We start from the raw sequence: 56100 nt of genomic DNA, 5'->3' as shown, positions 1-56100 counted from the left end.
CGATGATGGTGGCGGGGTCGAGCCAGGGGATGAGAGCGGCGTGATGCATGGATTTCCCGTCGTAGTGAGCTGTGCGGCGGTCAAGTCGTCGGCCGCACGGCATGCGACTGATCGGTGCGGAAGGTGGGACTTGAACCCACACGCCCTAGGGCACAGGAACCTAAATCCTGCGTGTCTGCCAATTTCACCACTCCCGCGCGGTGAAATCAGTCTACTGATCGGGGGATCGTGCGTTCCTGGGGATCCGCCCGCAGGCTCCGTCCGGCACTGTGGATAACTCCGGCGGCATATGCACGATCCTTGCGAGGATGCTCGGGTGATCCACCCCTCCGTCCTCGTCGTCGAGCGTGTCCGCCAGAGACTCCGCGCCGAGGCGACGGATCCGTCGCTCGATCCGGCGGTGGCCCGCTCCGTCGCGCTCGCCGAGGTCCGTCGCTTCAATGACCTCGCCCTCTCGCGTGGCGAGATCATGATCGACGACGAGGCCGCTTTCGTGCGAGACGTGCTCGCGTCGGTGACCGGCTTCGGAGCGCTGCAGCCACTGCTCGACGACCCCGAGATCGAGGAGATCTGGCTCAACGGTCCCGAGAGCATCCATGTCGCGCGCGGAGGAGTGTCGGAGCGCCTCGCCCTGCGGTTGAGTGACTCGCAGCTGCGCGACGTCGTCGAGAGGATGCTGCAGTCGACAGGGCGCAGGGTCGACATCAGCCAACCGTTCGTCGACGCATCGCTGCCGGACGGGTCACGACTGCACGTCGCCATCGCGGACGTGGTCCGAGGCGGGTGGTCGGTGAACATCCGCAAGTTCCTGCCACGGTACCGATCGCTCGACGCGCTGGTCGCACACGGTGCCCTCCCCGCCGAGCTGGCCACGATCCTGCACCAAGCGATGCTCGACGGGCAGAGCATCATCGTCTCGGGTGCGACCCACGCCGGAAAGACCACGTTCCTCGGTGCGCTCCTCGCCTCGTGCGTCGACCGGCAGCGCATCGTCACGGTCGAGGAGACGTTCGAGCTCGCCGTCGACGGCCCGGACATCGTGTCCTTGCAGGGGCGTCAGGCGAGCCTCGAGGGGACGGGAGAGATCACGCTTCGTCGTCTCGTGAAGGAGGCGCTCAGGATGCGTCCGGACCGCCTCGTCGTCGGTGAGGTCAGGGATGCGGAGGCGCTCGATCTCGTCCTCGCACTCAACACCGGAGTTCCCGGTGCCGCGACGGTGCATGCCAGCTCGGCCGAGGAGGCCCTCGACAAGCTGACCCTCCTCCCGCTGTTGGCAGGACGGAACATCGACCGGGCCTTCGTCGCCCCGGCTCTCGCGAGGGCGGTCGACCTCGTGGTGCACTGCGTGCGCGATGACGACGGGACGCGGCGCGTGCACGAGGTCATCGCACCCAACGGGGAGGTCGCCGACGGGCGGATCGTCTGCCGAACGCTGTATGCGTATGGCGGCGACGTGAAGGTGTCTCGACGCGGAGACCTCAGGCGGATCGGCGACGCGCGGTGACGGTGCTGTTGGGAGCCGCACTCGCCGCAGGGCTGCTGCTGTGCGCGTCTCCATGGCTGTGGCCGCCTCGCACGGAGGCGCAGCCTGCGACGCGACGAGGCCGCCTCGTCCGCGTGCTTGAAGAGGCAGGGTTCGGCGCGGTCCGTCCGCGGGTACTCACGGTCGTCATGGGGATGCTCGCGCTCGCCGCGGCATCCGTCGTCTGGCTCGTCACAGCGATCCCTGCCCTCTCCGTTCTCGCCGGCGCGACCGCCGCCGTCTCGCCTGTCGTATTCCTGCGGTCGAGGCGCCAGCGACTTCGCAAGCGCCGTCGACAGCTCTGGCCCGACGTCTGCGACCTCCTGATCGCGTCCATCCGCGTGGGCCTGTCATTGCCGGACGCCGTTGCGAGTCTTGCCGAGTCGTCGCCCGCGATGATGCGACCGGCATTCGTGGTGTTCGCCCGCGACCTGCGTGCGACGGGCCGATTCGAGACGAGCCTCGATCGGCTGAAGCTCGCACTCGCCGACCCGATCGCCGATCGGATCATCGAGACCCTGCGAATGGCGAGACAGGTCGGCGGCACCGAGCTCGGTGGCGTCCTGCGTGCGTTGTCCTCGTCCGTCAGACAGGATGCCGCGCTGAGAGGCGAGGTGGAGGCTCGCCAGTCGTGGATCCGGGGTGCGGCGGTTCTCGGCTCTGTGGCGCCATGGGTGATCCTCGGTCTGCTCGTGCTGCGGCCCGAAGGGGCTGCCGCGTACGGGACGGCCGAGGGCATGATCGTCATCTGCCTCGGTGCGGCGGTCTCGGTGATCGCGTACCGCGTCATGATCCGCATCGGACGACTTCCGGAGCCCGGGCGGTGGTTCGGGTGAACCCGTTCACGACCATGGCGATCGCCGTGCTCTGGGGTGGGGTGCTCTCGTCGGGGGTACTGTGCCTGCTCACGGCGATCCCTCGGTGGTCGGCGACACCGCTCATGCTCAGGATCGCCCCGTACGTGCGTGACGTCGTCGCAGACGCGGATCTGCCGCACGTCGCGCTCCCCCGGGCCGGGGTGCTCCCGGTCGGAGAGCGCACGCTCTGGCGCCGGTTGCTGGCGATGTTCGAGCGGCTTCTCGGTGCTGACGATGTGCTGCGCCGAAGACTCAGCCAGGCCGGACTCGGCCTGGACACCACGACGTTCCGAGCCCGTCAGCTCGGCTGGGTGATCGTCGGCGTCATGACCGGTGCGCTCACCGTCATCGTGCTCGCCGTCGCGGGCCGCATGAGCCCGCCGCTCGCACTGCTCCCGACGCTCGCCGGTGCGGCCGCGGGAGTCGGCTACGAGGCTCGACTGGCCATGCGTGTGGCGACGCGTCGCGGGCGGCTCACCGATGAGCTGCCCACGACACTCGAGTTCCTCGCGCTCTGCCTGTCGGCCGGAGAAGGATTCCTCGATTCGGTCCGTCGTGTCGCGGCGGTCGGATCCGGCGAGCTCACCGTCGAGTTCCGACTCGTCGTCCTCGCTGTGGGAACAGGCGAACCCCTCGCCGATGCGCTCGGGGAGATGACTCGGCGCCTGCAACTTCCCGGGTTGACCCGTGCTGTCGACCAGGTGGTCGCCGCCCTCGAGCACGGCGCTCCGCTGTCGGCGGTGCTGCACGCGCAGGCGGGGGATGCCCGGGAAGACGCCAAGCGCGTCCTGATCGAACAGGCGGGCCGCAAGGAGATCCTGATGCTCCTGCCGCTCGTGTTCCTGATCCTTCCCCTGTCTGTTCTCTTCGCCATCTATCCCGGCCTCTTCATCCTGCGACTCGGCATCGGCTGAGCGCCCCACGAAAGGACGACATGAACACTCTTCGACAGCGACAGGCGCGTGAGATGCGCTCGGTGACCAAAATCCTCGACGGGGAACGCGGCGACGTACCCGGCTGGGTGCTCGTCACGTTGATGACGGCGGGTCTCGTCGTGCTGATCTGGGCTGTGGCGGGTCCGGCGCTGAGCACCCTGTTCGAGCAGGCCCTCCAGCGCGTGTCGGGCATCTGATGGAGCTCGCCTCGTGCGCGACATGACGACGCCTCGCACGCCCTTCGACGAGCGAGGGTCGAGCCCGGTCGAGTTCGTGCTCGTCGGAACGCTGCTCACACTGATGACGCTCGCTGTGCTGCAACTCGCCCTCGCGGTGTACGTCCGCAACGTGGTGCATGATGCGGCCGTCGACGGTGCGTACTACGCGGCTCTCGCGGACACGACCGTCGAACAGGGCGCCGCGCGTGCGAGAGAGAGCATCACTCGTGCCGTGGGGGAGGAATACGCAGAGGATGTGTCGGTCGGGCACTCGACCTCGCTCGGGCAGCCGACCATCGACGTGCGCATCCGCACCACGCTGCCGGTGATCGGGCTTCTCGGCGTCCCGTTCGGGTTGGAGGTCGAGGCGCATGCTCCGGAGGAGTCGTTCGACGATGGATGACGAAGGGTCGGCGGCGCTCGAGTTCATCACCGTCGGGGTGGTGCTGCTCGTGCCGCTCGTGTACCTGATCATCGCGCTCGGAGCCATCCAGGAGCAGACGCTCGGCGCAGAGGCGGCAGCCCGTCAGACAGCCAGGGTGATCGCCCTCGCACCCGACGCGGACACCGCCGAACTGCGCGGCGAGCGCGTGCTCGCCGACGTCTCCGAGCAGTACGGCCTCGCCCCCGATGCAATCGAGGTGTCGGTGACGTGTCTGCCCGCGACCGCGGCATGCCCCGCGGCCGGGGCGACGATCACGGTCACCGTCGCGGCGAGGGTCGCGCTGCCGTTGATCCCGGCGATCTTCGGGGCGGACGACGCCGCATCCATCCCGGTTGAAGGGACAGCCGTGCAGAAGGTCTCGCGGCTGTGGGGCTCGGGATGAGAGAGGCGGATGAGGGGAGCGTCCTGCTCCTCACGCTGGGGTACGCGCTCCTCGCTGTCGCGCTCATCCTCGTGAGCGTGTGCGCCACCGACATGTACATCTCGCAGAATCGCCTCGATGCGCTCGCCGACGCTGCAGCGCTCGCCGGAGCAGACGGCTTCACACTGGTGGTCGAGGGCGGGACGGCGCATGCTGATCTCACCGACGAGGGTGTCAGAGATCAGGCGCTCGCGCTGGTCGCCGATCTGCCGGGGGAGGCGAGCCTGGTGTCGGCCACGGCTCCGGACGGCCTCTCGGCCCGGGTGACGGTCTCCGCAGACTGGCATCCGCCGCTGTTGTCGATCTTCGTCCCCGACGGTGTGCGGCTCGAGGCGACCGGCACCAGCCGCACGGCGCTTCGTTGAGTGATCGGCCCGTCAGTCGCTTCGCCGAGGTCGCGTGATCGTCAGACCCTCAGTCGATCCCGCAGCCGTCGCACGCGACCGTCGAACCCCACGGGAACCTGATCGGGGAGCGCATCGATCGGCCACCAGCGCACGTCCTCCGACTCGTCGCTCACGATCAGGGCCGTGTCGTCCGTGACGACGATCGCGACGCCGATGTCGAGGTGCGAGGCGCAGCGGCCGAAGGCCGACGACAGCGCGTGATGGTCGAGGTCGTACACGAGAGGTTCAGGAACGTCCGTCACGACGACCCCGGTCTCCTCCCGAAGCTCGCGCAGCGCGGCATCCGCGATCGATTCGTCACCGGATTCGAGGTGACCGCCGGGCTGCACCCAGAACTGCCCCTTGGTATGGAACACGAGCAGCGTGCGTGTGAGCGTCGGATCGAACACGAGAGCGGACGCCGTGGCGTGGGCGGGTCCGTCCTCGCGCGAGACCGGTCCGTCGTCATCGGGGAAGAAGCGTGCGAAGTCCACCTGGCCGGCTCGCTCGCGCTCGGAGGACACCGCGGCGGCCAGAACCAGGCGGCGCACGTCAGCGCCCAGCGTGCTCATGACGGCTCCCCCTTCGTGCGGGGAACGAATCGCGGGATCCAGCGGATGAACCCGCAGGCGCCGACGAGTCCGATCACGCCCATGGCAGCCGCGGCGATCGGCAGTGAAGCGATGGCGACGATCCCCGAGACCAGCAGGGGAGCGATGGCTCCTCCGGCATCCGTCAGGGTCCGCCATGAGCCGAGGAACGCGGCCGGCTCGGTCTTCGGCGCGACATCGGCTCCCAGCGTCAGCAGGATGCCGCTCGACAGGCCGTTGCCGACTCCGAGTACCGCGGCGAACATGCCGAACCACAGCACGGCGGCATCGAGGTCATGGGTCAAGGACATCGCGAGGAACGCCGCGCCCATCAGGACCATGGCCGGCATCGCCGCCCAGAGGCGACCGAAGCGGTCCATCACCTGCCCGCTCGCGTAGAAGAGCGCGAAGTCGATCGCGCCCGAGATTCCGACGACGAGGGCGATCGTCGATGCATCGAGACCGAGCGAGAGGCCCCACAGCGGCAGCACGACCTGTCGGGCCGAACGCACTGCCGAGAGCGACGCGGCCGCGAGACCGAGGCGACCGAGCACGGTGCGCTGCTGCCACATCGTTCGGAAGATGCCCGTGCGGCCGGCAGTCGGGATCGAGCCGGTGACCGGCTCGCCGGAGTCCTCCGTGAGGGGAGCGGTGCGCAGCGGCGTGGTCGGCGGGATCGTCTTCTCGGGATCAGGGCCGAAGAGCACGAGCAGCACCATGACGACCAGGCAGCCGAGGAAGAACCAGATGGCCGCCGTCTCCGAACCGAAGAGCTGGAGGAGCCCCGCGGCGACGAACGGGCCGATGAAGATCCCGAGGCGGAAGCTGCCGCCCAGCAGCGAGAGCGCTCTGGCGCGGAACGCGATCGGCACCCTCGTCGTCATGAAGGCGTGGCGCGCGAGGCCGAACGCGGCGGCGCAGAAGCCGAGGAGGAAGACGGATGCCGCGAGCACGCCGAGCGACGGAGCGAAGACCATGCCGATACCCGCGCCGATCGCGATCGCTCCGGCGATGACCATGGTGAACCGCTCGCCGATGCGCGACACGGCCCAGCCGGCCGGCAGATTGCCGCAGAGCTGACCGACCACCAGCGCGGAGGCGACCAGTGCGGCGAACGCCACATCGGCCCCCATGCGCGTGGCGATCACCGGGATCAAGGGGATGACCGCGCCCTCGCCGAGCGCGAAGAGCACGGTGGGGAGGTACACCATCGGCCCGAATCGTCTCAGGACCGTGGATGCGCTGCTCACTCGTTTCACGCTACTCCCGTTCGAACGCCGTACCCGCCCGCACAGGCAGCACGTTAGGCTGGACGCGACATGCTCGAACTCGATCTCTCCGCCGACATCCAGGCCCTGCGACTCACCTACGGTGACATTCGCGAGGTCATCGACGTCGATACGCTCCGTTCCGACATCGCACGCCTCAGCGAGGAAGCCGGCGCGCCGGACCTCTGGGACGACACCGAACGCGCCCAGAAGGTGACCAGCGCGCTGAGCCACCGGCAGTCGGCGCTCGCGAGGGTCGAGGGCATCGGCTCGCGACTCGACGACCTCGAGGTGCTCGTCGGGCTCGCGAATGAGATGGGCGATGAGGAATCGGCCGTCGAGGCTCGCGTCGAGCTCAACGCGCTGACCGAGATCATCAACCAGCTCGAGGTCCAGACACTGATGGACGGCGAGTACGACGAGCGCTCGGCCATCATCACGATCCGCTCGGGTGCCGGTGGCGACGACGCCACCGACTTCGCCGAGATGCTCATGCGCATGTACCTGCGCTGGGCCGAGCGTCACAAGTACCCGGTCAAGGTTCTCGACACCTCGTACGCCGAGGGTGCCGGCATCAAGTCGGCGACGTTCGAGATCGATGCGCCTTACGCATTCGGCACCGTGTCGGTCGAGGCCGGCACGCACCGCCTCGCGCGCATCAGCCCGTTCGGCTCTGCCGACAAGCGTCAGACCTCGTTCGCCGCGGTCGAGGTCATCCCGCTCATGGAGGAGGCGACCGAGGTCGACATCCCCGAGAGCGACATCCGCGTCGACGTGTTCCGTTCGTCCGGCCCCGGCGGCCAGTCGGTCAACACCACCGACTCCGCTGTGCGCCTCACGCACCTTCCGACCGGCATCGTCGTCTCGATGCAGAACGAGAAGTCGCAGATCCAGAACCGCGCCGCGGCCATGCGCGTGCTGCAGACCCGCCTCCTGCTTCTCCAGAAGGAGGAAGAGGCGGCGAAGAAGAAGGAACTCGCCGGCAACATCACGGCGAGCTGGGGCGACCAGATGCGCTCGTACTTCCTCTACGGACAGCAGCTCGTGAAGGACCTTCGCACGGGACACGAGTCGGGCAACCCGGCTGCCGTGTTCGACGGCGACCTCGACGGGTTCATCTCGGCGGGCATCCGCTGGCGCAAGCGCAAAGACGAGGACTGAGCGCGTCTCAGCGGCCGGCTCCTTCGAGCGCGCGCGTGACCTCTGCGCAGCTGTACGCGATGCACTGGATCGCGCGGTCGTTCGCGCGCTTCCCTGACGTCTCGGTGGGCACGAACCAATAATCATCGAGCTCTGATTCGACGCCGGTGATCGCGATGGACTCGCCCCGGGCCTGCTCGGGCATCCCGTTCCCCGCCTCCATGAATCGGAGTCGCGACGGCCGTCACCGGTATGGAGATGCGGCTGCGGATGCCGGGGCATCCGCAGCCGCATCCTCTGCTGACACCGGACGTTCTGGGGGCCGTCGCAGCAGAGCGACGGATTCCCGTCCGACGTCGAGGCTCAGCCGGCGGTGGGCGTGACCGAGATCCGTGCGATGTCGCGCCCGGCCTCGTCTGTGACGACGAACACGTACGACTCGCTCTTGGCGATGTCGAAGGTGATGGGTCCGCTGACGGTCTGTCCGGGCTCGAGCAGCTCGTTCGGTGCGCCCGTGACGTAGAAGTCGATCTGTCCCTCGGTGCCGTCTGCCGTCTCGAGCGAGGTGAAGAGCGGGTTCGCGGCGGTCGTGCCCTCGATGCCCGTCCACGTCGTCTCGAGCGTCACGTATCCGCCGTTGGTCGAGGGGATGCTCGAGCCGTCGCTGGTCGCCCAGCTCGCCTCGGTGACGGTGACCTCGCCGCTGCCGCCCAGCAGCGTCAGCGTGACCGTGTCGCCGATCGTGCCCTCTTCGACCTGCACGGAGCCGGTGCCGTCGTCGGTCGTTCCATCATCGGTGCCGCTGTCGGAGTCGCTCGACGGCGGGGCGGTCGGAAGATCGCGCACGACCTGCGCGACCGTGGATGTCACAAACGCGATCGCCACCACGACGGCGAGGATGGTTCCGACGACCGACAGGATGAGGCCGGTGATGCCCGGCCACTTCTTGCCCTTGAGGAAGATCGAGATCAGCGAGACGATGAATCCGGCCGCGAGCAGGAACCAGCCGAAGCCGAACGTCAGCGGGATGCACGACAGGATCGTTCCCAGTGCGGCGAGACCGAGTCCGACGAGGCCGGCGATCGACAGCTTCGCGGGTGCGGTGGGACCGGCCGTCGCGTATGCCGGCGGGTACCCGGGCCCGGCTCCGTATGCCTGGCCGGCGGGAGCGTAGGCGCCGCCCGCATAGGCGGGAGCAGCGCCGGGATAGCCGGGCGTCGCGGGGTACCCCTGCTGGGGCGCCTGGGCACCGGGGTAGGTCGGCGCCGAACCGGGGTAGGCCGGCGGTGCACTGTCATATCCGGGCGCTGCGTTCGCGTACGGCGGCACGTCGCCACCCAGCGGAGCCGCCGCCGGGGCGGTGGCACCCGGTGCGGTGGACTCGGGGGCGGAGAACTCCGGTGCGGTGTGCTCGGCAGCGGTGGCCTCCGCCGCCGGCTGCTCAGCGCCCGGGGTCGGGGAGTGCGTGTCGGACGCGGTCCATCCGCCAGGGGTCTCGGGGGTCGTGACGTCGTCAGCGGGCGTCGACGGAGTGCCGGTCGCCGGCTCGCTCCACGAGGTCTCGACCGCGGCGACCGAGCCGAGCGAGTCCGCGGTGGCGGCGGCTGCGGCATCGGACGCGTCGCCGGTGACGGGAGCATCGGCGCTGGATTCCGTGGGCGCCTCGCGTGCGGCATCCGCTGATTCGCTGCCGTACGCCTCAACGGTCGCTGCAGGTGCCTCGACATCGAGGGGCGTCTCAGGTGCTGCGGGCTCGGCGATCGGAGCGAAGTGCTCCGTCCACTGCGTACCGTCCCACCAGCGCTGGCGCCCGGATCCGTCGTCGTACCAGCCTGCAGGCGTCGTCATGATTCCCCCTCGGAGTCGTCGTCCACGCGGATGACATGGATCGGCACCTCCATGTATAGCAGTGCGATATGACACGCAGGGGGCGAGCGGGGTGTCGCTCGCGGGCAGGAGGGAGCGCGCGCTTAGGCTCTAACAGCCATGATTCGCTTCGAGAACGTCACGAAACGCTATCGCGGGACCTCACGCCCCGCTCTGTCCGGGGTCGACTTCGAAGTCCAACGCGGGGAGTTCGTCTTCCTCGTCGGCGCCTCGGGGTCGGGCAAGTCGTCGTGTCTGAGGCTCATCCTGCGCGAGGACGTACCGACGACGGGTCGGGTCGCGGTGCTCGGCCGCGACCTGCGGTCCCTCGCGAACCGCAAGGTCCCCTACTTCCGGCGCCACATCGGATCCGTGTTCCAGGACTTCCGTCTGCTGCCGTCGAAGACCGTCTACCAGAACGTCGCGTTCACCCTGCAGGTGACGGGGTCGTCACGCGGGTTCATCCAGCAGGCCGTGCCTGAGGCGCTGGCGCTGGTCGGCCTCGACGGCAAGCAGAAGCGGATGCCGCATGAGCTCTCCGGCGGCGAGCAGCAGCGTGTCGCGATCGCACGAGCGCTGGTCAACCGCCCCCAGGTGCTGCTCGCCGACGAGCCCACCGGAAACCTCGACCCGGCGACGTCCGTCGACATCATGCAGCTCCTCGCGCGGATCAACGCCGGCGGAACGACCGTGCTCATGGCCACGCACGAGGCGGCATTCGTCGACCAGATGCAGCGCCGCGTGATCGAGCTCCGTGACGGCGAGATGGTCCGAGACGAGGTGCACGGCGGCTATGGCGACACCTCGAACATCCCGCGCCTCGTTCCCGAGGAGATCCGCGGAGCAGCAGCAGCCGCCGCGCTGACAGCGGTGCAGGAGGTGCAGCGCCAGACCGCCGACCTCTCGGTCGTCCGTGCCGCTCTCGCCGAGGAGCTCAGCGCGCAGCGCAAGGCCGCTGCGGCGTCGGCCGACGCGGTGCCGACCGCATCCGAGACGCCCGAGGCGCAGGCTGCGCCGGTCGAACCGCCCGCAGTCGACGAGAAGCCCGCAGAGGTGCCGGCGGCTGTCGTGCCTCGCACGCATCCGATCGTGCTCCCCACCGTCGACGTCGCCGAACTCGGGGTGGCCGATCGTCTCGGCCTCTCGGATGACGGCGCAGAGGAAGTGGGGCCGACCTCATGAGAATCGGACTCATCATCACTGAGGCCCTCGGTGGCCTGCGACGGAACATCTCGATGGTCATCTCCGTCGTGCTCGTCACCTTCGTCTCGCTGACGTTCGTCGGCGCGGCGATCCTCATGCAGGCCCAGATCGGCACGATGCGCGGCTACTGGACCGAGCGGGCACAGGTCGCCGTGTACATGTGCTCCGACATCTCGGAGAAGGACACCTGCGTCGACGGCGGCGCCACGGAAGATCAGGTGAATGCCGTCCGCGCGCAGCTCGACGGTGACGCGCTCGCCCCGCTCATCAGCGAGGTGAGCTTCGACTCCAAGGAAGACACCTACGCCAAGCTGGTCGAACAGCTCGGCGAGGACCAGGCGAGCGTCATCACCGCAGACCAGGCGTTCGAGGTGTTCTTCGTGACGATGAAGGACCCGGGTCAGTCCCAGGTGATCGCGGAGGCCTTCACCGGCGTCGCCGGCGTCGAGCAGGTCACGGACCAGCTGCAATACCTCGAGCCGTTGTTCTCCGCCCTGACGGTGGCGACGTACATCGCCGTCGGCATCGCCGTGCTGATGCTGATCGCCGCCATCCTGCTGATCGGCACGACCATCAGGCTGTCGGCATACGCGCGGCGCAAGGAGATCGGGATCATGCGCCTCGTCGGTGCCTCGAACCGCTTCATCCAGACCCCGTTCGTGCTCGAGGGCGTCTTCGCCGCGTTCCTCGGATCGGTGCTGGCCAGCGCGGCTGTCGTCGCCGGGGTGCACTTCGGCGTCGACGGATACCTCCGGGGACGCGTCCCGTTCATCACGACGTGGGTGTCGATGCAGGATGCCGCCATCGTCGTACCGGTGCTCATCGGCATCGGCGTCGTCCTGGCGGCCCTGTCCGCCGGATTCGCGATCCGTCGCTGGCTGCGGACCTGACCGCGTTGCCGGAGGCGGGCGCCGCCGGTATAGACTGACAGGCTGTCGTGCGCCCGCCACCGGGCTCTGGAATCACTGCACGACGCGGATCAGGAGAGAATCATGCCCAGGGAACGCGGGGAGAAGGTCATCGCGACCAATCGTCGCGCACGTCACGACTACAACATCGAGAAGTCGTACGAGGCGGGGATGGTGCTCACCGGCACCGAAGTGAAGTCGCTGCGTCAGGGGCGTGCGAATCTCAGCGACGGATACGCGTTCGTCAAGGGGAACGAGGTCTTCCTCGACTCCGTGCACATCCCCGAGTACTCGCAGGGGCACTGGACCAACCACTCGGCGAAGCGCATCCGCAAGCTGCTGCTCCACCGCGAGGAGATCGCGAAGCTGCAGCACGCGGTGTCGGCGGGCGGTTACACGCTGATCCCACTCAAGCTCTACTTCTCCGACGGCCGTGCCAAGGTCGAGATCGCCCTCGCGAAGGGCAAGCGCGAGTTCGACAAGCGTCAGACGCTACGCGAGCGTCAGGACACTCGCGAGGCCGAGCGCGCGATGCGCCTGCGCAACCGCACCGGAGACTGATCAGAACGACGGGGTGAAGCCGAACACGCGTCCGAGGAACGAGAGCTCGCGCTCCAGGGCATCGACGATCGTCTCGGCCGAGCGGAACCCGTGTCCCTCGCCCTGGTAGAGCACGTACTCGTGATCGACTCCATTGGCCGCCAGTGCATCCCGGATGGCCTCCGATTGAGACGGCGGCACGACCCGGTCATCCGACCCCTGCATCAGCAGCACGGGCACCGCGATCCGGGCGGCGTGGGTCAGAGGCGAGCGGTCGACGTACAGCGCCTCGGCTGCGGGCAGGGGCCCGACGAGTCCTTCGACGTAGTGCGCCTCGAAGTCGTGGGAGTGCTCGGCGAGCATCCGCAGATCCGCGACGGCGTAGCGACTGATGCCGGCGGCGAACACTCCTCCGCGCACCAGAGCGGACAGCACGGTCCATCCGCCGGCCGACCCACCGCGGATGGCGATCCGTGCGGGATCCGCCAGGCCCGCGTCGGCGAGCTCCCGGGCCGCGGCGATCACATCGTCGACGTCGACCACTCCCCATCGTCCGTCGAGACGCTCTCGGTAGGCGCGCCCGTATCCTGTCGAACCGCCGTAGTTCACGTCGAGCACGCCGATGCCGCGGCTCGTGTAGAACGCGATCGCCGCAGAGGAAGCCCCGGTCACGTGAGCGGTCGGCCCGCCGTGCACGAGCACGATGTAGGGCGGGAGCTCGTCGCCGGATGCCGAGGCCTGGGGGTTGCTCGGAGGGTAGACGAACGCGTGCACGTTCCCGTGGGCACCGTCGATCAGCAGCTCGGACGCGCGCGGCATCCATTCGGGGTGGACGGGCGAGGCTCCTGCGACCACCTGCGCCGAACCGGACTCGACGTCGACGCACCAGGCTCCCTGTGACGTGGTCGAGCTGTTGCCCGTGAGCAGCACACGCGACCCCGATACGGCGTCGACGCTCACGTGCCCGTCCGCGGGAATGTCGAGTCGGCGCGCCCCGCCGTCGCGATCGATCACGACGACCTCGTCGCGACCGTTCGTGCGGACAGTGACGATGCGCCCGTCGGCGAGTGGGCGGTACCAGCGGTTGCCCAGCACCCACAGCCCGTAGCCGGTGTCCGCATCGACGTCGACATCGTCGACCGGCGCCGCTGCGCCGTCGAGGCGGAGGTGATCGAGTCGCTGGCGGTGCAGCGCCCATCGTCCCCGAGGGTCGTCGGAGAACAGCAGCTCCTGGTCGTCGATCCACTCGGGCTGCAGAGCGGCCTGCGTCGGCACCTCGGTGCGGGCGGAGCCGTCGGAGATCACGAGGGTCGCATGCTGCCACGGCATCCGATCGCCCGTCCACTCGACCCAGGCCACGCGCGACCCGTCGGGTGAGAGCGACGGATGCGCGACGAACGCCGTGCCCTCGGCGACGACCCGCACGCGGTCGGGGTCATCGGCGGCAGAACCGTCCACAGGGATCTCGATGATGCCACGACGGTGGGGAGTCGATGTGAGGTCCTCGCGAACGGCGAACAGCCGCCCCTGCTGCAGCCGCAGACCTCCGTGGGCAGGGCCGGTCGGAGTGAGCGGCACCGGTGAAGCGCCGGAGGTCAGTCGGTGCACACGCTGGTCCTGTGCGTCGACGAAGAACAGGGTGCCGTCGGCATCCGCCGTCCAGGCCCCGCCGCCGTACTCATGGACGCGCGATCGCGCACTCCACGGCGCCGGGAGGATCTCGTCACCGCTCGAGCTGCGCACCGTGAATCGCCCGCGCTCGGCCGGCACCGACTCGCCCCACCAGATGTCGTCACCGACGAACGCCGCACCGTCTATGCGGGGTGAGGCCGCCGCGATGCGTGCGGGTGAGAACGGGGAGGGCCAGGAACCGAACGGCGAGGACATGCTTCGAGCCTATGGGCGAGGCCGTCGTCGCGGGTTCGACGGGATCAGACCGCTCGCAGCACCGCGACGATCTTGCCGAGGATCACGGCTTCGTCGCCGAGGATGGGCTCGAACGCCGAGTTGCGCGGCAGCAGCCACGTGTGGCCGTCGCGACGGCGGAGCACCTTGACCGTGGCCTCGCCGTCGAGCATCGCCGCGACGATCTCGCCGTTCTCTGCACTGTTCTGCGAGCGCACCACGACCCAGTCGCCGTCGCAGATGGCCGCGTCGATCATCGACTCGCCCGAGACGTTGAGCATGAAGAGGTCGCCCTTGCCCACGAGCTGACGGGGGAGGGGGAAGATCTCCTCGACCTGCTGGTCGGCGGTGATCGGCACGCCGGCGGCGATGCGGCCGACGAGCGGCACGAGTGCCGCGTCGCCCACGGGGGTCGCGACGTCAGCCGGATTCTCACCGCTCGAACCCGGGAGGTCGATCAGCACCTCCATGGCGCGCGTCTTGCCCGGATCGCGACGCAGGTAGCCGCTGAGCTCGAGCTGTCCGAGCTGGTGGGTGACGCTCGACAGCGACTTGAGCCCGACGGCATCGCCGATCTCGCGCATGCTCGGCGGGTAGCCGTACCGGCTGATCGATGTCTGGATGACCTCGAGGATCGCCATCTGCTTGGGGCTCAGGCTCTTCCGGCGACGAGTGCGCGGGACGTCTGCCTCGGGGGCGGAGTTGTCGCTCATGGTGCTCCTCAGGTGTGCGATCCGGCGTCTCAGTTCGAATGTCGGAGGCCCGTGGTGGGGTGTTCGTATCGAAACCGTATCCGAGAAACGGCCAGATGTGGAAGATCTGTTCGAGCGTGTCGACCGATTCTCGGGTCATTGTTTCGAAAAAGGCTTGACAGATATTCGAATTCGAAGATAACTTCGGAACGTAGCTTCGTATCCACGGCTCCCGGCCGAGGCGCGGATGCGAACGCTACGCCAACTTCACCGCTCACGCGGTAGATGCAGAGGAGCACGACATGAGCACCATCACCTTCAGCAGCGCAGCAGTCCTCCCGGCTCGTCCGGCGACGAAGCTCCGGCTGACGGCGCGTGGTCGTCGGGTCGTGCTCGCGGCGGCAGCCGTTCCGCTCGCTGTAGGCATCGCGTTCGCCGCGCTCAGTGGCGGCAGCGCGATGGCTTCCGGCGAGCAGAGCTCGACCACCACGTTCGCGACCGTCACCGTGATGCCGGGCGACACCCTGTGGTCGATCGCCGAGGAGATCGCACCGGGCGCGGATCCCCGCGAGGTCATCGGTGACATCACACGGCTCAACCTGCTCCGCGGCGGAAGCCTGCAGATCGGCCAGGAGCTCGCGATTCCCACGCAGTACTCCGAGTGAGCGGGCATCGGCGCCCGGAGTGACCGGGGTGCAGCGCAGGGTCGGCTTCATTCTCCGTCACCACGCGCGTCGGTGAGCCGCACGCGGCCTACCATGGGAAGGGTGACTTCATCACTCTCCGATCTCCCGCTCCGCGACGACCTTCGAGGGCTGACGCCGTACGGCGCTCCGCAGGCGCCACTGCCGATCGCTCTCAACGTGAACGAGAACACGCATCCCGTTCCGGATGCCGTCGCCAGCGACATCCTCGATGACATCGCCGTGGCGCTTCGCGACGTCAACCGCTACCCCGACCGCGAGTTCACGACCCTGCGTGAGGGCTTCGCCGAGTACCTGGGCCACGGTCTCGAGGCGGACCAGATCTGGGCGGGGAACGGATCGAACGAGGTCCTCCAGCACATTCTCCAGGCGTTCGGTGGACCGGGACGCACGGCATTCAGCTTCGCCCCGACCTATTCGATGTATCCCCTCATCTCGCAGGGGACCGGTGCCCGGTGGATCGCAGGCACCCGGCAGCCGGACTACACGATCACGCCCGATGAGGCCGTGGCGCAGGTCAAAGAGCACGATCCCGACGTCATCCTGCTGTGCTCCCCGAACAATCCGACCGGCACGCCGCTCGGGCTCGACATCGTCGAGGCGGTCTACGAGGCGTCGCGGGGCGTCGTCGTCGTGGACGAGGCATATCAGGAATTCGCGCCGCGCGATGCGGCATCCGCGCTCACGCTCCTCGAGGGGCGTCCTCGTCTCGCGGTGTCTCGCACCATGAGCAAGGCCTTCGCCTTCGCGGGTGCGCGCGTCGGATATCTCGCGGCCGACCCCGCCTTCATCGATGCTCTCCGGCTCGTGCGCCTGCCGTATCACCTGAGCGCGCTCACGCAGGCCGCGGCCGTCGCGGCACTGCGCAACTCCGACGTGATGCTGGGGATGGTCGACGAGATCGTCGAGCAGCGCGATCGCATCTCGGCGACCCTCGAGGCTCTCGGATACACCCCGCACGAGTCCTGGTCGAACTTCGTGCTGTTCGGTGGGGTCGCAGACCCCAAGAAGGTGTGGCAGCAGCTGTACGACCGGGGAGTGCTCGTCCGCGACGTCGGGATCCCGGGTCACCTCCGCGTCACAGCGGGCACCGAGGCGGAGACCACGGCGTTCCTCGACGCCCTCGCGTCGATAGGATCGGCTTCATGAGCACCACCGCCCAGACCCCGCGCACCGCCACCCGTGTGCGCAGCACGTCGGAGTCCACCGTCGAGCTCGAACTGAACCTCGACGGAACCGGCGCGAGCCGCATCGACACGTCGGTGCCGTTCTTCGATCACATGCTGACGGCGTTCGCGAAGCACTCGCTGACCGACCTCACGGTTCGCGCCTCCGGTGACACGCAGATCGACGCCCACCACACGGTCGAGGACATCTCGATCGTGCTCGGGCAGGCCATCCGCGAAGCCCTCGGCGACAAGTCCGGCATCTCGCGTTACGGCGACGCGCTCGTGCCGCTCGACGAGGCGCTCGCTCAGGCCGTCGTCGACATCTCTGGTCGTCCGTACCTCGTCCACACGGGGGAGCCGGCCGGCTTCGAGCACCACCTGATCGGCGGACACTTCACCGGCTCGCTGGTGCGTCACTCGTTCGAGGCCATCACTTTCAACGCGGGGCTCACCATGCACGTCCGCGTGCTCGGCGGCCGTGATCCGCACCACATCGCCGAGGCGGAGTACAAGGCGTTCGCCCGCGCATTCCGCCAGGCCAAGGCGCTCGATCCGCTGGTCGACGGCATCCCGTCGACCAAGGGTGCGCTGTGAGCGCAGCTCCTCGGGTCGCTGTCTTCGACTACGAATCCGGCAACGTGCACTCCGCTGTGAAGGCTCTCGTGGCGGCGGGAGCCGATGCGGTGCTCACGCGGGACCGCAAGGAGGCGCTCGAGGCCGACGGTCTCGTCGTGCCCGGCGTGGGAGCCTTCCAGGCCGTGCGCGACGCCTTGAAAGCCCACGGAGGCGATGAGATCATCGACCGTCGCCTGGCCGGTGGGCGACCCGTGCTCGGCATCTGCGTCGGCATGCAGGTGCTCTTCGCCCACGGCGTCGAGCGCGGGCACGACACCGAGGGCCTCGGTGAGTGGCCGGGTGCCGTCACCGAGCTCAATGCGCCCGTGCTGCCGCACATGGGCTGGAACACGGTCGAACCCGGCGCCGATTCGGTGCTCTTCCAGGGGATCGAGAACGAGCGCTTCTATTTCGTGCACTCGTATGCTGCGCAGTCGTGGGAGCTCGACGTCATCCCGCCGTTCCCGCAGCCGGTGCTGACCTGGACGACGTACGGCGATCCGTTCCTCGCCGCGGTCGAGAACGGCCCGCTCTCAGCGACTCAGTTCCACCCCGAGAAGTCGGGCGAGGCCGGCATCCAGCTCCTGCGCAACTGGGTCGACAGCCTGCGAGGGTGATCCCTGCGGGTCAGAACCCGCGAGCGACGGCGGCGGCGGCCGAGAGCCAGGCCTGCTGAGTCGGTGCCGCGAGCGCGCGGAGGCGAAGGTGCCCGTCGACCATCTCGCGGTCGAACGGGATGCCGACGACTTCGCGTGCGAGCGGACGGTAGCCGGCGATGACCTCGGCCACCTCGGCAGACGAGGCCTTGGGGTCGGCCTGGCTGACGACGACCACGGACTCTCTGGCGAGGCGTGCGGAGCGCTCGTCGCGGTCCTCGAGCGCCTCGAGGAGCAGAGCCCCCGCCTCGGCGTGATCATCGCGCGTCGTCGTCGCGACCACGATCTGGTCGGCGAGGTCGATCATGCGCAGCCACATCGGATCGGACTCGTCGTTGCCCGAGTCGATGATGATCAGACGGTAGAACTTCGCGGCCACCGCGTGGATCGAATCGACGTCGTCCGGATTGAGTCGGTTCTCGTGCGCCAGCCGGATCGGCTTCGACCTCAGGACGTCGTATTTCTCCTGCGGCTGGTGATGCACGAAGTGTGCGAGGTCGGCGGACTGGCCCTGTGCCCCGAGCAGGTGCTTCGTCTGGGGCAGGAGCTCGAGAAGCGTGCGGTCGTGCGCGCCCGTCTCGGTGCGCCATCCGAGTGTGCCGCGCGTCTGGTTGTTGTCCCAGGCGAGGACGCCTGCTCCGCCGTACTGGGCGAAGACGGCCGACAGCAGCACCGTGGCGGGAGTCTTGCCCGCTCCGCCCTTGCCGTTGACGACCGCGACAGTTCGAGGTCCGGGCCAGTGGCGGCTGACGGCGTGCTCGTCATCGCGCACCGCACGCTCTCGGGCGTTCGGGCCGAGGGAGAATCCGACCCGGTTGAGGAACCCGCGTCCGCCGCGGCGGGCGGGCTCTTCGCGCCTCTCCTCCTGGAGGAAGGAACGACGCTCGATGCCCTGCTCCCGCTGCTGACGGCGAGAGGACGCGGAGGCGGCCGACTCGGCGGCCGCGGCATTCGGTGCGGGCGGAGTCGCCGCGGCCGGAGCGGTCGGGATCGCGATGGTCCGGGTCGGCGGGGTCGCAGCCGCCGGTGCGGGCTGAGAGGGCTGAGCAGTTTGCGTGGGCTGCATGGGCTGAGCCGACTGGGGGGCCGGAGTCGACGGAGGGGTCTGAGCGGCGACGCTCGGCTGCGCGGTCCGAGCCTGCGCTGACGACGGGGACGCCTGAACGCTCGGGACACCCGTGATCGGAGGCTGAGGCGACGCGGGGGTGGGTGCCGGTGGTACGGCCGCCCCCTGGGCGCCCGGAGTCGACGGCGCCGTACCGGATGGGGTCGCGGCGGACGGGGCCGCAGCGACGTGCGCGGTCGATGACGGCGCCTCCGGCCACGCGGGCGCCGGTGGAAGGGACGGTGTCGGGGGAGCGGCGGGTGCTGCCGGCGAAGCCGTGGGGAGCGGCGGGACCGCAGAGGACGAGCTCGTCGCGGCGGATGCCGCCGCAGCCGCGGCTCGCGTGCCGGGCGCGGGCGGAGTCGCCGCGGTCGGGATCCCGACGGGCCGAGGGTTCATCGGCACCGTCATCTCAGGAACGGCGTCGTCGCTCGATGAGTCGATGACGGGGCTCGCGGGACGCGCGGTGGTCCGGGTCTGCTCGATGTCCTCGGGTGTCAGCGGCACGTGCGCCACGATCTCCGGAGTCTCCGGAGGCATCGGGTTCCCCCGTCGCAGGGGGCCGCTGCCTCGCGCTTCCGCGTCGCGCACCATGGAACATCTCCTCATCGACCGAACAGGGGTGTCATCGAGGCTACCGCGTGGCGTCGGATCTTCTCTGCCGTCATCGTTTTGGAGCGGAACGATACGCGGGCTAGTGTCGATTCTCGTGCCGACGAATCGGCCCTCCCATCTCACCTGAGGACGTCATGAACGACTTCGCGCAGTCCCCTTCGCTCACTCTGCTCCCCGCCGTCGACGTCGCCGGGGGCAAGGCGGTGCGGCTCACCCAGGGTGAGGCCGGCACCGAGACCAGCTACGGCGACCCGTTGGACGCCGCAGGGGAGTGGGTCGCGCAGGGCGCGAAGTGGATCCACCTCGTCGACCTCGACGCCGCCTTCGGCCGCGGCAGCAACGCCCCGATCCTCCGCAAGGTCATCAAGCAGTTCAAGAACGTCAGCGTCGAGCTGTCGGGCGGCATCCGCGACGACGCCACGCTCGAGGCGGCGCTCGAGAGCGGCGCGAGCCGCATCAACCTCGGCACTGCGGCTCTCGAGAACCCGGAGTGGGCTGCGGACGTGATCGGCCGCTACGGCGAGGCGATCGCGGTCGGGCTCGACGTCCGAGGCACGACGCTCGCCGCCCGCGGTTGGACCAAGGAGGGCGGTGACCTCTGGGAGGTCCTCGAGCGCCTCGAGGATGCCGGCTGCAGCCGTTACGTCGTCACCGACGTCACCAAGGACGGCACGCTGAAGGGCCCGAACCTCGAACTCCTCCGCGAGATGACCTCGCGCACCCCAAAGCCCGTCGTCGCATCGGGTGGCATCGCGAACCTCGACGACATCGCGGCGCTCCGCGAGCTCGTGCCGCTGGGTGTCGAAGGCGCGATCGTCGGCAAGGCTCTCTACGCCGGCGCGTTCACGCTGGCTGAGGCTCTGGATGTCGCAGGGGACTGACGACGCCTGCGGCCACGGCTCCGAGGGGCCTGGCGCGCACGACCCTGCCGCCGGGAACCGGGGGGACTCGGCAGGCGTGCCCTGGGAGGGGCGCAGCTTCGAGTCGAACCCCCATGCGGGCGACGACGGTTCGGCAGACCCCGCACTTCTCGACGCCCTCCTGCGCTTCCGCGCGGGCACCGGTGCCCAGACCGAGGTCGTCGACGCGTTCCGTACCGCCCGAGTTCTGATACCGCTGATCGCCGAGAAGGGCGAAGAGGGGGTGGCGCCCAGCGGGCTCGCCGTCGACAAGACGCAGGAGCTCTCGATCGTCACCGTGGCGGCTCCGGACGGTCGCCGGGTGCAGCCCGTGTTCTCCTCGGTCGAGACCATGCAGCGCTGGGATGCCACGGCGCGCCCGATCCCGGTCGAGGCGACGCGCGTGGCGCTGGCGGCATCCGCCGAAGACACCGACCTGATCGTGCTCGACCCGACCTCCGATACGGAGTTCGTGTTCCGCCGACCAGCCGTGTGGGCTGTCGCGCAGGGGCATCGCTGGGAGCCCAGCTTCCTGTCTCCCGAGGTCTTCGGCGCGCTGCAGCAGAGCGTGGCGCACGAGCTCGCCGTCATCGACGTCGCTGTGGCGGCGGGAGACCCGGATGCGCGTCTGCGGGGCCCCGAGCTGGTCGTCGTCCTCGAGCTCGTCGACGGGCTGGAGCGCGAGGTGCTCGACGCCGTGCTCGCTCGGCTGGCGCAGCGCTGGGCGGCGGACGACCGCATCGCGGTGCTCGCCGACTCGCTCACTGTGAAACTCCGTCGTTCCGCCTGAGCCTCGCGGCCGCGGGATCCGCGCCGCTACAGGGTGATGCCGGAACCTTCCACTTCGGCTTCGCCGCCCCGGACGACATCACGGTGCGTGTCTACGACGACTCGGGCATCCTGATCGCGGAGACGCAGGAGACCATCGCGTGGACGCATTCGTCGGACCCCTGCGGCGGCCCGTCCACGGCTCCGCCCGTCGTGGTCGCGCCCTGACCCCAGCACTGCGAACGGTCGACGGGCGGGCGATGCTCGGTCACGAGGCGAGGGCGCAGGGATGCTCTGTCGAGGAGAATCGGGAGGGGCCCACGAAGTGGGAGGGTCCCCGCTCTTCTCCTCGACAGAGCAGCCCGGAGCCCGGACCACGAGATCCGAGCGGACGAAGGACTAGTTGACCGGCCCCGTCCACTTCTCGCCGGGACCCTTGCCGATCGGGTCGGGGATCGTGGAGGCCTCGCGGAACGCGAGCTGCAGGGAGCGCAGGCCGTCGCGGAGCGACCGTGCGTGCATGTCGCTGATCTCGGGTGCGCCTGCGGTGATGAGACCGGCGAGAGCGTTGATCAACTTGCGCGCCTCGTCGAGGTCGAGCTGGGCGGCGGCTTCCGGGTCGTCGGCGAGGCCGAGCTTCACGGCCGCGGCGCTCATGAGGTGCACGGCGGCGGTGGTGATGACCTCGACCGCAGGCACATCGGCGATGTCCCGCGTGGCGGAGGATGCCGCCTCTTCCTGCCGTGCCCAGCGCTCTTCGCGCTCGCGTGCCGCCTCGTCCGATGCCTGGTTCGTCACTTCGCCTTGCCTTCTGTTAGACTGTGTCGGGCTCCGGAGCGTCATGCTCCGGTACGAAAGAGGATTCACTTCCCACCCGCGCTTGCCGTTCCAGGCTACCGGGTCTTGCACTCCACCGGATCGCGTCGCCAGACCGATCCGGCAGACTGGGTGCGAAGCCGGCGTCTGAATGCCGGTGGGTGGGGGACGATTCTGATTTCGCCCGGGGTGCTGACTGCATTCTGGTGGCCGAATCCACTCGTCTAAGGAGTTACGCATCAGCGATCCCCGCACCAATGAGCGCATCCGCGTCCCCGAGGTCCGCCTCGTCGGCCCCGCGGGTGAGCAGATCGGCGTCGTCCGCATCGAGGCGGCGCTGCGCCTTGCGCAGGAAGCCGACCTCGACCTCGTCGAGGTCGCACCCAACTCGAAGCCGCCCGTGGTCAAGATCATGGACTACGGCAAGTTCAAGTACGAAGCCGCCCAGAAGGAGAAGGAAGCTCGCCGCAACCAGGCGAACACCATTCTCAAGGAGGTCCGCTTCCGCCTGAAGATCGAGGCGCACGACTACACGACCAAGCTCAAGCGCGCTGAGGGCTTCCTCAAGGCCGGCGACAAGGTCAAGGCCATGATCCTCTTCCGCGGTCGCGAGCAGTCGCGCCCCGAGCAGGGTGTCCGCCTTCTCCGCAAGTTCGCCGAGGATGTCGCGGAGCTCGGAACCGTCGAGTCGAACCCGACCATCGACGGTCGCAACATGGTCATGATCGTGGCTCCGCTCAAGAGCAAGTCCGAGGCCAAGCAGGAGCAGAACGCCGTTCGCGACGCGCAGCGCGCAGCGAACAAGCAGGCTGCCCGCGAGGCCAAGGGCGATGCGGATGCACCCGCTGCCGCCGCAGCGGAGTGACTCCCGCCCCCAAGACTCCCGCACCGCGGGTTGACACCGTCGCCTGAGAAGGCGCCATACGAAGGAAGAGAAGATGCCGAAGCAGAAGACCCACTCGGGTGCTAAGAAGCGCTTCAAGATCACCGGCAGCGGCAAGCTGAAGAAGCAGCAGGCCGGGATGCGCCACAACCTCGAGCACAAGTCGAGCCGTCGCACCCGTCGCCTCAACCAGGACCAGGTGCTGTCGAAGGCTGACACCAAGGTCGCCAAGAAGCTTCTCGGCCGCTGAGCGCCCGAACGCACGAATAGGAACACAGGAAAATGGCAAGAGTCAAGCGGGCGGTAAACGCCCACAAGAAGCGTCGGGTCATCCTCGAGCGCGCAAAGGGTTACCGCGGTCAGCGTTCGCGCCTCTACCGCAAGGCCAAAGAGCAGGTCATCCACTCCCTGGTCTACTCGTACCGTGACCGTCGCAAGCGCAAGGGCGACTTCCGTCGCCTGTGGATCCAGCGCATCAACGCCGCTGCACGCCAGAACGGCATCACGTACAACCGCTTCATCCAGGGCCTCGGCCTCGCGGGTGTCACCGTCGACCGTCGTATGCTCGCTGACCTCGCGGTCAACGACGCAGCGACCTTCACGACGCTGGTCGAGACGGCCAAGAAGGCTCTGCCCTCTGACGTCAACGCCCCGAAGTCTGCTGCGTAAGCAGCTCTTCACCACAGAGGACGCCCTCCTTCGGGAGGGCGTCCTCTGTCGTTCTCCGGCCGTTTGCGCAGCGAGGTGCCTGCGGTTCTCTAGACTGTGATCGTGCTGGAGAACCCCCGCTCCCCCCGAGTCCGAGCCGTCGCGAAGCTGACCAAGCGCAGTGCGCGCACGGAGACAGGGCTGTACCTCCTTGAAGGTCCTCAGGCGGTGCGCGAAGCGCTGACCTACAGTCCCGAGGTGATCGTCGAGCTGTTCGCGACGCCGAACGGGTGGGACAAGCACCCCGACATCCGGGGCAAGGCGACGGATGCGGGAGTCGAGGTCGAGTACGTCACCGAGTACGTGCTGAATGCGATGGCCGACACGGTCACGCCGCAGGGGCTCGTCGCCGTCGTCCGGCAGACCCCCACCTCGGTACGAGACGTCTTCGCCGGATCCCCTCGGTTGGTCGCGATCTGCGAAGAGATCCGCGATCCCGGCAACCTCGGCACGATCATCAGAGCAGCGGATGCCGCCGGTGCCGACGCCGTGATCCTGACCGGTCGCACGGTGGATCCGTACAACCCCAAGGTCGTCAGGGCCACCACCGGCTCGCTGTTCCATCTGCCCGTATCCGTGGGTGCCGAGCTCGACGACGTCGTGAAGAAGGCCCATGCCGCAGGACTCCGCGTCCTCGCCGCCGATGTGAAGGGCGATGACCTGCTGCGGGCGCGTGCCGACGGCGTCCTCGCAGAGCCGACTGCCTGGCTGTTCGGCAATGAGGCCCGAGGACTCGAAGACGAGGCACTGGCCCAGGCCGATCTGGTCCTCAAGCTGCCGATCTTCGGTCGGGCGGAGTCTCTGAACCTGGCCACGGCTGCCAGCGTCTGCCTGTATGAGAGCGCCTTCGCGCAGCGCGCGGAGAGTCTCGCCTGACGTCTCGCCATCCGCCTGGGGTCCGCACGGCTGGTAGGTTTGTGCCTGCTCGAGCGCAGAAGGAGACCCGGAGTCGATGCGGATTCTGATCGTGGAGGACGACGAGCGCGTCGCCGCCGCCCTCGAAGCCTTCCTCGCGAGATCGGGGTATGCCACCGAACGCGCCGCCGACGGCGCATCGGCGTTGGAGATGCTGAGCGCGGACACGGAGGTCGTGCTCCTGGACCTCGGGCTGCCCGATGTCGACGGGATCGACCTGTGTCGACGCATCCGGGGTCGCTCGGAGGTTCCCATCGTGATCGTGACCGCGCGCAACCAGGTCACCGAACGGATCAGGGGACTGCGGGCCGGTGCTGACGACTTCGTCGTCAAGCCGTACGACGTGCACGAGCTGCTGGCCCGTATCGAGGCGGTCACCCGTCGCTCGCGTCCGATGCGCCCCGAGTCGGACGTGCGGGTGCAGCTGCAGGACGGCGCCGTCGAGATCGACCTCGTGGGACGACAGGTCGTGATCGATCGGGCTCCGATCGAGCTCACCCGCAAGGAATTCGACATCGTGGCCGTCCTCGCGCGGTATCCGGGCGTGGCGGTGCCGAAGGAGCGCCTCATCCGAGAGGTGTGGAACACCGATTGGCGCGGGTTCGGCCATTCACTGGAGGTGCACGTCGGTGCGATCCGCAAGAAGGCCGGTCGGCGTCACCTGATCGAGACCGTACGCGGTGTCGGCTACCGGCTGGCGGGATAGCGCCGATGCGGCGGCGTCTCATCGTGGTGTTCCTCGTGCCCCTGGTCGCGATCCTGCTCTCGCTGGGCGGCGCCGCCGCGTGGAGTGCGACCCGCAGCATCCAGCAGTCGTACTACACCGAGCAGCTCGGTGATCTCGGATACTTCTCCACCAGTGCGAGACAGGCCCTGCGGTCGGGGAGCCCGACCGTGATCGATGCCGAGGTCGAACGATTCGAGCAGGTCTACGGCATCGACGTGGTCGTGTTCGATCTGGCCGGGAGCGTCTGGGCTGCCGGGAATCGCGACGCCGAGGTGCTCCCAGACGAGGACGCCGCACGGGTGCGGCTCGCGCTCTCGGGACGTCGGGCGGATGCTCCCGAGCCGGTGTTCCCCTGGACAGCGGGGGACTCGTCGCTCGTCGAGCCGATCTTCGACGACGGCGACGTCATCGGCGCGGTCATGGTGTCTGCCGATGTCGAGGCGCCGCGGACGGAGATCCTGCGGCAGCTCCTCATCCTGACGATCGTGGCAATCGTGTCGGTCGGTCTGGGCGTGCTGCTCGTGTTCCAGCTGGCGAGATGGGTGCTGTCTCCCGTCCGCCGCCTCGACGAGGCCATGGTCGCGATCGAACGCGGCGAGATGGACGCCCGTGTCGCAGAAGACACCGGTCCGCCGGAGCTGCGTCGGATGACACGGGTGTTCAACGGGATGGCGGATGAGATCGAGAAGGTGATGACGCGCCAGCAGGAGTTCGCGCTCAACGCCTCTCATGAGCTGCGGAATCCGCTCAACGCGCTGCTGCTGCGCGTGGAGCACCTGTCGACGGGACTCGACGCCGACTGGCAGGACGACGTCGAGGAGACCCGCGAGGAGGGCAGGAGGATGGCGCGGATCCTCGAGACGCTGCTCGGACTCGCGCGAGGGGGCCGGGCCGACACCACCATCTCGGCGGTGGATCTGGCGGCGCTCGCGGCCAGGCGTGTCGAGGCGTGGCGCGATGTGGCCGCACAGCGGAGCATCCTCATCCGCTCGACGGCAGCCGGGCCGGTGATGAGCGCCACGGACCGCACGATCGTCGAGAGCGCGCTCGATGCCGTGATCGACAACGCGGTCAAGTACTCACCGTCCGATTCCGTCGTGGAGGTGGGCGCATCCCGCACCGATGAGGTGTGTCTGTTGACCGTGCGCGATCACGGTCCCGGGCTGACCCGGGAGCAGGTCGCGCTCGCCACCGACCGATTCTGGCGCAGCGACGACACCGGCGAGGCGCCGGGCTCAGGGCTGGGGCTCGCGATCGCGACCGACCTGCTCGACTCGATCGGCGGAGAGCTGCGGGTCGAGTCGCCCGATGCCGGCGGACTGCTGGTCTCCCTGGTGCTCCCCGACGGAGCGGTGCGATGACGCGGCCGGGCGGGTCTCGGACGCTGTGGCGGCGGATCGTCGGTGTCGCGGCTGTGGTCGTGCTCGCCGGTGCATCGAGCGCCTGCAGCACACGCGCGAGCGAGTGGGACGACTCTCGATACGAGATCGCCAGCGGCGGGGCGAACGGCGTCTACTTCGCCTATGGGAGCGAGCTCGCGGCGGAGCTGTCGGAGACGCTCGACGTCAGGATCGACGCGGCGGAGACGGCCGGTTCGGTCGACAACCTGCTGCGGGTCGGGTCAGGCGAGGCCCTCGTCGGATTCGCGCAGGGCGATGCGGCCGCGGATGCGGTCGCGGGGGAGGGCGCCTTCGACGAGCCCCTGGCGGTGCAGGCCGTCGCTCGGCTGTACGACGAGTATCTCCACGTGGTCGTGCGCGCGGACTCCGAGATCGACGATCTCACCGACCTCGCGGGTAAGACGGTGTCGCTCGGAGCGGAGAACTCGGGCGTGCACGTCATCGCCGGACGAGTTCTGGATGCCGCTGATGTCGACATCGCCTCCATCAGCGATCCTGAACTCGATCTCGGGGAATCCATCATGGCGTTGGAGGGATCCGAGATCGACGGATTCTTCTGGGTCGGTGGGATCCCGACGCCGGGCATCGCCGACCTGGCGGAGACGACGCCGGTCAGACTGCTCTCGATCGAGCAGACCTGGGTGAACACGGTCAACGCGCGTTACTCCGACGCCTATCGTCCCTCGGACTTCCCGGTCGGGCTGTACGGGCTCGCGCAGCCGGAGCCGACGATGGCCGTCCCCAACTATCTGGTGACATCGGCCGCCACCCCGGACGACGTGGTGCGAGACATCCTCGCCGGGCTGTTCGCGTCCCGCACCGACATCGCGCAGGACGTTCCGGCGGCGGCGCTGCTCGACCGCAGACAGGCGATCTTCACGGGACCGGTCGAGCTCCACCCCGGGGCTGTCGAGTACTACCGAAGTCAGCGAGACTGAGGCCTCAAGAAATCCTCAAGAAGTCCTCGCCGCCGCATCCCGCTCTGCCAATCTGAGGTCGATCGCGCTCGATTCGACGGAGAATTCAGATGACACGGAGCCCACGCCACTCATGCAGGCGCGGGGTCGGTCGTCCCGACGGATCGGCTCGCGATCGGATCCGATCGGAGGCTTGCTGCCTCGTCCCGCATGGGGGAGGAACGCGGCAGCAGGAACGCCCCCACGGTTCGCGGGGGCGGACCGTGGGGCACTCCCGTGGTCGGGCGCATCCGGCCCCATCGCGTGGTTACGAACGTGTAAATGTCGACGCATGTGTGTGGAGCCCCGTGATCGACCTGGCTAGTTTGGAGAAATGATGACCTCTGGTAAGCCTCTCGTCGTGGTCGACAACGTCCAGAAGCACTATGGCGACTTCCAGGCGCTCACGGATATCGATCTCACGGTGAACGCCGGCGAGGTCGTCGTCGTGATCGGTCCGTCCGGCTCGGGCAAGTCGACCCTGTGTCGCACGATCAACCGGCTCGAGACCATCACGAGCGGCACGATCAGCATCGACGGCAAGGCGCTCCCTGCCGAGGGCAAGGGGCTCGCGACACTGCGCGCCGACGTCGGCATGGTGTTCCAGTCGTTCAACCTCTTCGCGCACCTGACGATCCTCGAGAACGTCACTCTCGGCCCCATCAAGGTCCGAGGCCTGAAGAAGGCGGATGCCGACAAGGAGGCCATGGCGCTCCTCGAGCGTGTCGGCGTCGCCAAGCAGGCGTCGAAGCTCCCCGCTCAGCTCTCGGGCGGCCAGCAGCAGCGCGTCGCGATCGCTCGCGCCCTGGCGATGCACCCCAAGGTCATGCTCTTCGACGAGCCGACCAGTGCGCTCGACCCCGAGATGATCAACGAAGTTCTCGACGTGATGGTCGAACTCGCCCATGAGGGCATGACGATGATCGTCGTGACCCATGAGATGGGCTTCGCGCGCAAGGCCGCCAACCGCGTGGTCTTCATGGCCGACGGGCGCATCGTGGAGGAGGCGACTCCCGAGGAGTTCTTCACGGCTCCGAAGAGCGACCGAGCCAAGGACTTCCTCTCGAAGCTCCTCACGCACTGACCGAGCCCCACAGACCCTGCACACACAGCACACGAAGGAGACGCACATGCGACGCACACGGACACTGGCAGGAATCGGGATCGCCGCGGCAGCGCTGCTCGCGCTGACCGCCTGCAACAGCGGTAGCCCCTCCAGCCCCGGCGCAGGCACCGGCGGCGACGAGGGCGAGGACTCGACCTGGTTCGAGGTCGCCAGCGATGTCCAGCTCGAGGGCAGCCCGACGTTCGACGCCATCCAGAAGCGTGACAAGGTCATCGTCGGCGTCAAGGAGGACCAGCCCGGTCTCGGCTACCTCGACGTCACGACGGGCGAGCGCACCGGCTTCGACGTCGACATCGCCCGATGGATCGCCGCCTCGCTCGGCTACGACGAGGACAAGATCGAGTTCAAGCCGATCGCCTCCGCGAACCGCGAGCAGGCGATCACCAACGGTGACATCGACTACTACGTCGGCACGTACTCGATCAACGACAAGCGCAAGGAGCTCATCGACTTCGCGGGCCCGTACTTCATCACGGGCCAGGGACTCCTGGTCGCCGCGGATGCCGATGACGCCGAGGCGCTCGAGGACTTCAACGGCAAGACCGTCTGCTCCGCGACCGGCTCCACGCCGATCCAGAACATCAAGGCGAACTTCCCCGACATCAAGACGCAGGAGTACGACCTGTACTCCGCGTGCGTCCAGGACCTGATCGACGGCAAGGTCGACGCGGTCACCACCGACCAGGCCATCCTGATCGGCTATGCGGCCCAGTACCCGGATGACGTGAAGGTCACCGGCGGACTCTTCACCGAGGAGCGCTACGGCGTCGGCCTCACCAAGGGTGACGACGCGCTGCGCGCGCACATCAACGAGCTCTTCACCGACGGTGGCGACATCTGACAGGCGATCTTCGACAAGAACCTCGGCTCCAGTGGCATCGAGGTCGAGCAGCCCGAGGTCGACGCGTACTGATCGGCATGGGCGGCCTCCTCAGGGAGGCCGCCCTCACACTTCTGAAGAAGGGAGGGTGGCGTGGACGTCATCTTCGGCAACCTCGACCTGTGGGGACAGGCGATCAGCAACACGCTGATCGTGTTCTTCGCCGGCGGGCTCATCGCTCTGGTCCTCGGACTGATCGTCGGAGCGATGCGCGTATCGCCGGTGCCGATCGCCCGGGGCGTCGGCACCGTGTACGTCAACACCGTGCGCAACACCCCGCTCACCCTCGTGTTCTTCTTCTTCATCTTCGGGTACCCGCAGCTGGGTCTGCCTGACCTGTCGAACCTCGTGCTCGGCATCCTCGCGATCGGCATCTACACCGCGACGTATGTGGCCGAAGTGCTGAGGGCGGGAATCAACACCGTTCCGGTCGGGCAGGCCGAGGCCGCACGAGCGATCGGCCTGCCGTTCGGGCAGGTGATGGGCCTCGTCATCCTCCCGCAGGCCTTCCGTTCCGTGGTCCCGCCGATGATGAGCGTCTTCATCGCCCTCCTCAAGAACACGACCGTCGCCGCAGGGTTCTCGGTCGCCGAGCTCGCGGCACTGCGATCCACGATCAACGATTCCGCCGACCGCCCGGGCAACCCGATGGAAGTCCTCCTCTGGGTCGCCGTGGTGTTCGTCGCCCTGGTGCTGCTGTTGAGCTGGTTGCAGCGATATCTCGAGAACCGATGGAGGATCGCGCGATGAGCTCTGTACTGTACGACGTCCCGGGGCCCCGGGCCATCGCCCGGAACCGCCTCATCGCGGTCGCGACGATCATCCTCGTCCTCGCGGCGATCGGCTTCATCGTCTTCCGGATGGTCGAGACCGGCCAATTCTCCGCCGAGAAGTGGTTCGTCTTCACCTTCGCCAACGTCTGGATGGGAATCCTCAAGGCGCTCGGCAACACTCTCGCCGCGTTCGCGCTGGCTGCCGTCCTCAGCGTCATCCTCGGCTTCGTCCTGGCGATCGGGCGTCTCTCGGAGCACGCGTGGGTGCGGATCCCGGTCACCGCGATCACCGAGCTGTTCCGTGCCGTCCCCGTGCTGGTCTTCATGATGCTGCTCTACTACGGCCTCCCCGTGGTCGGCGTCAAGATGGAGCCGTACTGGGCCGTCGTCATCGCGCTGATGGCGTACAACGGGTCGGTCCTCGCCGAGGTGCTGCGAGCAGGCATCGAATCCCTGCCACGAGGACAGAAGGAGGCCGGGTACGCCATCGGACTCCGCAAGAGCGGTGTGATGCGGCTGATCCTTCTGCCGCAGGCGATCCGAGCGATGCTCCCGGTGATCGTCGCCCAGCTCGTCGTCACGATGAAGGACACCGCGCTCGGCTTCATCATCACGTACCCCGAGCTGCTGTACTACGCGAAGCAGCTCACCTCGCAGCAGGGGCGCCCGATCCTGCAGTCGGCTTTCGTGATCGGCGGCATCTACATCATCATGTGCCTGATCCTCTCGGGCATCGCGCGATGGGTCGAGATCAGCACGCGGCGCTCGCCCAAGGTGCAGGCCATCCAGGGCGGCGAAGATCCTCGCCAGCATGAAGACGGCACCAACACCGAGCTCATCGCGCTGCAGAAGGGTGCAGGCAAGTTCGACCAGGGTGGTGGCCCAGGCACGATCTGACGCTCTACCGGCGCGGGGCGACCGCCCCGCGCCGGTAGACTCCTGTCTCGTGTCTGAGTCTCCCGAAATCACCCCGGAAGCAGTCGAGGCCGCTGTCGCAGCCGCCCTCGAAGCGATCGCCGCCGCCGCCGATACGGCCGAGCTGAAGGCCGCCCGTGCCGCCCACGTCGCAGAAGGATCCCCCCTCGCGGTCCTGAACGCGTCGATGCGCCAGGTGGCCCCAGAGAACAAGGCCGCGTTCGGCAAGCTCGTCGGCCAGGGCCGCGGGCAGGTCACCAAGGCCCTCGCCGCGAAAGAGGCCGAGCTCGCCACCGCCGAGGTCGCCGCCCGTCTCGAATCCGAGCGTGTCGACATCACGGCCGTTCCGTCGCGCACGCGCGTCGGAGCACGGCATCCGCTGACCCTGCTGAGCGAGCAGATCTCGGACATCTTCGTCGGCATGGGTTGGGAGATCGCGGAAGGACCCGAGCTCGAGCACGAGTGGTTCAACTTCGACGCCCTGAACTTCGACGTCGACCACCCCGCTCGCCAGGAGCAGGACACGTTCTACGTCGACCCGCCCTCGCGCCACCTCGTGATGCGCACGCACACGAGCCCCGTGCAGGTGCGCTCGATGCTCGACCGTGACGTGCCGATCTACGTGCTGTGCCCGGGTCGCGTCTACCGCACCGACGAGTTCGACGCGACGCACCTCCCGGTCTTCACGCAGTTCGAGGGGCTGGTCGTCGACAAGGGCATCTCGATGGCGCATCTCAAGGGCACGCTCGACCACGTCGCGCGTCAGCTCTTCGGTCCGGAGGCCAAGACGCGCTTCCGCACGAACTTCTTCCCCTTCACCGAGCCGTCCGCCGAGCTCGACCTGTGGCATCCGACCTTCAAGGGCGGCGCGCGCTGGATCGAGTGGGGCGGATGCGGAATGGTCAACCCGAACGTCCTCCGGGCGGCCGGGATCGACCCCGACGTGTACAGCGGTTTCGCGTTCGGGATGGGCGTCGAGCGCGGGCTCATGTTCCGCAGCGACGTGCAGGACATGAGGGACATGGCAGAGGGCGATGTCCGATTCAGCGAGCAGTACGGGATGGTGGTGTGATGCGCGTCCCGCTTTCGTGGTTGCGTGAGTACGTCGATCTGGCAGCGGATGCGACGCCCGAGGATGTCCTCGCGGCGATGGTCACCGTCGGCTTCGAAGAGGAGGACGTGCACCGCTTCGAGATCTCGGGTCCCGTGGTCGTCGGACAGGTCGTCTCCCTCGAGGGGGAGCCGCAGTCGAACGGCAAGACCATCAACTGGTGCCAGGTCGACGTCGGAGAGGCGAACGGCGGCATCCGCGGGATCGTCTGCGGCGCCCACAACTTCGTCGCCGGTGACAAGGTCGTCGTGACCCTGCCCGGTGCCGTGCTGCCCGGTCCGTTCCCGATCGCCGCGCGCAAGACCTACGGTCACGTGTCCGACGGCATGATCGCGTCTGCGCGCGAGCTGGGTCTCGGCGACGAGCACAACGGCATCCTCGTGCTGGCCGACCTCGGCATCGACGCTCCCGTCGGCACCGACGCCATCAGCCTGCTCGGGCTCGACGACGTCGCCGTCGAGATCAACGTCACACCCGACCGCGGGTACGCGTTCTCTCTGCGAGGCGTCGCCCGCGAGTACTCGCACGCCACCGGCGTCACCTTCCGTGACCCGGCCGAGCGCGACTTCGCCGAGCTCCAGCCGGGCAGCGGGCACACGGCGGTCGTCGACGATACCGCCCCCATCCGCGGGCGTGTCGGTGCGAGCGAATTCGTCACCCGCGTGGTCCGCGATGTCGACCCGTCTCGGCCGACCCCGCCCTGGATGATCGCTCGTCTGTCGCTCGCGGGCATGCGCTCGCTCGGCATCCTGATCGACATCACCAACTACGTGATGCTCGAGCTCGGCCAGCCGCTCCACGGCTACGACCTCGACAAGCTCGCAGGCGGGATCACCGTGCGCCGCGCGAACACCGGCGAGAAGATGACGACTCTCGACGGCCAGGAACGCACGCTCCATGGCGAAGACCTGCTCATCACGGACGAGTCGGGTCCGATCGGCCTCGCCGGTGTCATGGGCGGCGGCACCACCGAGATGAGCGACACCACGCACAACGTGCTCATCGAGGCGGCGATCTTCGACCCCATCACGATCGCGCGCACCGCCCGTCGGCACAAGCTGCCGAGCGAGGCCTCCAAGCGCTTCGAACGCGGCGTCGACCCCCTGGTGCCCTTCGTCGCTGCTCGCCGCGCCGCCGACCTGATGGTCGAGTTCGCCGGCGGGTCGCTCACCGAGGAGGGTGGCGCCCTCTTCGCCGAGGTCTTCGTCGCCGACATCGAGCTGCCGACCGGTTTCGTGCAGGGCCTGATCGGCGTCGACTACACCGACGCCGAGATCGAGGGCGCGCTGACGACGATCGGCGCGGACGTCACCGCGACGGATGCCGGCTGGACCGTCATCCCGCCGACCTGGCGCCCCGACCTCACCGACAAGTGGTCGCTCGCCGAGGAGGTCGCCCGCATCCACGGTCTCGACCGTATCCCCTCGGTGCTGCCCACGCCGCCGTCCGGCCGTGGCCTGACCGCGCACCAGCAGGGCCGTCGTCGGGTGTCCGACGCGCTGGCCGCTGCCGGCTTCGTCGAGACGCCGTCCTTCCCCTTCACCACCGAGGCGGAGAACGATCTGCACGGATCGGCGTCGGGCGAGCATTTGCCCAGCATCCGGCTCGCGAACGCGCTCGACGGATCCGCTCCGTTCCTGCGCCGCTCGCTCATCCCCGGGCTCCTGCAGACCGCGCACCGCAACATCTCGCGAGGCCTCACCGACCTCGCCCTGTTCGAGACCGGCGTCGTCTTCCTCCCGGAGCCGGGCGTCGAGTACGGCACCGACGAGGTGCCTCCGCTCGGTGCTCGCCCGTCGGATGAGACGCTCGCCGCGCTGAACGCGTCGATCCCGCCGCAGCATCGCCACGTCGCAGTGCTGCTCACGGGCAACGTGATCGCACGGCAGCCCGGCCGAGCCGCAGAGCCGGCTGGTCTGTCCGAGGCGCTCGATGCGGCTCGGGTCATCGCCGCGGCCGCAGGCGTCGACATCGACGTCGTCCAGGGGCAGCGTGCCGCGCTGCACCCGGGGCGCACGGGCGTGCTGTCCGTCGGCGACACCGAGGTCGGATACGTCGGCGAACTGCACCCCGACGTGGCGTCCGGTGCCGACCTTCCCGGTCGTGCCACGGTGCTCGAACTCGACCTCGACGGCGTCCTCGCGCTGGCGGATGCCCGTGCCGTCGCCGCCTCGCTGTCGACGTTCCCCGCCGCCACGCAGGACGTCTCGCTCGTGCTCGGCGTCGATGTGCCGGCAGGTGAGGTCCGTGCTGCGCTGACCGAGGGCGCCGGGAAGATGCTCGAGGCGATCCGTCTCGTCGACGATTACCGCGGCGAGGGACTCGCCGAGGGGGAGAAGAGCCTGACGTTCGCGCTCCGGTTCCGCGCGGACGACCGCACCCTCACGGCTGCCGAGGCGACCGAGGCGAAGCTCGCGGGAGTCGCCGTCGCGTCCGAGCGTTTCGGCGCGACCCTCCGCGACTGATCCGCGTGAACGCGACCTGCCTCCTGAGAGGGGTGCAGGTCGCGTTCGTGTGCTCCCGCCTCCACGCCCTCGCGGGGCGCCCGAGGTAGCGTGTGGAGATGAGCATCCTTCCCCACAGCACCCCTGCGGCGGTGCCCGACGGTGTCCGTGCGATGGGCGAGGGGCCGTTCCTCCAGCCGGGCGATCAGATCGACTGGCACTACCGCAAGCCGGGCTGGCAGCCGGGTGACGCATCGACCATCACGCCCATGCGCGTGGTCCGCGACGACGCGCGCGGGCTCGTGGCCTGGCTCGCACCGGGCACGCTGCAGGAGGGCCAGGGGACTCCGGCGGGTGAGCGGGTGCGCACGGTGCCGCTGGAGCGTCGGTGGCTCGAGCCGCGGACCCGCATCGTCGAGGAGTGGTGGGGCAACGGGATCCTGCGTATCGCCCCCGCGGGGGCCGCGTGGTCCGTGTGGCTGTTCTGGAGCGAGGTGAGCGGACCGGACTGGCAGTTCGCCGGGTGGTACGTCAACCTCGAGAACGCGCATCTGCGTACGGACCGCGACACCTACTCGTCGGATCACATCCTCGACGTCGAGATCGAACCCGACGGCAGGATCTCACTCAAGGACGAGGACGAACTCGTCGCCGCCATCGCACAGGGGCGGCTCACGCGGGAGCAGGCCGCACAGATCGAGCGTCATGCGGATGCGGCGATCGAGTCGTTCCACTCGGGTGAGTGGCCGTTCGATCCGCGGTGGCAGGCCTGGCGCCCCGACCCGTCGTGGACCATGCCTGAGCTGACCGGGCTCTCCGACCTGCGCCGGCCGTGAGCACGGCATCCGCCCTGAGCGGAAGGCCCTTCCCCTCGGGCACGGATGCTGATGGCATGGGTGCATGACAGATGTGCTGATCCTCGGCGGAACAGGCTGGTTGTCGGGTCGGATCGCCCGACGGATGCTGGTGAACGGGGCGACCGTGATGTGCCTCGCACGGGGAGGACGTCCGTCGCCTGAGGGGGCGAGCCTCGTGCTGGCCGACCGCGACGACCCGGCCGCGTACGACACCGTCTCGGGTCGCGACTGGGATCAGGTGATCGACATCTCATCGAACGCGGCGCACGTGGCGGCGGCGGTCGCCGCTCTCGGGGAGCGAGCCGCCCGTTGGACCTACGTCTCGTCGATGTCGGTGTACTCCGACGACGCCACCATCGGTGCCGACGAGACGGCCTCCGTGCACGCGCCGGCCCAGCCCGGGGACGAGTACGAGTACGGCGCGCAGAAGGTCGCGGCCGAGAGCGCCGTGCGCGCACTGGGCGAGCGAGCGCTGATCGTGCGCCCCGGGCTGATCGTCGGCGAGGGCGACCCGAGTGATCGATTCGGATACTGGGCGGCGGCATTCCTCAGGGCCGTGGACGGACCGGTTCTGCTCCCGAACGCCGAAGGCCGCAGTACGCAGGTCATCGACGTCGACGACCTGTCGGAGTTCATCGCCACGACCTCGGCCACCGGTGTGATCAACGCGATTGGTGACCGGCATCCGCTCGCCGACGTCCTCGCGACCGTCAGGCGGCTCGCTGATCACCGGGGCGACACGGTGGTGGCTGAGGACGACTGGCTCGTCGAGAACGGCGTCGAATTCTGGGCGGGGGAGCGCTCGCTGCCCCTCTGGCTGCCCGCCGATATGACGGGCTTCATGACCCGAGCCAACGCCCGGTACTGCGCCGCGGGCGGCGACCTGCGACCGCTCGACGAGACCGTCGCGGTCGTCATCGCCGACGAGCAGGCGAGAGGGATCGATCGGGACAGGCGTGCCGGCCTCACCCGCTCGGATGAGCTCGCGCTGGTGCAGCTGCTGAGCTGATCACCGGTCGTCGCTAGACTTCGAGCAGTGACACGGGGTGCCGCATCCGCGGCTGAGAACAGACCCGTCGAACCTGATCTAGTTCGTACTAGCGAAGGGATGTCGCATTGAGCGATCGTCTGCGTCCAGAATCCGAATCGACCCTGGCGGCCACGGCTGCCGAGCTGCTGTCCGCGCTCCGCGAGACACCACCGCTGACCCACTGCATCACGAACACCGTCGTCACGGGCTTCACGGCCAACGTGCTGCTGGCTCTCGGCGCCGCACCCGCCATGGTCGACATCGTCGACGAGGCGGGGCTCTTCGCGGGAGTCGCGTCCGGGGTGCTGATCAACCTCGGCACGCCCACACCCGAGCAGCGGGAGGCGAGCCTGGAGGCCGTCGCCGGCGCGAATGCCGCGGGCACCCCGTGGGTGCTCGATCCCGTCGCGATCGGGGCGCTGCCCGTGCGCACCGCGCTCGCGCACGACCTCGTCGCCGCGCGTCCCACGGCGATCCGGGGGAACGCCTCCGAGATCCTCGCGCTCGCCGGGCTGAGTGCGGGCGGGCGAGGCGTCGACGCGACCGATACGCCGGACGCCGCCATCGACGCGGCTGTCGCGCTCGCCGTCCGTCACGGTTCCGTCGTCGCGGTGTCCGGTGCCGTCGACCTCATCACCGACGGCCACCGCGTCGTGCGCATCGCGAACGGCGACGAACTGCTCACCCGCGTCACCGGGGGAGGCTGTGCTCTGGGTGCCGTGATGGCCGCGTTCCTGGGCGCGGCGCGCACGACAGGCACCGAATCCCTCGTCGCCGTGGCCGCTGCCAGCCTGGCCTACACGGTCGCCGCAGAACGTGCGGCGATGCGAGCCTCGGGTCCCGGCAGCTTCGCGGTCGAGCTCCTCGACGCGCTCGCGTCTGTACAGCCGCACGACCTCGCCGCTGCGGCGCACATCGAGGAGCGTGCGCTGTGATCGCGGACCTCTCGCTCTATCTGGTCACCGACCCGGACCTCTGCGGAGAGCGCGGAGTCGTGGAGACCGTCCGTCAGGCGGTCGACGGCGGCGTGCGCATCGTGCAGCTGCGTGACAAGACGGCGACGGATGCCGAGACCACGGCGCAGCTGCTCGAACTGTCACGCGTGATCGACGGACGCGCGCTCCTCGTCGTGAACGACCGCCTCGACGCCGCACTCGCCGCACGGAAGCAGGGTGCGAGGGTCGACGGTGTGCATCTCGGGCAGGGGGACGCCTCCGTGCTGCGTGCGCGTGAGGCGCTGGGCCCCGAGGCGCTCATCGGGCTCACGGCGAACAACGCGGACCACTTCGAAGCGGTGCGAGCGCTGCCGCCCGGCACCGTGGACTACCTGGGCGTCGGCGTGATCCGCCCGACCACCACCAAGCCCGATCATCCGCCGGCCCTCGGCGTCGAGGGTTTCCGTGCCCTCGTCGAGGCGACCGCGCTCCCGTGCGTGGCGATCGGAGGCGTGGCCATCGACGACACCGAGCGGCTTCGGGATGCCGGTGCGGCCGGGCTCGCGGTGGTCTCGGCGCTGTGCGCGGCGGCGGATCCGACGGCGACCGCGGAGGCGTTCGTGCGTCGGTGGCGGGCGGCCGGCACACCGCGGGTGCTCAGCATCGCCGGGAGCGATCCCTCGGGAGGCGCGGGGATCCAGGCCGACCTCAAATCGATCGCTGCCCACGGCGGCTACGGAATGGCGGCGCTGACCGCGCTGACCGCCCAGAACACCACCGGCGTCAGCGGCCTGCACGTACCGCTGGCGGCCTTCCTGCGACAGCAGCTCGACGCGATCTCCGACGACATCGTCGTCGACGCGGTCAAGATCGGGATGCTCGCGAACGCCGACGTCATCCGAACGGTCGCCGAGTGGCTCGACGTCGTCCGACCGCCGATCGTCGTGCTCGACCCGGTCATGGTCGCCACGAGCGGCGACCGGCTGCTCGACCAGGACGCGGAGGCGGCGCTGCGCGAACTCCTCCGGCGTGCACACGTCGTGACCCCCAACCTCGAAGAGCTCGCGGTGCTCGCGGGGCGCTCGATCTCCGGATGGGCCGATGCGCTCGCCGCAGCGGAGGAGCTGTCGGCGATGATCGGCGCCGCGGTGCTGGTGAAGGGCGGACACCTCGACGGCGACGATGTTCCCGATGCGCTCGTGGACGTCGCCCGGGGTGTGCGGCGGGAGTTCCCCGGCACGCGGATCCGCACCGCGAACACGCACGGCACCGGCTGTTCGCTCTCATCCGCGCTCGCCACGCGCCTCGCTCGGGGGGAGACGCCCGTCGACGCCGTCGCCTCGACCCGGTCGTGGCTTCGCGAGTCCCTGCGCGAGAGCGAGGGGCTCCAGGTCGGGCGCGGTCACGGACCGATCAACCACTTCGCAGGTCTGTGGGCGCGGGGCGGCGTCGAGACGAACCGCGCGCCCGAAGAGATCCGCGCCGAGTGGTGGCAGCGCACGGCGGCGGTGAGGGCGAGCATCGACGAGCTCCCGTTCATCCGGGGTCTGGCCGACGGCACGCTCGCCCGGGACCCGTTCCTGTTCTATCTCGCCCAGGATGCGCTCTATCTCCGCGAGTACGCGCGCGTGCTCGCGGAAGCCTCACGCCTCGCTCCCACTCCGCGCGAACAGGCGTTCTGGGCGCACTCCGCCGAGGGTGCGATCATCGGCGAGCTCGAGCTGCACGCGTCGTGGCTGACGCCCGACGAGGGCGTGGATGCCTCGACGTTCGCCGCCTCTCCCGCGCCGGCGACCGTCGCGTACCTGGACCACCTGCGCTCCGTGGCGTTCGGCGGCGATTACGCCGAGCTGATCGCCGCGGTGCTGCCGTGCTTCTGGCTCTACACCGATCTCGGCCGGCGCCTGCACGCGGGCGAATTCGGCGACTATGCGCGGGATCCCCGGCATCCGTACGCCACGTGGCTCGCCACCTATGCGGACCCGGCGTTCGAGGATGCGACGGATCAGGCGATCACCCTCGTCGCGGACGCAGCGGCGATCGCCGCGCCGACCGCACGGGATCGGATGCTCCGAGCATTCGAGGTGTCGAGCGCCCACGAGCTCGCCTTCTTCGCCGCCCCGTTCGCCTCCGCCGTCTCTGCGTGACGGAACCGATTTGCGCATGCCGCGACGAGCGCGCTATCGTCGCGGCATGCCTTCGGCCGCCACCGCAACTCTGACGCTCGTTCCGAGCGTCATCGCCGTGCGCCGACGCCGCAGCGGCCGCCGACTCTAGGCGACCCTGCGCTTCTGCCTGCGTACGCACGGCGGTCGAGTGCCGGTGTCGCCGCCCCGGTTCCCGACACTGCACCCCGAGTTCGACACGGGGTCCGACCGTTAAGGTAGAAGCATGACGTACTCCGTCGCCGTCTCCGGCGCATCCGGCTACGCGGGCGGCGAGATCCTGCGCCTCCTCGCGTCGCATCCCGACATCGAGATCCGCACCGTCACGGCGCACTCGAACGCAGGCCAGCCGCTCGTGCAGCACCAGCCGCATCTGCGCTCCCTCGCACACCTGACTCTGCAGGACACGACGCCCGAGATCCTCGCCGGTCACGACATCGTCTTCCTCGCGCTTCCGCACGGTCAGTCGGGTCAGTACACCGACGCCCTCGGCGACACTCCTCTCGTGATCGACGCGGGCGCCGACCATCGGCTGACGTCGCAGGATTCGTGGGATGCGTTCTACGGGGGCGACTTCCACGAACCGTGGGCGTACGGCGTCCCCGAGCTCCTGGTCGACGGGGTGAAGCAGCGCGAGACGCTGCGCGGCGCGACACGGATCGCGGCCCCCGGATGCAACGCGTCGACGGTGAGCCTCAGTCTCGCCCCCGGAGTCGCGGCCGGAGTGATCGACCCCGGCGACATCGTGTCGGTTCTCGCCGTCGGCCCGTCCGGTGCGGGCAAGAGCCTCAAGACCAATCTGCTCGGCAGCGAGATCCTCGGCAGCGCCAACCCCTATGCGGTCGGCGGCACTCACCGACACATCCCCGAGATCCGGCAGGCGCTCGCCGCCGCATCCGGCGCCGCGGCCGACGGCATCCGCATCTCCTTCACCCCGGTGATCGTCCCGATGTCGCGGGGCATCCTCGCCACCTCGACCGCACCGATCGCGGGCGACGTGAGCGATGCCGAGATCCGGTCCGCGTGGGAGAACGCCTACGGTGACGAGACCTTCGTGCAGCTGCTGCCCGAAGGTCACTTCCCGCGCACCGCCGACGTGCTCGGTGCGAACACCGCGCTGATCGGTCTCGCGATCGATCGTGCCGCGAACAGAGTCACCGTGGTCACCGCGGTCGACAACCTCGTCAAAGGCACCGCAGGCGCTGCCATCCAGTCCATGAACCTCGCGCTGGGGCTTCCCGAGTCCCGCGCCCTCTCAGTGAACGGAGTCGCGCCGTGAGCGTCACCGCCCCCGCAGGATTCGAGGCGGCGGGAGTCGCCGCCGGCCTCAAGACCACCGGCAAGCCCGATGTCGCCGTCGTCGTCAACCGCGGCCCGCGCAAGGTCGGTGCCGCCGTCTTCACGAGCAACCGCGCCAAGGCCAACCCGATCATCTGGTCGCAGCAGGCCGTCGCCGACCGCGTGGTCGAGGCCGTCGTGCTGAACTCCGGAGGAGCGAACTGCTTCACCGGGAGCTTCGGGTTCCAGACCACGCACCAGACGGCCGAGAAGGCCGCAGAGCTCCTCGGCGTCAGCGCCGGCGATGTGCTCGTCTGCTCGACCGGTCTCATCGGCGTCGGCGACGAGGTCTTCCGCGGCAAGGTGCTCGCAGGCACCGAGCAGGCGATCGCCGCGCTCTCGGCCGACGGGGGAGAGGTCGCGGCCGAGGCCATCATGACCACCGACAGCGTCTCGAAGGCCGCGGTCGTCACCCGCGACGGCTGGACCATCGGCGGCATGGCCAAGGGAGCGGGCATGCTCGCACCGGGCCTCGCCACCATGCTGGTCGTCATCACGACGGATGCGGTGCTCGAGCCGCTCGAGGCGGATGCCGCGCTGCGCGCAGCGACGGGCACCACGTTCGACCGTCTCGACTCCGACGGCTGCATGTCGACGAACGATCAGGTCACCCTGCTGGCGAACGGCGCATCGGGCGTCGTGCCCGACGCCGAGGACTTCACCGCCGCTCTGCGCGAACTGTGTCAGCAGCTCGCGGTCAAGCTGCAGGGCGATGCTGAAGGTGCCAGCCACGACATCACGATCGAGGTGCAGCACGCCGTGTCCGAGGGTGAAGCCGTCGACGTCGGTCGCTCGGTCGCCCGGAACAACCTCTTCAAGGCCGCGATCTTCGGCAACGACCCGAACTGGGGTCGGGTGCTCGCGGCGATCGGCACCACGAACGCGCAGTTCGACCCGTACGACGTCGACGTCTGGATGAACGGCGTCCGGGTGTGCAGCGAGGGCGGTCCGGATCGACCGCGCGAAGAGGTCGACCTGACTCCGCGCGCGACCCACCTGGTGATCGATCTCAAGGTCGGAGAGGCGACGGCGACGATCCTCACGAACGACCTCACCCACGATTACGTGCACGAGAACAGCGCCTACGCCTCATGACCACCGACATCCAGGACACCACGCCGGACGTCGCCGCCGTCAAGGCCGCGACGCTCATCGAGTCGCTCCCGTGGCTGAAGAAGTTCCGCGATCAGATCGTCGTCGTCAAGTACGGCGGCAACGCCATGGTCTCGGACGAACTGCAGGAGGCCTTCGCCCAGGACATCGCGTACCTGCGCTACGTGGGTGTGCAGCCCGTCGTCGTGCACGGCGGCGGACCCCAGATCTCCGACATGCTGCAGCGGCTCGAGATCCCGAGCGAGTTCAAGGGCGGCTACCGCGTCACGAACACCGAGGCGATCGGTGTCGTGCGCATGGTGCTCACCGGCCAGGTGAACCCGCAGCTGGTCTCCAAGATCAACTCGCACGGGCCGATCGCGACCGGACTCAGCGGTGAGGACGCCGGGCTCTTCGGCGGCCGTCGCCGAGGTGTCGTGATCGACGGCGAGGAGATCGACCTCGGTCGCGTCGGCGACGTCGTCGAAGTCGACCCGACGCCCGTGCTCGACCACCTCGCCGCCGGTCGCGTGCCGGTGGTCTCCAGCATCGCACCCGACCTCGACCACCCCGGTCAGTCGCTGAACGTGAACGCGGATGCCGCGGCTGCGGCCCTCGCGGTCGCGCTCAAGGCGCGCAAGCTCGTCATCCTCACGGATGTCCCGGGGCTCTACGCCGACTGGCCCAATCGCGATTCTCTCGTGTCGCACCTCACGTCGGAGGCACTCATCGAGATGCTCCCGACCCTCGAGTCCGGCATGATCCCGAAGATGAAGGCGTGCCTGGATGCGATCGAGGGCGGCGTCGACGCCGCCGCCATCATCGACGGACGAGTACCGCACTCGGTGCTCGTCGAGCTCTTCACCAGCAAGGGAATCGGAACAGAAGTGGTCTTGGGAACGGCAGGGGCGAACGCATGAGCAATTGGCAGGATGACGCAGCGAGCGATCTGGTCCTCAACGCAGGGCCCCGTCTGGCGATGCTCACCCGCGGCGAGGGTTCGTATCTCTGGGACTCCGAGGGCAAGCGCCACCTCGACTTCCTCGCCGGTATCGCGGTGACCTCTCTCGGTCACGCGCATCCGGTGTTCGTGGAGGCCGTGTCGCGACAGGCGGCGACGCTCGCGCACGTGTCGAACTACTTCGCGACCCCGTCGCAGCTGGCGCTCGCCGCACGGCTGAAGCGCCTCGCCGGTGCCGGGATCGACGGCCGCGTGTTCTTCTCGAACTCCGGCGCCGAAGCGAATGAGGCGGCGTTCAAGCTCGCCCGTCTGCACGGCGGCACCGAGAAGCCGCGCATCATCGCGCTCGAGAACGGATTCCACGGACGCACCATGGGATCGCTCGCGCTGACCGCCAAGGCCGCCATGCGCGCGCCGTTCGAGCCGATGCCCGGTGGGGTGGAGCACATCCCCGCGACGATCGAGGCGCTCGAAGCGGCGATCGACGACCGCGTCGCCGCCGTCATCGTCGAGCCCATCCAGGGCGAGGCAGGTGTCGTCGAGCTTCCCGAGGGCTACCTGCAGGCGGCGCGGTCGCTGACGCTCGCCCACGGAGCACTGCTCATCGTCGACGAGATCCAGACGGGAGCCGGACGCACCGGCGCCTGGTTCGGGTTCAGTCACGAGGGGATCACTCCCGACGCCATCACGCTCGCCAAGGGCATCGGCGGCGGCTTCCCGATCGGCGCGCTCGTGACCTACGGTGCGGCGAGCTCGCTGTTCACGCCCGGCTCGCACGGCTCGACGTTCGGCGGGAACCCCCTGGCCACGGCGGTCGCCGACGCGGTGCTCACCGAGATCGAGGACGCCGGACTCGTCGAGAATGCAGCGCGCCGCGGCGAGGAGCTGCGCGAGATCATCGCCGGGCTCGAGTCGCCGCTGATCACCGGTGTGCGTGGTCGCGGACTCCTGATCGGCGTCGGCCTGAGCGCCCCCGTCGCGAACGACGTGGTCGCCGCAGCCCAGGAACGCGGTCTCATCGTGAACGCGGCGAACCCCGAGACCGTGCGCATCGCCCCCGCCCTCACCATCGGAGACGCAGAGCTCGCCGAGTTCCGCGAACTCTTCGCCGCATCGCTCGCCGATGTCCAGGCATCCCTCACCGAATCCGGAAAGGCCCTCGCATGACCCGCCACCTTCTGCGTGACGACGATCTGACCCCCGCAGAGCAGGCGGAGATCCTCGATCTCGCCATCGAGCTGAAGAAGGACCGCTGGGCGAACAAGGCTCTCGCCGGCCCGCAGACGGTCGCAGTGATCTTCGACAAGTCGTCGACCCGCACCCGCGTCTCGTTCGCGGTGGGAATCGCCGATCTCGGTGGCTCCCCGCTGATCATCTCGACGGCGAACAGTCAGCTCGGAGGCAAGGAGACCCCGTCCGACACCGCGCGCGTGCTCGAGCGTCAGGTCGCGGCCATCGTCTGGCGCACCTACGCCCAGTCCGGACTCGAGGAGATGGCCGCCGGAACCACCGTTCCGGTCGTCAACGCCCTCTCGGATGACTTCCACCCGTGCCAGCTGCTCGCCGACCTGCTCACGATCCGCGAGCACAAGGGCGATCTGAAGGGTCTGACCCTCACGTTCTTCGGTGACGGTCAGAGCAACATGGCGCACTCCTACGCACTCGCCGGTGTCACCGCCGGTATGCACGTGCGCATCGTCTCGCCCGTCGACTACGCGCCGCGCGCCGATGTCGTCGAGGCGGCCGACCGCCGCGCCGCCGAGACCGGTGGGTCCATCACGCTGTACACCGACGCGGTCGAGGCCGCGGCGGGAGCCGACGTCGTGGTCACCGACACCTGGGTGTCGATGGGCAAGGAGGAGGAGAAGCTCGCGCGCATCCGCGATCTCGGCGGGTACAAGGTGACGCCCGAGACCATGGCGCTCGCCGACTCCGAGGCGATCTTCATCCACTGCCTCCCCGCCGACCGCGGTTACGAGGTCGACTCCGAGGTGATCGACGGTCCGCAGAGTGTGGTCTGGGACGAGGCGGAGAACCGTCTGCATGCGCAGAAGGCCCTGCTCGTCTGGCTGCTCAGCAGGAAGGACGCGTGATGGTCGACGCGAAGAACGAAGGCACCAACGAGGGCGCGCTCTGGGGCGCTCGGTTCGCGAGCGGTCCCTCGCCCGAGCTGGTCGAGCTCAGTCGGTCGACGCACTTCGACTGGGTGCTCGCGCCGTACGACATCGCAGGATCCCACGCCCACGCGACCGCACTCGCGGCGGCCGGGTATCTCGAGCCCGACGAGGCGACGCGGATGCACGAGGGACTGGATGCCGTGGCGCGCAAGGTCGCCGACGGCACGCTGCAGCCGGTCCCGTCCGACGAGGACGTGCACGGTGCCCTGGAGCAGGCGCTCATCGCCGAGCTCGGCCCTGAGCTCGGCGGACGGCTCCGTGCCGGACGCAGCCGCAACGATCAGATCGCCACGCTCGTGCGGATGTACCTGATCGACCACGCCCGCGTCATCGCCCGCGACCTGCTCCGCGTCATCGACGCGCTCGTCGCCCAGGCGGAGGCGCACCCGGATGCGATCCTTCCCGGACGCACGCACCTGCAGCACGCGCAGCCGGTGCTTCTCGCGCACCACCTGCAGGCGCACGGCTGGCCGCTCGTGCGCGAGCTCGAACGTCTCGTCGACTGGCGTCGTCGCGCCGGCGTCTCGCCCTACGGCGGGGGAGCCCTCGCGGGTTCGACCCTCGGACTCGACCCCGCGCTCGTCGCGACCGAGCTCGGACTCGATCGTCCGGCCGAGAACTCGCTCGACGGCACGGCCGCCCGCGACGTGGTGGCCGAGTTCGCGTTCATCACTGCGATGACCGGAGTCGACATCTCGCGCCTGAGCGAGGAGATCATCCTCTGGAACACACGCGAGTTCGGATTCGTCACCCTGCACGACAGCTACTCGACCGGGTCGAGCATCATGCCGCAGAAGAAGAATCCCGACATCGCCGAGCTCGCTCGCGGCAAATCCGGGCGTCTGATCGGCAATCTGTCCGGTCTGCTCGCGACGCTCAAGGGGCTTCCGCTCGCGTACAACCGCGATCTGCAGGAAGACAAGGAGCCGGTCTTCGACTCTGTCCAGACCCTCGAGGTCGTGCTTCCCGCGTTCGCCGGCATGATCGCGACGCTGCGCTTCGACACCGAGCGGATGGCGGCTCTCGCGCCCCAGGGCTTCTCGCTCGCGACCGACGTCGCGGAGTGGCTCGTGAAGCGGCGTGTGCCGTTCCGGGATGCCCACGAGATCTCGGGCGCACTCGTCCGTGCCTGCGAGGAGCAGGGGATCGGCCTCGAGGATGCCTCCGACGAGCTGTTGCTGTCGGTGTCGCCGCATCTGGTTCCGGAGGTCCGTGAGGTTCTCACGATCGAGGGTTCCGTGGCGTCCCGCACCGGCGCCGGAGGCACGGCGCCCGTGCGGGTGGCAGAGCAGCGGGCTGAGCTCGTGGCCCGGGCGCAGGCGGCCGCGCACGCGCTCGGTCTCTAGCCGGCGATTGCGGAGGAGCGACGACTCGTACGACGGAAGACGGCCCGCGGAGACTCTCGACGAGAGCATCCGCGGGCCGTTCTGTTCTTCGTGTACGCGCCCTGTGGGTGCGATTCAGTGCAGCGCGGCGTCAGCGGACGAGCGCGTCCAGCGGGTGAACCGCACCACGAGACCGGAACGCGTGGGGCCGGCGAGGAAAGGGCCTGCGGATGCCACGGCGTCGCCGTCGAACGGAGCCACCCGGACGAGTCGCCAGTCGCCCTCATCCGCTCGCGCGCGCACGATCACGGCATCCGGCCAGCGGCTCACCCGCACGGTGATCTCGCTGCCGTGCCAGTCGTCGACGTACCCGACAGACCAGTCGGAGCGGATGTCGGTGACGACGGCCCCGAGTCCGAGGTGATCGTCGGCGTACTCGATGCCCGCCTTGATCCAGTGCTCGTCGTCGATGCGCACGAAGACGCCCGCCTGATCGAACTGACCGTCCCACGGGGCGCGGAACGAGACGTCCATCGCTTCGCCCACCTCCAGGGGAGCGAGCAGCGCGTGCTCGGTGTCGTGCACGAAGCCGTAGGCGGTGTGCCGCCAGGCGTCGCTGCCCTCGACTGCGGTCACGTCGAGGTGATCGCCGTCGCTGGAGAGATCGGCGGGTGCGTGGGTCCAGGAGCCGTCGGCCCAGGGGATGATGTCTGATTCAGGCATGTTCCGAGACTATAACCAAATAGGGCATAAATGGAAGTTATTCGTGTTACGGTTATCGCATGGTCATCGCCGTACTCGCCGACATCGTGGGCTCTCGCAAGCTCGACGATCGATCGGCGGCGCAGCGCATCCTCGACGGAACCATCGTGCGGGTCGAGAACGATCTGCCCCTCGCGCAGCAGTCGCTGACACCCACGGTGGGGGACGAGCAGCAGGGGGTCTACCTCGCGCTCGAAGACGCGATGGTGTCGCTCCTGATGATCCAGCTCGCTCTTCCCGACGGCATCGCCTTCCGCTTCGGGGTCGGCGTCGGCGATGTGCGCGCGGTCGACTCCGTGCACGGCGAGCTCGCCGACGGCCCGGGCTGGTACGCCGCACGAGCCGCCATCGAGACCGTGCACGCCCGGGAGGGTCGCGCCGTGCCGCGCACGCGCACCTGGATTGTCGGTGCTCCCGGGCAGGATGAGGTCATGGACAGCGTGATCGCCGCATCGAACGCCTACCTGCTCGTCCGCGACGAGCTGGTCGGGGCGATGAACGAGCGCGAGCGCCGCCTCACCTACGGTCGCCTGATCGGCCGATCGCAGCATGAGCTGGCTGCCGAGGAGGGCATCTCGCAGCCGAGCGTCTCGAAGTCGCTGCGGAGCGCGGGGAGTGCTGCTCTCCTCGAGGGCGTGGCCGCCTTGAGGGGAACAGACGCATGATCGTCGCCGGATTCCTGCTCCTGGCGGTGGGAGCCGCTGATCTGGTGCGCCAGTTCGCGTCGCGTCGGTGGATCGGCTATCTCGTGGTGGCCGTCATCCTGCTGCTGCTCGGCAGCGTGAGCGATGCGCTGCTGCCGATGCTCGCCGGCCTCGTCGTCGGTGCATTGTGGGTCTGGTGCATGCCGTCGGAGCGACCGGCCCCGCTCGGGTTCTGGCCCGCTGTGCTCCTCGGCGTGTTGAGCATCGGTGCCGTGGTGTGGCTCGGTGCTCGCACGGATGCAGGTCTGATCGGGTCGGTGTGGACGCTGCGTTCGCCGTTCGGCGACGTTCCATTCGACCTCGCGCTGCTCACCCTGGGCGTGGGGCTGTTCCTGCTCGAGTCTGCGAACCTCGTCGTCCGCGCGGCGCTCGACGGCGAGCACACGTGGCGACCCGCCGAGCTGCGGCGCCTCGTGCCCGACGCTGCCGAGACGAGCCCCGCTGTCGGGGAACCTCGCGACGCCGTCGTCTCCGGAGAAGCTCCGGACGAGAGCGCACCCGCCGAAAGTGCGGCGGCCGAGACCACACAGGCCGAGACCGCGGCCGCCGGTATCCCGGCATCCGATCCTCGGGCCGGATTCAAGGGCGGGCGCCTGATCGGGCCGCTCGAGCGCATCCTCGTGATGATCCTCACGCTGGCCGCCGCCTACCCGATCCTCGCGGCGATGCTCGCGGCCAAGGGCATCGTGCGATTCCCCGAGATCTCGCGCGACGGCGAGACCGGGGCGCGGGCCGAGTACTTCCTGGTGGGCAGTCTCGTGAGCTGGGTGATCGGGTTGGGCGCGGCGTTCCTGGTGTGGTGGGCAGCCCACAGCTGACAGCTCCGGTCCACCCGGGTGGCGGCGAATGGCGTGTGCTCACCGCTGATAGCCTGGAGCGCGTGTCGAATACCGATCTGACGACCGCCCCGCCGGCGATCGACCCCACGTTCGAGAACGTGTGGGACGAACTGCTGTGGCGCGGCCTCGTCCATGTGTCCACTGACCAGGAGGCGCTGCGCGCCCTTCTCGCCGGGGACCCGATCACGTATTACTGCGGCTTCGACCCGACAGCTCCCAGCCTGCACCTCGGCAACCTGGTGCAGCTGCTGACGCTGCGTCGCATCCAGCTCGCCGGGCACAAGCCGCTGGGCCTGGTCGGCGGTTCCACCGGTCTCATCGGAGACCCGCGACCCACCGCCGAGCGCACGCTCAACACTCGTGAGACCGTCGAGGAGTGGGTGGGACGCCTGCGGACGCAGGTCGAGCGCTACCTCAGCTTCGAGGGCGACAACGCGGCTCGCATCGTCAACAACCTCGACTGGACGGCGCCGCTGTCGGCGATCGACTTCCTGCGCGAGATCGGCAAGCACTACCGTGTCGGCACGATGCTGAAGAAGGATGCGGTCGCTGCGCGCCTGAACTCCGACGAGGGCATCAGCTACACCGAGTTCAGCTACCAGATCCTGCAGGGCATGGACTTCCTCGAGCTGTACCGCCAGTACGACTGCGTCCTGCAGACCGGTGGCTCCGACCAGTGGGGAAACCTCACGAGCGGCACCGACCTCATCCGCCGGTCCGAGGGCGTCGCCGCTCACGCGATCGGCACGCCGCTGATCACGAACAGCGACGGCACCAAGTTCGGCAAGAGCGAGGGCAACGCGATCTGGCTGGATCCGGAGATGTGCAGCCCGTACCGGATGTACCAGTTCTGGCTCAGCACGGCGGATGCCGACGTCATCGAGCGGCTCAAGGTCTTCACGTTCCTCACGCGTGCCGAGATCGAGGAGTACGAGGCCCTCGTCGAGTCCGAGCCCTTCCGGCGTGCCGCGCAGAAGCGTCTGGCGCTCGAGGTCGTCGCCACCGTGCACGGCATCGACGCGACGGCGGCCGTGATCGCAGCATCCGACGCGCTGTTCGGCCAGGGCGACCTGACCGCGCTCGACGCGTCGACGCTGCGCACGGCGCTCGAGGAGCTCCCGAATGCCACGGTCGACGCGGGGTCGTCTGTCGTCGACGCTCTGGTCGCGACCGGATTGGTGTCGAGCCTGTCGGAGGCTCGCCGTGCGATCGGCCAAGGTGGTGTGTCTCTCGACGGCGAACGCGTCGACGACGAGTCGGCCACGGTGCATGGGACTCTGCCGGGAGCGGTGTCTGTGCTGCGTCGTGGCAAGAAGACCCTCGCAGGAGTGTTCATCGCGTGACGAGCGACATCTGATCGCGTGACGGCGGTCGCCTGAGCTGTTCTCGGGCGGCCGCCGTCACCGCTTCCGCCACTCGACAGGAGACTCCGGATGCCGTTCACCCCGAGCCATGCCCTGGTCGCGCTGCCCTTCATCCGCACCCCGCTGGTGCCGGCGGCGATCGCGATCGGAGCGATGACGCCAGATCTGCCCCTGTTCCTGAGGGGCGTCGGTCTCGACTACTCGTTCACGCACACGTTCGGCAACGTGGTGTGGACGGCCCTGGTCGCTTTCGTGCTCTTCCTGGTGTGGCGGGTCGTGCTCCGCCCGGCGGTCGGCGAGCTCTCCCCGTCGTGGGTGGCGCGGCGTGTTCCGGCCGACTGGTCGCAGTCCGGTGTCGAGGCGGCCGGCGCCGCGGTGGGTGTCGGAGCGAGACGACGCTGGTACCCGGTGCTGCTCGCCGTCTCCCTGATCCTGGGGGTGCTGTCGCACATCCTCTGGGATCTCTTCACGCACGAGGGACGCTGGGGCGTCGAGATCCTGCCCGCTCTCGGGGAGATGTGGGGTCCTCTGACCGGATACAAGTGGCTGCAGCACGGGTCGAGTGCGATCGGGCTCGTCGTGATCGCGATCTGGGCCGCGCTCCGGCTGCGTCATGCCGAGCCGCGCATCGCCGTCACGAGGGTCATCCCCGCGGGAGTCCGCATCGCCTGGTGGCTGTCGCTTCCGGCGGTACTCGTGACCGCCACGGTCATCGGATACCTGGCGTACGGTCCGTTCACCGAAGAGTTCACGTACCAGCACCTCGCGTACCTGATGCTGCCGCCGGCCTGCGCGCTGTGGGGCGCGCTCACTCTGGTGCTCTGCCTGGCGCTGCCGCTCTTCCGCCGGCATCACCGGCGCGGCTGATCCGACCCCCAGCGGCGCGGAGCCACGAACTCGAATCCCGGAAGCACGGGAGCCGCGGTCGTGAGCTTGCGCCCGTCGACATCGAAGGTCGCGGAGTGGTCGCCGGTCACGAACTCCCGCTCCGACACCGGTTCGAGCGTGCGAGGCATCCCGAGCAGCTCAGCGGCCACGCGACGCAGCGATGTGCGCACCGTCCAGCTGCCGCCCTCCTGCCGCCGGCGTTTCAGCAGCGCGATGACCGCCGCCGCCAGGAGGTAGCCCGCGCTGTGGTCGAGGGCCTGGGCAGGGAGCGCTCCGGGGCGGTCGCCGTCGGGTGATTCGATCAGCGAGATTCCCGACTCGGCCTGCACCAGGCTGTCGAAGCCGGCGCGATCCGGTTCGTCCATGCCCCAGGCGCTGAGCTGGGCGACGATCAGTCCCGGATGATCCTCGGTCAGTGCGGATGCCGAAAGGCCGAGGCGGTCGAGTGACGAAGGCCGGTATCCGAGCACGACGACGTCCGCGGCGTTGAGGAGCTCGCGGAATCGCTCGTCTCGCACATCGAGCAGCGCGGATCTCTTGCCGTGGCCGGTGTCGAGATGCTGCCACTCGGGCTCGGCGAGTTCCGGGGGATCCACCCGAAGCACATCAGCGCCGAGCAGAGCGAGAGTCCGCGTGCACACAGGTCCTGCGATGACTCGGGTGAGGTCGAGGACGCGGATGCCGGCGAGCGGACTGCGTCCCACGTGGGACGCGGGTGGGGCGTCCCAGGAACCACCGGTGTTCTCGTGGGAGACATCGAGCAGGGGAGTGGTGCGCGATCGTGCGTCGAGGCGGGGATCCTCCGGACGCACGGGGACGGCGAGTCCGCGCTCGGCGGTGATGAGGCCGAGCGCTTCGGCTGTCGTGCACTCCAGGATGGCTGCGCGCACCTCATCGACGCCGGCGCCTGCTCCGAGTCCGAGCCCGGCGAGAAGCCGCGCGGCGTGATGCGGATAGTTTCCGGGGGTGCGCACCCATCCGTCGGCTGAGCGCCAGAACCCGGAGTAGGCAGACCACACGTCGGGCGCGATCCCATCGACCGTGAGAACACGGTCGCTCCTGTAGGCGGTGGAGATGCGATCCGGATCAGGCATGTCGCGGATACCGGCCATCAGGCAGACCGCGCGCACGCTCGCCCAGGCGAGATCGGCGGTGGCGAGACGGGAGGGCAGGGGCACAGGATGCGGTGGCTGCGAGTCGAACTCACGGACGTCGTCGGCGACGCCCAGCTCTGACGAGACACGCTGCAACAGGGCGGTCGCGGGGGAGGGAATCCGGGGTGCGCTCACGCTGTGATCGTACTCGTGGCGGTGATCGCGGACCATTTCTCCCTCTGGACTGGGAAAACGTGACTCAGAGCGCTGAGCGACACGCCCGGGGGTGGTGGGCCGATTTGCCAGAACCCCGGAATCCACGTAACTTATTACTTGTTCGCCCCACAGGGAAGCGGAGAGGCCGAGAGCTTCACCCCCCTCAAGCGGAGAACCACCTCCCACATCCACTCACTTGTGAGAACAGACGCCTGCGTCTAGGGTGGGAGATCCACCCCTTCTGCGGCTGTCAACAGCTGCGCAGCAGATCCAAGATCCGCACGGCGCGCCGATTTGACAAGCGAGACAGGGTGGGTAAGATAGAGAAGTTGCCCTTCGGGCCTGGTTGTGATGACTGGGTCGTGGGAGCATCCGATCCTTGAGAACTCAACAGCGTGCACTTGTCAAATGCCAAATTATCCTCGTCTAGCTTCGGCTAGTTGAGAATTCCTTTGGATCAAAGACCAACCTCCTTGTGGGGTTGGCATTCGGATGAAGTCAGCAATGAATTTGTCTCTTTGGTCAGCATCAAACTCGCTGCGTCACCGTTTTCCCGGTGTCGTATGCATTTCTTTTTTACGGAGAGTTTGATCCTGGCTCAGGATGAACGCTGGCGGCGTGCTTAACACATGCAAGTCGAACGGTGAAGCCCAGCTTGCTGGGTGGATCAGTGGCGAACGGGTGAGTAACACGTGAGCAACCTGCCCCTGACTCTGGGATAAGCGCTGGAAACGGCGTCTAATACTGGATACGAGTAGCGACCGCATGGTCAGTTACTGGAAAGATTTATTGGTTGGGGATGGGCTCGCGGCCTATCAGCTTGTTGGTGAGGTAATGGCTCACCAAGGCGTCGACGGGTAGCCGGCCTGAGAGGGTGACCGGCCACACTGGGACTGAGACACGGCCCAGACTCCTACGGGAGGCAGCAGTGGGGAATATTGCACAATGGGCGCAAGCCTGATGCAGCAACGCCGCGTGAGGGATGACGGCCTTCGGGTTGTAAACCTCTTTTAGCAGGGAAGAAGCGAAAGTGACGGTACCTGCAGAAAAAGCGCCGGCTAACTACGTGCCAGCAGCCGCGGTAATACGTAGGGCGCAAGCGTTATCCGGAATTATTGGGCGTAAAGAGCTCGTAGGCGGTTTGTCGCGTCTGCTGTGAAATCCGGAGGCTCAACCTCCGGCCTGCAGTGGGTACGGGCAGACTAGAGTGCGGTAGGGGAGATTGGAATTCCTGGTGTAGCGGTGGAATGCGCAGATATCAGGAGGAACACCGATGGCGAAGGCAGATCTCTGGGCCGTAACTGACGCTGAGGAGCGAAAGGGTGGGGAGCAAACAGGCTTAGATACCCTGGTAGTCCACCCCGTAAACGTTGGGAACTAGTTGTGGGGTCCATTCCACGGATTCCGTGACGCAGCTAACGCATTAAGTTCCCCGCCTGGGGAGTACGGCCGCAAGGCTAAAACTCAAAGGAATTGACGGGGACCCGCACAAGCGGCGGAGCATGCGGATTAATTCGATGCAACGCGAAGAACCTTACCAAGGCTTGACATATACGAGAACGGGCCAGAAATGGTCAACTCTTTGGACACTCGTAAACAGGTGGTGCATGGTTGTCGTCAGCTCGTGTCGTGAGATGTTGGGTTAAGTCCCGCAACGAGCGCAACCCTCGTTCTATGTTGCCAGCACGTAATGGTGGGAACTCATGGGATACTGCCGGGGTCAACTCGGAGGAAGGTGGGGATGACGTCAAATCATCATGCCCCTTATGTCTTGGGCTTCACGCATGCTACAATGGCCGGTACAAAGGGCTGCAATACCGCGAGGTGGAGCGAATCCCAAAAAGCCGGTCCCAGTTCGGATTGAGGTCTGCAACTCGACCTCATGAAGTCGGAGTCGCTAGTAATCGCAGATCAGCAACGCTGCGGTGAATACGTTCCCGGGTCTTGTACACACCGCCCGTCAAGTCATGAAAGTCGGTAACACCTGAAGCCGGTGGCCTAACCCTTGTGGAGGGAGCCGTCGAAGGTGGGATCGGTAATTAGGACTAAGTCGTAACAAGGTAGCCGTACCGGAAGGTGCGGCTGGATCACCTCCTTTCTAAGGAGCATCTGACTCTTCGGAGTCCAGAACCCAGTTCGAAGGCATACGTTCTTCGCTGGGAGCTCATGGGTGGAACATTTGACATGGTGCGAAGGATGAAGGTTTCTCTTAGTACACCGCTTGCGGTGGGAACGGGGAGGGTTTCGGGTGTCGCACCTGCACGCTGTTGGGTCCTGAGGGACCGGATGCGGATCCGCAAGGATTCGTTTCTGTACCTCTGGGCCTCTTGTTGTTTCCCCTGTGGGGGAAGTGAGAAGGGGTACCGCCCGTACTTTGAGAACTACACAGTGGACGCGAGCATCTTGCAGCCGGCTTCGGTCGGTTGCACAAGATGATCTTAAAGATCATTAGTCAATTTCATGCCAGGCTTTCGGGCCTGGTGTCGATTCTGATTCAAACTCATGTGATTTCAAGTCTTTAAGAGCAAACGGTGGATGCCTTGGCATCTGGAGCCGAAGAAGGACGTAGCAATCTGCGATAAGCCTCGGGGAACTGATAAGCAAGTTTTGATCCGAGGGTGTCCGAATGGGGAAACCCCGCTGGGCGGCGTGCCGACCTAGTGACTCCCGCCTGAATATATAGGGCGGGTAGAGGGAACGTGGGGAAGTGAAACATCTCAGTACCCACAGGAAGAGAAAGCAACCGCGATTCCGTTAGTAGTGGCGAGCGAAACCGGAACAGGCTAAACCTAGCGTGTGTGATAGCCGGCAGGCGTTGCACGTTGGGGGTTGTGGGACTTTTCAGTCATCTCTGCCGAGGTGGCGGCGTTACACGATGGTATAGACGAACGGTCTTGAAAGGCCGGTCATAGAGGGTGCCAACCCCGTAGTCGAAATGCCAACCGTGGCGCGAAGAGTATCCCAAGTAGCACGGGGCCCGTGAAATCCCGTGTGAATCTGTCAGGACCACCTGATAAGCCTAAATACTCCCAGATGACCGATAGCGGACAAGTACCGTGAGGGAAAGGTGAAAAGTACCCCGGGAGGGGAGTGAAATAGTACCTGAAACCGTTTGCTTACAAACCGTTGGAGCAGCCTTAGTAGCTGTGACAGCGTGCCTTTTGAAGAATGAGCCTGCGAGTTAGCGATATGTGGCGAGGTTAACCCGTGTGGGGTAGCCGTAGCGAAAGCGAGTCTGAATAGGGCGATTCAGTCGCATGTCCTAGACCCGA

Annotated in this window: 55 protein-coding genes, 1 tRNA gene, 2 rRNA genes, 1 pseudogene and 1 riboswitch (2 of these 60 running past the window's edge); of the genes and pseudogenes, 47 read left to right on the top strand and 12 right to left on the bottom strand. The window is 68.1% G+C overall.

The features are described from left to right. Positions 1 to 49: the 5' portion of a DedA family protein gene (locus tag JOF42_RS14235; RefSeq protein WP_210098428.1), read on the bottom strand. The gene continues 722 nt to the left of window position 1, outside the view; the window shows 49 of its 771 coding nt (coding positions 1-49); it begins with the start codon at positions 47 to 49; its stop codon lies off the left edge, out of view. Between the two features lie 66 nt (positions 50 to 115). Beyond that, positions 116 to 197 (bottom strand) — tRNA-Leu (locus JOF42_RS14230). Positions 198 to 316: 119 nt separating this feature from the next. Here JOF42_RS14230 and JOF42_RS14225 point away from each other — a divergent pair. Genes JOF42_RS14225 through JOF42_RS14195 form a run of 7 tightly spaced genes read left to right on the top strand, consistent with a single transcriptional unit; the run spans position 317 to position 4763 of the window. Next, positions 317 to 1504: a TadA family conjugal transfer-associated ATPase gene (locus JOF42_RS14225; protein ID WP_307803612.1), complete on the top strand. Its 1188-nt coding sequence runs from the start codon at positions 317 to 319 to the stop codon at positions 1502 to 1504. Further along, positions 1501 to 2358 carry a type II secretion system F family protein gene (locus JOF42_RS14220; protein ID WP_210098426.1) on the top strand — a complete coding sequence of 286 codons (858 nt, stop codon included), beginning with the start codon at positions 1501 to 1503 and terminating at the stop codon, positions 2356 to 2358. The genes JOF42_RS14225 and JOF42_RS14220 overlap by 4 nt, the downstream gene beginning before the upstream one ends. Next, on the top strand, positions 2355 to 3293 hold the full coding sequence (locus tag JOF42_RS14215; protein WP_210098425.1) for a type II secretion system F family protein: 939 nt from the start codon (positions 2355 to 2357) through the stop codon (positions 3291 to 3293). The genes JOF42_RS14220 and JOF42_RS14215 overlap by 4 nt, the downstream gene beginning before the upstream one ends. Positions 3294 to 3313: 20 nt before the next feature. Further along, a complete protein-coding gene (locus JOF42_RS14210) occupies positions 3314 to 3511 on the top strand; it encodes a hypothetical protein (RefSeq protein WP_210098424.1) in 198 nt (65 codons plus the stop codon). Positions 3512 to 3533: 22 nt separating this feature from the next. Then, on the top strand, positions 3534 to 3935 hold the full coding sequence (locus JOF42_RS14205; RefSeq protein ID WP_210098423.1) for a TadE/TadG family type IV pilus assembly protein: 402 nt from the start codon (positions 3534 to 3536) through the stop codon (positions 3933 to 3935). After that, complete coding sequence (locus tag JOF42_RS14200) at positions 3928 to 4359, top strand: TadE family protein (RefSeq protein ID WP_245340813.1); 432 nt, start codon at positions 3928 to 3930, stop codon at positions 4357 to 4359. The genes JOF42_RS14205 and JOF42_RS14200 overlap by 8 nt, the downstream gene beginning before the upstream one ends. Further along, positions 4356 to 4763, top strand: a complete 408-nt coding sequence (locus JOF42_RS14195; RefSeq protein WP_210098421.1) for a hypothetical protein — start codon at positions 4356 to 4358, stop codon at positions 4761 to 4763. Before JOF42_RS14200 ends, JOF42_RS14195 begins: the two co-directional genes overlap by 4 nt. Before the next feature lie 41 nt (positions 4764 to 4804). Here the strand turns inward: JOF42_RS14195 and JOF42_RS14190 are convergent, their stop codons facing one another. Both JOF42_RS14190 and JOF42_RS14185 read right to left on the bottom strand, forming a co-directional pair. Then, positions 4805 to 5356: an NUDIX hydrolase gene (locus tag JOF42_RS14190; protein ID WP_210098420.1), complete on the bottom strand. Its 552-nt coding sequence runs from the start codon at positions 5354 to 5356 to the stop codon at positions 4805 to 4807. Then, a complete protein-coding gene (locus JOF42_RS14185) occupies positions 5353 to 6585 on the bottom strand; it encodes an MFS transporter (protein WP_210099218.1) in 1233 nt (410 codons plus the stop codon). Before JOF42_RS14185 ends, JOF42_RS14190 begins: the two co-directional genes overlap by 4 nt. Positions 6586 to 6693: 108 nt before the next feature. On the opposite strand from JOF42_RS14185, the gene prfB reads away from it, so the two are divergent. After that, positions 6694 to 7803 (top strand): peptide chain release factor 2, encoded by a 1110-nt coding sequence (gene prfB, locus JOF42_RS14180; protein ID WP_210098419.1) that lies wholly within the window; start codon positions 6694 to 6696, stop codon positions 7801 to 7803. Positions 7804 to 7810: 7 nt separating this feature from the next. On the opposite strand, the gene JOF42_RS14175 is transcribed toward prfB, so the two are convergent. Beyond that, positions 7811 to 7987, bottom strand: coding sequence for a hypothetical protein (locus JOF42_RS14175; RefSeq protein WP_210098418.1), 177 nt, complete (start codon positions 7985 to 7987; stop codon positions 7811 to 7813). Between the two features lie 158 nt (positions 7988 to 8145). Beyond that, positions 8146 to 9630, bottom strand: a complete 1485-nt coding sequence (locus JOF42_RS17970; RefSeq protein ID WP_245340812.1) for a DUF2510 domain-containing protein — start codon at positions 9628 to 9630, stop codon at positions 8146 to 8148. 138 nt (positions 9631 to 9768) lie between these two features. Between JOF42_RS17970 and ftsE the strand changes: the two genes are divergently transcribed. The 3 genes from ftsE to smpB all read left to right on the top strand — a co-directional run bounded on the left by ftsE (position 9769) and on the right by smpB (position 12320). Beyond that, positions 9769 to 10830 carry a cell division ATP-binding protein FtsE gene (ftsE, locus tag JOF42_RS14165; protein ID WP_210098417.1) on the top strand — a complete coding sequence of 354 codons (1062 nt, stop codon included), beginning with the start codon at positions 9769 to 9771 and terminating at the stop codon, positions 10828 to 10830. Next, positions 10827 to 11741: a permease-like cell division protein FtsX gene (gene ftsX, locus JOF42_RS14160; protein WP_210098416.1), complete on the top strand. Its 915-nt coding sequence runs from the start codon at positions 10827 to 10829 to the stop codon at positions 11739 to 11741. Before ftsE ends, ftsX begins: the two co-directional genes overlap by 4 nt. 102 nt (positions 11742 to 11843) lie before the next feature. Then, on the top strand, positions 11844 to 12320 hold the full coding sequence (smpB, locus tag JOF42_RS14155) for an SsrA-binding protein SmpB (RefSeq protein ID WP_056312202.1): 477 nt from the start codon (positions 11844 to 11846) through the stop codon (positions 12318 to 12320). Here the strand turns inward: smpB and JOF42_RS14150 are convergent, their stop codons facing one another. Together JOF42_RS14150 and lexA are read right to left on the bottom strand one after the other, a co-directional pair. Next, positions 12321 to 14186: a S9 family peptidase gene (locus JOF42_RS14150; protein WP_210098415.1), complete on the bottom strand. Its 1866-nt coding sequence runs from the start codon at positions 14184 to 14186 to the stop codon at positions 12321 to 12323. Positions 14187 to 14230: 44 nt separating this feature from the next. After that, on the bottom strand, positions 14231 to 14917 hold the full coding sequence (lexA, locus tag JOF42_RS14145; RefSeq protein WP_210098414.1) for a transcriptional repressor LexA: 687 nt from the start codon (positions 14915 to 14917) through the stop codon (positions 14231 to 14233). Positions 14918 to 15198: 281 nt separating this feature from the next. Between lexA and JOF42_RS14140 the strand changes: the two genes are divergently transcribed. The 4 genes from JOF42_RS14140 (at position 15199) to hisH (ending at position 18001) form a co-directional block, all read left to right on the top strand. Next, entirely contained in the window at positions 15199 to 15561 is a 363-nt protein-coding gene (locus JOF42_RS14140; RefSeq protein ID WP_210098413.1) for a LysM peptidoglycan-binding domain-containing protein, read from the top strand. Positions 15562 to 15654: 93 nt separating this feature from the next. Further along, positions 15655 to 16749 carry a histidinol-phosphate transaminase gene (locus JOF42_RS14135; RefSeq protein WP_210098412.1) on the top strand — a complete coding sequence of 365 codons (1095 nt, stop codon included), beginning with the start codon at positions 15655 to 15657 and terminating at the stop codon, positions 16747 to 16749. After that, positions 16746 to 17363, top strand: a complete 618-nt coding sequence (hisB, locus tag JOF42_RS14130) for an imidazoleglycerol-phosphate dehydratase HisB (RefSeq protein WP_210098411.1) — start codon at positions 16746 to 16748, stop codon at positions 17361 to 17363. Before JOF42_RS14135 ends, hisB begins: the two co-directional genes overlap by 4 nt. After that, positions 17360 to 18001 (top strand): imidazole glycerol phosphate synthase subunit HisH, encoded by a 642-nt coding sequence (hisH, locus tag JOF42_RS14125; RefSeq protein WP_210098410.1) that lies wholly within the window; start codon positions 17360 to 17362, stop codon positions 17999 to 18001. The genes hisB and hisH overlap by 4 nt, the downstream gene beginning before the upstream one ends. 10 nt (positions 18002 to 18011) lie before the next feature. On the opposite strand, the gene JOF42_RS14120 is transcribed toward hisH, so the two are convergent. Next, on the bottom strand, positions 18012 to 19739 hold the full coding sequence (locus JOF42_RS14120; RefSeq protein ID WP_210098409.1) for a MinD/ParA family ATP-binding protein: 1728 nt from the start codon (positions 19737 to 19739) through the stop codon (positions 18012 to 18014). 155 nt (positions 19740 to 19894) lie between these two features. On the opposite strand from JOF42_RS14120, the gene priA reads away from it, so the two are divergent. From priA to JOF42_RS18110, 3 genes are all read left to right on the top strand, one after another. After that, positions 19895 to 20641: a bifunctional 1-(5-phosphoribosyl)-5-((5-phosphoribosylamino)methylideneamino)imidazole-4-carboxamide isomerase/phosphoribosylanthranilate isomerase PriA gene (priA, locus tag JOF42_RS14115; protein WP_210098408.1), complete on the top strand. Its 747-nt coding sequence runs from the start codon at positions 19895 to 19897 to the stop codon at positions 20639 to 20641. Continuing rightward, entirely contained in the window at positions 20625 to 21449 is an 825-nt protein-coding gene (locus tag JOF42_RS14110; RefSeq protein ID WP_210098407.1) for an SseB family protein, read from the top strand. The genes priA and JOF42_RS14110 overlap by 17 nt, the downstream gene beginning before the upstream one ends. A gap of 83 nt (positions 21450 to 21532) precedes the next feature. Further along, positions 21533 to 21655 carry a hypothetical protein gene (locus tag JOF42_RS18110; protein WP_259161846.1) on the top strand — a complete coding sequence of 41 codons (123 nt, stop codon included), beginning with the start codon at positions 21533 to 21535 and terminating at the stop codon, positions 21653 to 21655. Between the two features lie 171 nt (positions 21656 to 21826). Here JOF42_RS18110 and JOF42_RS14105 read toward each other — a convergent pair whose 3' ends face one another. Next, positions 21827 to 22225 (bottom strand): DUF1844 domain-containing protein, encoded by a 399-nt coding sequence (locus tag JOF42_RS14105; protein ID WP_056312181.1) that lies wholly within the window; start codon positions 22223 to 22225, stop codon positions 21827 to 21829. A 232-nt stretch (positions 22226 to 22457) separates the two neighbouring features. Between JOF42_RS14105 and infC the strand changes: the two genes are divergently transcribed. From infC to argH, 23 genes and pseudogenes are all read left to right on the top strand, one after another. Beyond that, positions 22458 to 23108, top strand: coding sequence for a translation initiation factor IF-3 (gene infC, locus JOF42_RS14100; protein WP_307803649.1), 651 nt, complete (start codon positions 22458 to 22460; stop codon positions 23106 to 23108). A gap of 73 nt (positions 23109 to 23181) precedes the next feature. Further along, complete coding sequence (rpmI, locus tag JOF42_RS14095; protein ID WP_017828564.1) at positions 23182 to 23376, top strand: 50S ribosomal protein L35; 195 nt, start codon at positions 23182 to 23184, stop codon at positions 23374 to 23376. Between the two features lie 32 nt (positions 23377 to 23408). Then, positions 23409 to 23795, top strand: coding sequence for a 50S ribosomal protein L20 (gene rplT, locus JOF42_RS14090; RefSeq protein ID WP_029262486.1), 387 nt, complete (start codon positions 23409 to 23411; stop codon positions 23793 to 23795). 102 nt (positions 23796 to 23897) lie between these two features. Next, complete coding sequence (locus JOF42_RS14085) at positions 23898 to 24710, top strand: TrmH family RNA methyltransferase (protein ID WP_210098406.1); 813 nt, start codon at positions 23898 to 23900, stop codon at positions 24708 to 24710. A 76-nt stretch (positions 24711 to 24786) separates the two neighbouring features. Further along, positions 24787 to 25455 carry a response regulator transcription factor gene (locus tag JOF42_RS14080; RefSeq protein ID WP_210098405.1) on the top strand — a complete coding sequence of 223 codons (669 nt, stop codon included), beginning with the start codon at positions 24787 to 24789 and terminating at the stop codon, positions 25453 to 25455. 5 nt (positions 25456 to 25460) lie between these two features. After that, positions 25461 to 26837 carry an ATP-binding protein gene (locus tag JOF42_RS14075; protein WP_210098404.1) on the top strand — a complete coding sequence of 459 codons (1377 nt, stop codon included), beginning with the start codon at positions 25461 to 25463 and terminating at the stop codon, positions 26835 to 26837. Beyond that, positions 26834 to 27814, top strand: a complete 981-nt coding sequence (locus JOF42_RS14070; RefSeq protein ID WP_210098403.1) for a TAXI family TRAP transporter solute-binding subunit — start codon at positions 26834 to 26836, stop codon at positions 27812 to 27814. Before JOF42_RS14075 ends, JOF42_RS14070 begins: the two co-directional genes overlap by 4 nt. A gap of 355 nt (positions 27815 to 28169) precedes the next feature. Further along, positions 28170 to 28916, top strand: a complete 747-nt coding sequence (locus JOF42_RS14065; protein ID WP_210099216.1) for an amino acid ABC transporter ATP-binding protein — start codon at positions 28170 to 28172, stop codon at positions 28914 to 28916. A 46-nt stretch (positions 28917 to 28962) separates the two neighbouring features. After that, positions 28963 to 29871, top strand: a pseudogene (locus tag JOF42_RS14060) (glutamate ABC transporter substrate-binding protein). Between the two features lie 60 nt (positions 29872 to 29931). After that, positions 29932 to 30588 (top strand): amino acid ABC transporter permease, encoded by a 657-nt coding sequence (locus JOF42_RS14055; RefSeq protein WP_210098402.1) that lies wholly within the window; start codon positions 29932 to 29934, stop codon positions 30586 to 30588. Beyond that, positions 30585 to 31508: an amino acid ABC transporter permease gene (locus tag JOF42_RS14050; protein WP_210098401.1), complete on the top strand. Its 924-nt coding sequence runs from the start codon at positions 30585 to 30587 to the stop codon at positions 31506 to 31508. Before JOF42_RS14055 ends, JOF42_RS14050 begins: the two co-directional genes overlap by 4 nt. Before the next feature lie 49 nt (positions 31509 to 31557). Then, the gene (gene pheS / locus JOF42_RS14045; RefSeq protein ID WP_210098400.1) at positions 31558 to 32598 is read left to right on the top strand and encodes a phenylalanine--tRNA ligase subunit alpha; all 1041 of its coding nucleotides are present in this window, start codon (positions 31558 to 31560) and stop codon (positions 32596 to 32598) included. Next, positions 32598 to 35102 (top strand): phenylalanine--tRNA ligase subunit beta, encoded by a 2505-nt coding sequence (gene pheT / locus JOF42_RS14040; protein WP_210098399.1) that lies wholly within the window; start codon positions 32598 to 32600, stop codon positions 35100 to 35102. The genes pheS and pheT overlap by 1 nt, the downstream gene beginning before the upstream one ends. A gap of 98 nt (positions 35103 to 35200) precedes the next feature. After that, positions 35201 to 35917, top strand: a complete 717-nt coding sequence (locus JOF42_RS14035) for a ribonuclease FAU-1 family protein (RefSeq protein WP_210098398.1) — start codon at positions 35201 to 35203, stop codon at positions 35915 to 35917. Between the two features lie 64 nt (positions 35918 to 35981). Then, positions 35982 to 36947, top strand: a complete 966-nt coding sequence (locus JOF42_RS14030) for an NAD-dependent epimerase/dehydratase family protein (RefSeq protein WP_210098397.1) — start codon at positions 35982 to 35984, stop codon at positions 36945 to 36947. Between the two features lie 23 nt (positions 36948 to 36970). Continuing rightward, positions 36971 to 37064, top strand: a riboswitch (TPP riboswitch). After that, entirely contained in the window at positions 37055 to 37903 is an 849-nt protein-coding gene (gene thiM / locus JOF42_RS14025; RefSeq protein WP_210098396.1) for a hydroxyethylthiazole kinase, read from the top strand. (Overlaps the previous riboswitch by 10 nt.) Then, positions 37900 to 40050 (top strand): bifunctional hydroxymethylpyrimidine kinase/phosphomethylpyrimidine kinase, encoded by a 2151-nt coding sequence (locus tag JOF42_RS14020; protein WP_210098395.1) that lies wholly within the window; start codon positions 37900 to 37902, stop codon positions 40048 to 40050. Before thiM ends, JOF42_RS14020 begins: the two co-directional genes overlap by 4 nt. 244 nt (positions 40051 to 40294) lie before the next feature. Then, a complete protein-coding gene (gene argC, locus JOF42_RS14015) occupies positions 40295 to 41347 on the top strand; it encodes an N-acetyl-gamma-glutamyl-phosphate reductase (RefSeq protein ID WP_210098394.1) in 1053 nt (350 codons plus the stop codon). Beyond that, positions 41344 to 42501: a bifunctional glutamate N-acetyltransferase/amino-acid acetyltransferase ArgJ gene (gene argJ, locus JOF42_RS14010; RefSeq protein ID WP_210098393.1), complete on the top strand. Its 1158-nt coding sequence runs from the start codon at positions 41344 to 41346 to the stop codon at positions 42499 to 42501. Before argC ends, argJ begins: the two co-directional genes overlap by 4 nt. After that, on the top strand, positions 42498 to 43418 hold the full coding sequence (gene argB / locus JOF42_RS14005) for an acetylglutamate kinase (protein ID WP_210098392.1): 921 nt from the start codon (positions 42498 to 42500) through the stop codon (positions 43416 to 43418). Before argJ ends, argB begins: the two co-directional genes overlap by 4 nt. After that, positions 43415 to 44626 carry an acetylornithine transaminase gene (locus JOF42_RS14000; RefSeq protein WP_210098391.1) on the top strand — a complete coding sequence of 404 codons (1212 nt, stop codon included), beginning with the start codon at positions 43415 to 43417 and terminating at the stop codon, positions 44624 to 44626. Before argB ends, JOF42_RS14000 begins: the two co-directional genes overlap by 4 nt. After that, positions 44623 to 45552 (top strand): ornithine carbamoyltransferase, encoded by a 930-nt coding sequence (gene argF / locus JOF42_RS13995; RefSeq protein ID WP_210098390.1) that lies wholly within the window; start codon positions 44623 to 44625, stop codon positions 45550 to 45552. The genes JOF42_RS14000 and argF overlap by 4 nt, the downstream gene beginning before the upstream one ends. Further along, positions 45552 to 46982 (top strand): argininosuccinate lyase, encoded by a 1431-nt coding sequence (gene argH, locus JOF42_RS13990; protein ID WP_210098389.1) that lies wholly within the window; start codon positions 45552 to 45554, stop codon positions 46980 to 46982. The genes argF and argH overlap by 1 nt, the downstream gene beginning before the upstream one ends. A gap of 114 nt (positions 46983 to 47096) precedes the next feature. Here argH and JOF42_RS13985 read toward each other — a convergent pair whose 3' ends face one another. Continuing rightward, entirely contained in the window at positions 47097 to 47684 is a 588-nt protein-coding gene (locus tag JOF42_RS13985) for a DUF1349 domain-containing protein (protein ID WP_210098388.1), read from the bottom strand. Between the two features lie 59 nt (positions 47685 to 47743). Between JOF42_RS13985 and JOF42_RS13980 the strand changes: the two genes are divergently transcribed. From JOF42_RS13980 to JOF42_RS13965, 4 genes are all read left to right on the top strand, one after another. Further along, positions 47744 to 48388 carry a SatD family protein gene (locus tag JOF42_RS13980; RefSeq protein ID WP_210098387.1) on the top strand — a complete coding sequence of 215 codons (645 nt, stop codon included), beginning with the start codon at positions 47744 to 47746 and terminating at the stop codon, positions 48386 to 48388. Continuing rightward, positions 48385 to 49245, top strand: a complete 861-nt coding sequence (locus JOF42_RS13975) for a hypothetical protein (protein ID WP_210098386.1) — start codon at positions 48385 to 48387, stop codon at positions 49243 to 49245. Before JOF42_RS13980 ends, JOF42_RS13975 begins: the two co-directional genes overlap by 4 nt. Before the next feature lie 62 nt (positions 49246 to 49307). Continuing rightward, positions 49308 to 50609, top strand: coding sequence for a tyrosine--tRNA ligase (gene tyrS, locus JOF42_RS13970; protein ID WP_210098385.1), 1302 nt, complete (start codon positions 49308 to 49310; stop codon positions 50607 to 50609). Positions 50610 to 50699: 90 nt separating this feature from the next. Further along, on the top strand, positions 50700 to 51497 hold the full coding sequence (locus JOF42_RS13965; RefSeq protein WP_210098384.1) for a DUF4184 family protein: 798 nt from the start codon (positions 50700 to 50702) through the stop codon (positions 51495 to 51497). Here the strand turns inward: JOF42_RS13965 and JOF42_RS13960 are convergent. Beyond that, positions 51482 to 52807: a CoA transferase gene (locus JOF42_RS13960; protein WP_307803609.1), complete on the bottom strand. Its 1326-nt coding sequence runs from the start codon at positions 52805 to 52807 to the stop codon at positions 51482 to 51484. The two genes, JOF42_RS13965 and JOF42_RS13960, sit on opposite strands and share 16 nt — an antisense overlap. Positions 52808 to 53403: 596 nt before the next feature. Between JOF42_RS13960 and JOF42_RS13955 the strand changes: the two genes are divergently transcribed. Continuing rightward, a 16S ribosomal RNA gene (locus JOF42_RS13955) occupies positions 53404 to 54926 on the top strand. Positions 54927 to 55336: 410 nt separating this feature from the next. Continuing rightward, a 23S ribosomal RNA gene (locus JOF42_RS13950) occupies positions 55337 to 56100 on the top strand; it runs 2339 nt beyond the window's last position. The 16S and 23S rRNA genes sit together here, the layout of an rRNA operon.

It is taken from the genome of Microbacterium phyllosphaerae, assembly GCF_017876435.1.
Lineage (GTDB): Bacteria > Actinomycetota > Actinomycetes > Actinomycetales > Microbacteriaceae > Microbacterium > Microbacterium phyllosphaerae.
The sequence above is the reverse complement of the archived record's forward strand: the minus strand, read 5'-3'. Positions and strand labels throughout refer to the sequence as shown.

What these genes read in the sequence shown, in the direction of transcription:
- argF (WP_210098390.1), top strand. Translation starts at nt 44,623, where the DNA reads ATGACCCGCCACCTTCTGCGTGACGACGATCTGACCCCCGCAGAGCAG.
- JOF42_RS13985 (WP_210098388.1), bottom strand. Translation starts at nt 47,684, where the DNA reads ATGCCTGAATCAGACATCATCCCCTGGGCCGACGGCTCCTGGACCCAC.
- JOF42_RS14175 (WP_210098418.1), bottom strand. Translation starts at nt 7,987, where the DNA reads ATGCCCGAGCAGGCCCGGGGCGAGTCCATCGCGATCACCGGCGTCGAA.
- JOF42_RS14110 (WP_210098407.1), top strand. Translation starts at nt 20,625, where the DNA reads ATGTCGCAGGGGACTGACGACGCCTGCGGCCACGGCTCCGAGGGGCCT.
- priA (WP_210098408.1), top strand. Translation starts at nt 19,895, where the DNA reads ATGAACGACTTCGCGCAGTCCCCTTCGCTCACTCTGCTCCCCGCCGTC.
- JOF42_RS17970 (WP_245340812.1), bottom strand. Translation starts at nt 9,630, where the DNA reads ATGACGACGCCTGCAGGCTGGTACGACGACGGATCCGGGCGCCAGCGC.
- JOF42_RS14075 (WP_210098404.1), top strand. Translation starts at nt 25,461, where the DNA reads ATGCGGCGGCGTCTCATCGTGGTGTTCCTCGTGCCCCTGGTCGCGATC.
- JOF42_RS14210 (WP_210098424.1), top strand. Translation starts at nt 3,314, where the DNA reads ATGAACACTCTTCGACAGCGACAGGCGCGTGAGATGCGCTCGGTGACC.
- lexA (WP_210098414.1), bottom strand. Translation starts at nt 14,917, where the DNA reads ATGAGCGACAACTCCGCCCCCGAGGCAGACGTCCCGCGCACTCGTCGC.
- pheT (WP_210098399.1), top strand. Translation starts at nt 32,598, where the DNA reads ATGCGCGTCCCGCTTTCGTGGTTGCGTGAGTACGTCGATCTGGCAGCG.
- ftsE (WP_210098417.1), top strand. Translation starts at nt 9,769, where the DNA reads ATGATTCGCTTCGAGAACGTCACGAAACGCTATCGCGGGACCTCACGC.
- rplT (WP_029262486.1), top strand. Translation starts at nt 23,409, where the DNA reads ATGGCAAGAGTCAAGCGGGCGGTAAACGCCCACAAGAAGCGTCGGGTC.
- argB (WP_210098392.1), top strand. Translation starts at nt 42,498, where the DNA reads ATGACCACCGACATCCAGGACACCACGCCGGACGTCGCCGCCGTCAAG.
- prfB (WP_210098419.1), top strand. Translation starts at nt 6,694, where the DNA reads ATGCTCGAACTCGATCTCTCCGCCGACATCCAGGCCCTGCGACTCACC.
- rpmI (WP_017828564.1), top strand. Translation starts at nt 23,182, where the DNA reads ATGCCGAAGCAGAAGACCCACTCGGGTGCTAAGAAGCGCTTCAAGATC.
- JOF42_RS14135 (WP_210098412.1), top strand. Translation starts at nt 15,655, where the DNA reads ATGGGAAGGGTGACTTCATCACTCTCCGATCTCCCGCTCCGCGACGAC.
- JOF42_RS14200 (WP_245340813.1), top strand. Translation starts at nt 3,928, where the DNA reads ATGGATGACGAAGGGTCGGCGGCGCTCGAGTTCATCACCGTCGGGGTG.
- JOF42_RS13980 (WP_210098387.1), top strand. Translation starts at nt 47,744, where the DNA reads ATGGTCATCGCCGTACTCGCCGACATCGTGGGCTCTCGCAAGCTCGAC.
- smpB (WP_056312202.1), top strand. Translation starts at nt 11,844, where the DNA reads ATGCCCAGGGAACGCGGGGAGAAGGTCATCGCGACCAATCGTCGCGCA.
- JOF42_RS14140 (WP_210098413.1), top strand. Translation starts at nt 15,199, where the DNA reads ATGAGCACCATCACCTTCAGCAGCGCAGCAGTCCTCCCGGCTCGTCCG.
- argH (WP_210098389.1), top strand. Translation starts at nt 45,552, where the DNA reads ATGGTCGACGCGAAGAACGAAGGCACCAACGAGGGCGCGCTCTGGGGC.
- JOF42_RS14080 (WP_210098405.1), top strand. Translation starts at nt 24,787, where the DNA reads ATGCGGATTCTGATCGTGGAGGACGACGAGCGCGTCGCCGCCGCCCTC.
- ftsX (WP_210098416.1), top strand. Translation starts at nt 10,827, where the DNA reads ATGAGAATCGGACTCATCATCACTGAGGCCCTCGGTGGCCTGCGACGG.
- JOF42_RS14185 (WP_210099218.1), bottom strand. Translation starts at nt 6,585, where the DNA reads ATGGTGTACCTCCCCACCGTGCTCTTCGCGCTCGGCGAGGGCGCGGTC.
- JOF42_RS14070 (WP_210098403.1), top strand. Translation starts at nt 26,834, where the DNA reads ATGACGCGGCCGGGCGGGTCTCGGACGCTGTGGCGGCGGATCGTCGGT.
- JOF42_RS14065 (WP_210099216.1), top strand. Translation starts at nt 28,170, where the DNA reads ATGACCTCTGGTAAGCCTCTCGTCGTGGTCGACAACGTCCAGAAGCAC.
- JOF42_RS14195 (WP_210098421.1), top strand. Translation starts at nt 4,356, where the DNA reads ATGAGAGAGGCGGATGAGGGGAGCGTCCTGCTCCTCACGCTGGGGTAC.
- JOF42_RS14000 (WP_210098391.1), top strand. Translation starts at nt 43,415, where the DNA reads ATGAGCAATTGGCAGGATGACGCAGCGAGCGATCTGGTCCTCAACGCA.
- JOF42_RS14050 (WP_210098401.1), top strand. Translation starts at nt 30,585, where the DNA reads ATGAGCTCTGTACTGTACGACGTCCCGGGGCCCCGGGCCATCGCCCGG.
- argC (WP_210098394.1), top strand. Translation starts at nt 40,295, where the DNA reads ATGACGTACTCCGTCGCCGTCTCCGGCGCATCCGGCTACGCGGGCGGC.
- JOF42_RS14190 (WP_210098420.1), bottom strand. Translation starts at nt 5,356, where the DNA reads ATGAGCACGCTGGGCGCTGACGTGCGCCGCCTGGTTCTGGCCGCCGCG.
- JOF42_RS13975 (WP_210098386.1), top strand. Translation starts at nt 48,385, where the DNA reads ATGATCGTCGCCGGATTCCTGCTCCTGGCGGTGGGAGCCGCTGATCTG.
- JOF42_RS14150 (WP_210098415.1), bottom strand. Translation starts at nt 14,186, where the DNA reads ATGTCCTCGCCGTTCGGTTCCTGGCCCTCCCCGTTCTCACCCGCACGC.
- hisB (WP_210098411.1), top strand. Translation starts at nt 16,746, where the DNA reads ATGAGCACCACCGCCCAGACCCCGCGCACCGCCACCCGTGTGCGCAGC.
- JOF42_RS14205 (WP_210098423.1), top strand. Translation starts at nt 3,534, where the DNA reads ATGACGACGCCTCGCACGCCCTTCGACGAGCGAGGGTCGAGCCCGGTC.
- JOF42_RS13965 (WP_210098384.1), top strand. Translation starts at nt 50,700, where the DNA reads ATGCCGTTCACCCCGAGCCATGCCCTGGTCGCGCTGCCCTTCATCCGC.
- JOF42_RS14030 (WP_210098397.1), top strand. Translation starts at nt 35,982, where the DNA reads ATGACAGATGTGCTGATCCTCGGCGGAACAGGCTGGTTGTCGGGTCGG.
- JOF42_RS14035 (WP_210098398.1), top strand. Translation starts at nt 35,201, where the DNA reads ATGAGCATCCTTCCCCACAGCACCCCTGCGGCGGTGCCCGACGGTGTC.
- JOF42_RS14120 (WP_210098409.1), bottom strand. Translation starts at nt 19,739, where the DNA reads ATGGTGCGCGACGCGGAAGCGCGAGGCAGCGGCCCCCTGCGACGGGGG.